Source organism: Streptomyces oceani (assembly GCF_001751245.1).
Lineage (GTDB): Bacteria > Actinomycetota > Actinomycetes > Streptomycetales > Streptomycetaceae > Streptomyces > Streptomyces oceani.
Window position 1 is genome coordinate 187,610 of sequence record NZ_LJGU01000127.1, and the last position, 57,671, is coordinate 245,280.

A 57,671-nucleotide genomic window follows, 5' to 3' on the forward strand; every position below is an offset into this window, starting at 1 on the left:
GCGGACCGGCCGTCCAGGCCGGCTCCGCCCGCGCCGGGGCGCGCGCCCCGCTCCCGCGCCCAGCGGGCGTACTGTCCGATCCGGCGCACCACGAACTGGGTGTCCAGGATGCCGAGCAGGCCCGCGAGGCGTACGGCGTGCTCGTGCTGGATAGCGGCGTCCTTGATCCGCGCGACGATCGGCGCGGCCTCCTCCAGCGCGGCCGAACGGCCCTCCGCGGTGTCCATGTTGTGCTGTTCGACGACGGAACGGATCGCGAACTCGAACAGCTGCGTCCGGCTCTCCACCAGCTCCCGCACCGCCTCGTCGCCCTGGGCCAGGCGCAGGTCGCAGGGGTCCATGCCGCCGGGGGTGATCGCGATGGACGTACGTGCGGCGAACTTCTGGTCGTCCTCGAAGGCCCGCAACGCGGCCTTCTGTCCCGCCTTGTCGCCGTCGAAGGTGAAGACCACCTCGGAGCGCGAGTTGTCCATCAGCACCCGGCGCAGGATCTTGACGTGCTCTCCGCCGAACGCGGTGCCACAGGTGGCGATCGCTCCCGTGACGCCCGCCAGGTGGCAGGCCATGACGTCGGTGTAGCCCTCGACCACCACCGCCCTGCCGGCCTTCGCGATGTCCCGCTTGGCCAGGTCGATGCCGTACAGCACCTGGGACTTGCGATAGATGGCGGTTTCGGGAGTGTTGAGGTATTTCGGACCGTTGTCCTCCTCGCGGAGCTTACGGGCGCCGAAGCCGACCACCTCCCCCGCGATGTCCCGGATCGGCCAGAGCAGCCGCCCCCGGAACCGGTCGATGGGCCGCCCGGAGCTGCTCTCCTGAGCGAGCCCGGAGAGTGTCAGCTCCTTGTCCGAGAAGCCCTTGCCGCGCAGGAAGCGCACCAGGTGGTCCCAGCCTGCCGGGGCGTAGCCCAGGCCGAAGCGGCGGGCGGCGTCCTGGTCGAAGCCACGCTCCTGGAGGAACGTACGGGCGAGGCCCGCCTCCGGGCCCTGCAACTGCTCGGCGTAGTACACCGCGGCCGTCCGGTGCGCCTCGAACAGGCGCGTGCGCTCACCCTGTTGGCTGCCGCGGCCGTATCCCCCCTGTTCGTACCGCAGGGTGATGCCCGCCTGGGCGGCCAGCCGCTCGACCGCCTCGGAGAAGGACAGGTGGTCGACCTTCATCAGGAAGTCGAGGGTGTCACCACCCTCCTCGCAACCGAAGCAGTGGTAGAAGCCCTTGCTGGGGCTGATGGTGAAGGAGGGGGACTTCTCGTCATGGAAGGGGCACAGGCCCTTGAGGTTGCCCCCGCCCGCGTTACGCAGCTGGAGGTACTCCGAGACGACGGAGTCGATCGGCACGGCGTCCCGCACCGCCCGCACGTCCTCGTCGTTGATCCGTCCCGCCACGTGGGGATTCTACGGCGCGGCTCCGACGGTCGTGCGGCCCGCCCGGCCTGCCGGTCCCGCCCGGCCGCCGGGTCAGCCGAGGGCCCGGGCGAAGACGTGGTGCGATCCGACGTCCTCGATGTGGAACTCCCCGCCGACCGCCGTGTAACCGTGCCGCTCGTAGAAGCCGCGGGCCACCGTACGGCCGTTGCACCACAGCAGCTCCACCCCGCGGGCCTCCGCCTCGGCGGTACCGGCCCGCAGCACGGCGGTGCCGTAACCCCGGCCACGCACGGCGGGGGCGCTCGCCATGCCGCGGATGCGGTACGCGCGACCGGCGGCGCGCTCCGGGGCGCGTCCCGCCAGGGTGAGTGGCGGGATCAGCCCAGCCGGGAAGTCCTCCGGCACGAAGGTCCCGCAGGCCAGTACGGCCGGCGTCGAACCCGCCGACTCCGTCGGCCCTGTCGGCTGCGGGCCCCGGGAAACGGCGCCCGGGTCCGCCTCGTAGGCCGCCACGTGGAAGGCCCCCGGCAGCTCGTCCCCGCCGAACCGGGCGGCCTCCAGCGGCCGTCCGGGCCGCAGCACCTCCCGACGCAGCACCAGCAGGCTGGAGGCGTCCACCAGCTCCGTACGTATGGCCATGACGAGCCAGCCTACGTCCGCCACGACGGGGTCCCACCACTGGGCTGGGCACGTCCACGCGAGACCGGGACCACGCGAGGCCGGGCACGGCCTTACGCCGGACGCAGCCGCCCGTCCCAGACCTCGCGGACCCGGTCGGCCTCGGTGAGGTGCGTACGGTCGTGGGTGACCAGCACCGTCGCGGTGTCCCGCTGCCTGGTCAGCTCCGCCAGCAGGCCCACCACGGCGGCGCCCCGCTCGTGGTCCAGGGCGCTGGTGGGCTCGTCGACGAGCAGCACGGTGGGCTCGTTCATCAGGGCGCGGGCGATGTTGACCCGCTGCCGTTGCCCGCCGGAGAGCTGGTGCGGCCGGCGGTGCGCCTGCGCGCGCAGGCCGACGGCGGTCAGGAGTTCCTCCGCCCGGCCCCGGGCACCCCTGGGCGCACGACCGTCCAGGTGGGCCATGACCTGGAGTTGCTCTACGGCGGTGAGGGAGGGCAGCAGATTGGGCTGCTGGAAGACGATGCCCACCCGCTCCCGGCGCAGCGCGGTGAGGGCGCCGCGACCGCGGCCGGTGGTGGGGGTGCCGTCGATGGTGACCGTGCCGCTGTCCGGGGTGATCAGGGTGGCGGCGACGGCCAGCAGGCTGGACTTGCCGGAGCCGGAGGGCCCCAGCACCGCCGTGACCGTGCCGTTCTCGGCCTCCAGGCTGATCTGGTCGAGGGCGGTGAGTCGACTGTCGCCGTCGGGATAGGTGAGGGTGATGTCGCTCAGGAGCAAGCTCATGTCAGACACTTCCGAGTGCGGTCAGCGGATCGACGGCGGTGATTCGGCGGATGGCGAGGGTGGCGCCGACAGCGCCGAGCGCGATCATGACGCCGGCCGGCATCAGCAGCGTGGCCGGATCCAGTACGAACGGCACGCCGCCGGAGATCACGGCCCCGACACCGGCCGCCACCCCCGTACCGGCCAGCGTGCCCAGGGTCAGCAGCAGCACCGCCTGGCCGAGGGCGTCCCGCAGGAGGTAGCGGGTGCTGGCGCCCAACGCCTTCAGCACCGCCACGTCCCGGCCGCGCTGGATGGTCCACACGGTGAAGAAGGCCCCGATGACGAGCGCGGAGATGGCGAAGAGGAAGCCGCGCATCATGCGCAGCGAGGAGTTCTCGGACGTGTAGGAGCCGATCGCGGACAGCGACTCCTCGATGCTGACGGTCTGGGTGCCGAGTGCCGAGTCCGTATCGGACAGTTCGGACTCCCCGGTGGTGCGTAGCGCGATCACGGTGGCGCGTGGTCCGGACTCGCCGCCGCCCACGTGCGGCGCGAGCCCCTGCCAGTCGCCCAGTCCGGTCCACACGACGGGCGCGTGGCTGTACGCCGCGTCTCCGGCCACCTCCGCCACCGCGTACCGCTCACCGGCCAGCCGCACGCGGTCGCCGGATGTGGCGTCCAGTTCCTCCGCCGCCGCCACGGAGAGCACGACCTCGCCCGGCCGCGGGGTGGCGTCCGGCGTCAGCCGCGAGCCCTCGCGTACGCCGAACGCCGCCACCCCGGTCGTACGCTCCCCCACCTGGGCCCGGGTCATGGCGATGCCGAGCGGCTCCGCGCCGCGTACGCCCGCCACGTCCGCCCAGTCGCGCCACTGGGAGGCACGTACGGAGGAGTCGTCGAAGGACAGTTGCTGCCCCTCGGCCGGCTCCGCGAAGGCGAGCCGGTCCGCGGACAGGCCGGTGATCGCGGAGATGTTCTGCCGTCCCAGCCCCTCGGTCAGGCCGGACAGCAGCCCCACCAACGCGGTGATCAGCACGATCACGATGCCCATCAGCGCGAACCGCCCCTTGGCGAACCGCAGGTCTCTCCAGGCCACAAACATCTTCCGGCGTCCCGCTCCCCTTGGTCGTTCCGGTCGTTGCCCGCGCCGTGGGCGCACACGTGCCACTCCCGTACGGCTGCGGTCCCCATCCTGGCCGGACTTGCGAGGAGGACACATCGCGCCGGGGTTCGCAGTCCCGGGATCGAAAGGCGCACGCTCGGTTCCACCTTTCGTTTGATGCCCACCGGCTGACGGCTGGCTAACCTGGGGAGGCTGTGAACCCTCGTACGCTCGCTCCCGTGTCGCGCCTGCTCAGCTGGTGTCTGCACCTGCTGGTCGCCGGTCTGCTGGCGCTCACGGTCGGCCGCGCGCTGGCCGAGCGGCCGCCGGACGCGTTCGCCGTGCTCGTCGCCGCCACGCTGTTGGGCGCCTGTTACGCCGCTGGTCCGCTGCTGGGCCCGGTGGGGCGCTCCGTGGCAGCGACCCGTTTCTGGCTGGCCATGCTCGGCGGCTGTTGGCTGGGCTTGCTCGCGTTGACCCCGGACGGCGTGTGGCTCGCCTTCCCGCTGTACTTCCTGCAGTTGCACCTGCTGCCGCGCCGCCTCGGGCTGGGCGCGGTGGTGGTGACCGCCGGCGCGGCCGTCCTCGGTTTCGCCGCGCAGGAGGGCGGCCTGGCGTTGGGGACCACGATCGGTCCGACCCTGGGGGCGGCGGTCGCGGTCGCCGTGGTGCTCGGCTATCAGTCGCTGTCCCGGGAGAGCGAGCAGCGCCAGGCACTGATCGAGGAACTGACCGCGGCCCGTGCCGACCTGGCCGCCGCGGACCACGCCGCGGGGGTCACCGCCGAACGGGAACGCCTCGCCCGGGAGATCCACGACACCCTCGCCCAGGGGCTGTCCAGCATCCAACTGCTGCTGCGCGCCGCCGAGCGATCTCTCCCGGAGGACGCGCAGCCCGCCGGGGGGTACGTCAGCCAGGCCCGGCAGGCCGCCCAGGACAACCTGGCCGAGGCCCGCCGGTTCGTGGCGGCGCTCGCCCCGCCGGGCCTGGACGGCGGCACCCTGGTGGCTGCCCTGCAGCGGCTGTGCGACACCACCGGGCAGCGGCACGACCTGACCGTACGCTTCCACGTCTCTGGTACGCCGGCCTCGCTGCCGGTGGCGCACGAGGTGGCGCTGCTCCGCATCGCCCAGTCCGCACTGGCGAACACGGTCCGCCACGCGCACGCGCGTGAGGTGGAGGTCACTCTCAGCTACATGGATACCCGCACGGCCCTGGACGTCGTGGACGACGGCGTCGGCTTCACACCGTCCCAGGTGCCCTCGCCCACGGACGGCGGTGGCTTCGGGCTGGCCACGATACGGGCACGGGCGCGGGCGCTGGAGGGCGGCCTCACCGTGGAGTCCGCACCGGGCCACGGCACCGCGCTGGCCGTACTGCTACCGGCGGGCTCGGCCCCGGGCGGTGACCAACGGGCGGACGACCAACGGGCGGACGACGAGGAGTGCACGATCCGGGCGGAGGAACACCGACAGCGGCCGCCCGAGGAGCCACCCGAGGAGAAGCGGTCATGAGTGACGCCCCCGAAGCGCGGCAGCCCGTACGCCTGTTGCTGGCCGACGACCATCCCGTCGTACGGGCCGGGCTTCGCGCCGTGCTGGAGACCGAGCCGGGGATCGAGGTCGCCGCGGAGGCCGCGACGGCGGAGGACGCCGTGCGGCTCGTGGCCGAGCACACCCTCGACGTGGTGCTGATGGACCTGCGGTTCGGTTCGGGGATGACCGGTACCGAGGCGACCGCCGCCATCACCGCCGCCGCGGACGCCCCACGGGTGTTGATCGTCACCACCTACGGCACGGACGCCGACACCCTCCCCGCCATCGAGGCGGGAGCGACCGGCTACCTCCTCAAGGACGCCCCTCCGGAGGAGCTCGCCGCGGCCGTACGCGCCGCGGCCCTGGGGCGTACGGCCCTCGCGCCCGGCGTCGCCGACCGACTGATGCACCGGATGCGGAGCCCGGACACCTCGCTGAGCCGCCGCGAGACGGAGGTGCTCAGCCTGGTCGCGGACGGGCTGTCGAACCACGACATCAGCAAGCGGCTGCACCTGAGCCAGGCGACCGTGAAATCCCACCTGGTGCACATCTACGGCAAGCTGGCGGTCGACTCCCGCACGGCCGCGGTGGCCGTGGCGACCTCGCGCGGGCTGATCCGCCGTTGACCGGCGGTCGCCCGCTACGCCGTACGCCCGGAACCGTCCTACGTCCAGCGCCCCGTGCACCCGGCGCCCGGGCGCTCCCCCCGACGCTCAGCCCAGCAGCCGGTCCAGCGGGACCTGCGGATCGGCGAGTGCGCGCGGATCGACGACGGTGCCCGTACGGATCAGCTCCCGCACCGTCTCGGTCACGTCCCAGATGTTGCAGTTGAGCCCGGCCAGCACCCGGTTGTCCCGCAGCCAGCAGGCCAGGAACTCCCGCTTGTTCAGGTCGCCCCGGATCAGCACCTCGTCGTAGCTGCCCGGCGGCGCCCATCCGGAGTACTCGAAGCCCACGTCGTACTGGTCGGAGAAGAAGTACGGCACCCGGTCGTACGCCACCTCCTGTCCCAGCATGGCGCGGGCCGCCGCCGGGCCGGTGTGCAGGGCGTTGGCCCAGTGCTCGACCCGCAGCCGGGTGCCGAGCAGCGCGTGCTGCACCGCCGCGACGTCCCCGGCGGCGAAGATCCGCGGGTCGCTCGTACGCAGTGCGGAGTCCACGGCGACGCCGCTCCCCCTGCCGTCCGCGAGCGCGATCCCGGCGGACTCGGCCAGTCCGGTGCGGGGCGCGGCGCCGATCGCGGCGAGTACGTCGTGCGCGGGGTGCTCGTCGCCGTCGTCCGTCAGCACCGACTGCACCATGCCGGCGTGCCCGGTGATCTTCGTCAGCCGCGCGCCGAAGTGGAACCGGACGCCGCGCTCCTGGTGCAAGTCGGTGAAGAACGCGCCCAGTTCGGGGCCGAGGACCTGGTGCAGCGGCGTCGTCTCCGGTTCCACGACGGTCACCTCGGCACCGTACGCCCGCGCGGCGGCGGCGACCTCGAGGCCGATCCAACCGGCACCGGCGATCACCAGGTGGCCGTTCTCCCGGCCGCGCGCCGCCAGGACGCCACGCAGCCGGTCGGCGTGTGCGAGTCGCCGCAGGTGGTGCACGCCGGCCAGGCTGGTGCCCGGCACGTCCAGCCGGCGCGGCTCGGCTCCGGTCGCCAGCAGCAGCGTGTCGTAGTGCACCCGGGTGCCGTCGCCGAGGCGCACGCACCGGTCCGTACGGTCGATCTGCACGGCGGGCTGTCCGAGGTGGAGTTCGATGTCGGCGCTGGCGTACCAGGCACGCTCGTGGATGAAGACGCTGTCCCGCTCGTCGGTCCCGGCGAGATATCCCTTGGAGAGCGGCGGACGCTCGTACGGGTGGTCACGTTCGTCGCCGATCAGGATGACCCGACCGCTGAAGCCCTCCGCACGTAGCGTCTCGGCCGCTTTGGCTCCGGCCAGGCCACCTCCGACGATGACGAACGTCCGATGTGCGTCGACCACTTGATGCCTCCTCGCTGACAGGCTGTCCCCCGGCGTTCACGACCTCGTTCCCCGCGAATGTTCCCCTCCCAGGAGCCTGCCGCACCGACTGGGCCGGGTGAAGAGGCAATGGGGTGAGCCGGCAGCCGGCACGCCACCGTGCCGGTCCCGCCTCCCGACGGCCCGTACGGGGACGTGCCACGCTCGCGCTCGACGGGGAGACCCATCCTGCCCAGGCGGTCAGCACCCAATCCACCCGGCCCCGTGTGCCCGGGCCGCTGCGCCGAGAGGGGAGCGGCTACCCCCCGGTGGGTCGTCCGGTGAGCTGGCCGTGCAGGCGGCGGGCGGACGCGTCGGTGAGCGCGGCGATCTGGTCCACCAACACGCGCAACCGCCCGCTGTCGTCCGCCGCCGCCGCGTACAGCGCGCGGAACTGCGGGTCCAGCCCCTCGGGTGCCCGCAGGCTGAGCGCGTCGGCCAGTTCCGCCAGGATCTCGCGCTGTTCGGCGCGCAGTCTGGCCTGGTCGGGGCGCTGCATGACGTACCGGTCGGCCACGGCCTTCAGCACCGCGCACTCCAGACGGGCGCGCCGCGGCACCACGAGTTCGGCGGCGTACCGGGTGAGGTGGGCCGTGCCGTACGCCGCGTGGGTCGCCCGCTCGGCTGCCAGGCAGAACCGGCCGATGAGCTGGCTGGCCGCGTCCTTGAGCCGGGCCTGCGCGAGCGCGGTGCCGTCGTAGTCGTGCGGCCACCAGTCCTGTTCGAGGAGCCGGTCCAGGGCCTCCGCCAGTTCGTCCGGCTCGGCGTCCGAGGCGTAGCGTGCGAGTGCCGCGTCGAGGACCTCCTGCCGTTCGCTCGGGGAGGTCAGCGCGGCCGGTGCCAGATAGCCCGCGTGCAGTCCGTCCTCCACGTCGTGCACGGAGTACGCCACGTCGTCGGCCCAGTCCATGACCTGCGCCTCGAAACACGTACGGTCCGCGGGCGCGCCCAGCCGGAACCAGGCGAAGACGGGCACGTCGTCCTCGTACACCCCGAACTTCGGCGAGTCCGGGTCATGCGGGCTCTCGTCGCGATGCCAGGGATACTTCGTCGCGGCGTCCAGCGCGGCCCGGGTGAGGTTGAGCCCGACGCTGACCGGGCCGTGCGGACCGTCGACGAACCGTTTCGGCTCCAGGCGCGTCAGCAGTCGCAGCGACTGGGCGTTCCCCTCGAAACCGCCACACGGCTCGGCGATCCGGCTCAACTCCCGCTCGCCGTTGTGACCGAAGGGTGGGTGTCCCAGGTCGTGTGCCAGACAGGCCATCTCGACCAGGTCCGCGTCACAGCCGAGGGCCGCCCCCAGCTCGCGGCCCACCTGGGCGCATTCCAGCGAGTGCGTCAGCCGGGTGCGCGGGCTGGCGTCCCAGCCGTCGCTGCTGGCCGCCCGGTCGCTGTCCGGAGCCGCGGGAACCACCTGGGTCTTCCCCGCGAGCCGGCGCAGCGCCGCCGAGTGCAGCACCCGGGCGCGGTCCCGCTGAAACGCGGTACGCCCCGGGCGCTTGTCCGGTTCGGGCGCCCACCGCTCGGCGTCAGCGGGCCGGTAGGAACCGGGGATGCTGCCGGTGCGTTCGGTTGCGTGCATATGCCGACCGTACGCCCGGCCCGCGCGCCCGGCCGCCGGGCGGGTGCTGTGCGGGTGCCGGGCGGGCACCCGCGCCGCCATGGTGTGGCCTACGGCGGGCGCGTACCGCTCAGTCCGCGGACGGCACGGACCGGTCCCCGGACGTCTCCTCGACCACCCAGTCCTGGTAGTCGGCTCCGCCGTGGGACACCGGGGTGGCGATGATCTCCGGCACCTCGTAGTCGTGTGCCTCCCGGATGTACGCCTCCAGGGCGGCGTACGCGGCCACGCTGGTCTTGAACAGCACCTGCCACTCCGGCTCGGTCCGTACGGCGCCCTCCCAGCGGAAGACGGAGGTCACCGGCCCGTTCAGCTGGGCGCAGGCGGCGACCCGGCGCTCCACGGCGCCACGGGCCAGGGCTTCGGCGGCGGCAGCGCTGTCGGTGGTGGTCAGCACGGTGAGGATGTCGGCCATCGCTCCACCGTAGCCATGAGGTGGCCGCGGGAGCCGGCGGTGTCCGATTCGTTCAAGACCCGCCGCGGATCCGGCCCGTAGTCTGCCGTACATGGCACCTCGATTTGACCTTGTTGGAATGATTACGGCTGATATGCCGGCCACGCTCGCCTTCTACCGCCACCTCGGCCTGGACATCCCGCCGGAGGCCGACACGGAACCGCACGTCGAGGCCCTCGGCCCCGGCGGCGTACGACTCGCCTGGGACACCGAGGAAGTGGCCCGCTCGGTGCATCCCGACTGGGAGACGCCCGTCGGCCCGGGGCGTACGGCGCTCGCCTTCCGTTGTGACGGCCCGCTCGAAGTGGACCACGTCTACCGGGAGTTGACCGCCGCCGGTTACGCGGGGGCGAACCAGCCCTGGGACGCGTTCTGGGGCCAGCGCTACGCTCAGGTGCTGGACCCGGACGGCAACACCGTGGACCTGTTCGCGCCGCTCGGCTGACCCCAGGCGCCGGACAGCGGCCCAGCCACCAGCACCAGCGGCTCGTCAGCCACCGTCCAGCAGCGTGCCGAGCGGGATGCCGGCCAGGGCCTTGACCTCCCGGGCCAGGTGCGCCTGGTCGGCATACCCGGCGGTCGCCGCCACCTCGCCGAACGCCTGGCCCTCCCGGGCCAGCCGCAGCGCCCGGCGCATCCGCAGAATCCGGGCGAGCGTCTTCGGCCCGTAGCCGAAAGCGGCCAGCGCGTGCCGGTGCAGCTGCCGTTCGCTGTAGTTCACCGCCGCCGCCACCTCGGCGACCGGCCGGCCGGCACGGACCAGCTCGTACACTCGCCCGCTGCGCGCGTCGGGCCCGCCGCGGGCGCGTACCGCCGTCTCGAGTGCGCCGCCCGGCGTGGGCGCCTCGGCGATCCGCTCCGTCAGCTCCCGCACCTCACCGGCCGGCCACACGGCGTCCAGTGGGACCCGGGTGTCGCGCAACTCGCTCGCGGGCAGTCCGAGGATCGCGGGACCCTGGCCGGGCGCGAACCGCAGGCCGGTGGAGCGGTCACCCGCCCGGGACGAGTGGACGTACGCACGGGTGTCCGGACCGGCAACCAGCAGGCCCGTCGTGGTCCAGATGAGGTCCATGCAACCGTCCGGGAGGATGCGGGTGCCACCGGCCCGCCCGCTGGCGAGACCGGTCCACAGGATGGCACCCGCACCGAGTCGGGACGGCCGTTCCGCGTACATGTCCCCAGCATGCCGTCCTTCCGCGTTGCCTGTCTCGCCAGCCGGCGCGACCGCCCCTACGCTGTGACCCCGCGAGGAAGTTCCCTCGCGGCCGTTCGCGGCGAGACGAGGAGCAGTGCTGGCGATGAGCTGGACAGCACGGGACATCCCGGACCAGAGCGACCGGATCGCCGTGGTCACCGGCGCCAACAGCGGACTCGGCCTGGTCACCGCGCGCGAACTCGCCCGCCGGGGCGCCCGGGTCGTGCTGGCCTGCCGCAGCGACCGGCGCGGCAAGGCGGCCGTCGAGCAACTCCTCGCTCAGACACCGGAGGCGCGGGTGGAGTACCGCGCGCTGGACCTGGCGGATCTGGCGAGCGTACGCGCCTTCGCCGAGGACCTGCCGCACGAACGGGTCGACATCCTCATCAACAACGCCGGCCTGATGGCGATCCCGTACGCCGAGACGGCGGACGGCTTCGAGACACAGTTCGGCGTGAACCACCTGGGACACTTCGCGCTGACCGGGCTGCTACTGGAGCGACTGCTGGCGGCGGAGTACCCGCGGGTGGTGAACGTCTCCAGTTTGGCGCACACGCTGGCCAACCTCGACATCCGAGATCTGCAGAGCCGCAAGCATTACGGCAAGTGGGAGGCGTACGCCCGCTCCAAGACGGCCAATCTGCTGTTCACCCACGAGCTGGCCCGGCGGACCAGCGGCCACCCGCTCATCGCCGCGAGCGCGCACCCTGGCTACTCCGCCACCGAGCTGCAGGCCAAGGGACCCCGCATGGCCGGCCAGCGGGGGCTGGAGCGCGCCATGCGGCTGAGCCTCACGCTGGTCGCCTCGTCGCCGGAGCTGGGTGCGGCGCCCAGCCTCTACGCCGCCACCGCGCCCGGCGTAGCGCCGGACTCGTTCGTCGGCCCGCGGTTCCTCGGGGTGCGCGGCGGGCCGGGGGCGGCCTGGCGGGCGCCGTGGACGCGCGACGACCTGGCGGGCGAGCTCCTCTGGGACGCCTCCCGGCGACTGACCGGTGTGGACTACGCGCCACTCGGCTCCTGAGCGGGCGGAACCCCCGAGGCCGCAGAGCCCCGAGCGGCGGAGCCGGTGCGGTGCTCGGTCTCGGGCGGCCCGGCCCATGAGGGGTCCGCGAGCGGTCCGCGGCTCGCACGGCACAACGCGCGCTTGTCGCCGCCAGTTCGGCATATACGCAAAAAGACCCTTAAGTCCGTTTTGCCAACTACCGTCGACATAGCGACGTCTGTCCCTTCGCGTGACGCGCCTAACAGTATGCCCACCGGGCATCGTGACGCGTTCCGGGCCAACTCCTCACACTCGGTCAACTGAACTGGCATGCGGCGAAGTTGGCGCCGCCCCGGAAAAGATCCAACTCACCGTGCGAGCATGCCCGACCGCTCACCGTACTGTCCGCCCGTATCGGACTCCGCGTCACGGGGCCGGAAAAACGGACGTTCCTTGCCGCAACGGAACTCGTGTGTTTTGGTTTCGACGCTCGCCGCAGTTACGCGGAGGGCCGCTGCCGGGACGCCGAGTCCTGCCGCCCGGTAGCGAGTCCACGTCACCGAACGGCAGGAGCGGGGGACCCAGGTACGTGCCGGCCGGGCGACAGCACGGACGGCTTGGGGTGAAGTCTCGCCCGAGCGCGGCCCCACGCGCTCGTGAGACCGGGCAACTCCAGCCCGAACCCGACAGCTCACCTCGTAGGCGTAGGAGAGGAAGCACCACTATGTCTGCACGCGGACGTCATCGCCGTCCTCGCACCCAGCGCCTCGCCCGTGCTGCCGCCGTGCTCACCGCGGGTGGCGCCGGGCTCGCCCTGCCTCTGATGGGAGCGGGCAGCGCCAACGCCGCCTCCGTCGACACCTGGGACAAGGTCGCCCAGTGCGAGTCGACCGGCGACTGGAGCATCAACACCGGCAACGGCTACTACGGCGGCCTGCAGTTCAGCCAGAGCACCTGGGAGGGTTACGGCGGCACCGAGTACGCCGCGACCGCCGACCAGGCCACCAAGGAACAGCAGATCACCATCGCCGAGAAGGTGCTGGCCGAACAGGGCCCGGGCGCCTGGCCGAAGTGCGGCCCCGAGGCCGGCCTGACGCAGAACAGCGGCGATCCCGGTGTCAACCCGGACTCCGGCACGGAAGAGCAGGGCAGCCAGGACACCGCGGACAGCGGCGCCCAGGCCGAGCAGCCCAAGGCACCCGAGCAGCCGGCCGAACAGCCCAAGGCGCAGGCCGAGTCGGACGACTCGAAGGGTTCCAGCGACTCCCCCTCCTCGGACCGCTACACCGTCACCTCCGGCGACACCCTGTTCAAGATCGCCAAGGCGCACGGCGTCGAGGGCGGTTGGGAGCAGGTCTACGACGACAACCGCGAGGTCGTCGGCGACAACCCGAACCTGATCTACCCCGACCAGCAGCTGTCCCTGAGCGGCTCGGGTCAGGCCCAGCCCAGCGGTGACACGGGGTCCCAGGCCCCGGCACCCGAGAAGGCGCCGGCGCAGCAGAGCGACTCCGGGAACGCCGAGGCCCCCGAGGCCCCCGAGACGCCCGCCCAGGACGCCGAGGCCCAGGACTCGGGTAGTGAGCAGGACGACTCCGGCGGCTTCCAGGCTCCGGTCGACTCCGGTACGAGCACCGCGTACGGCGCCTCCGGCAGCAGCTGGTCCAGCGGCAGCCACACCGGCGTGGACTTCTCCGCCTCCAGCGGCACCCCGGTCAAGGCCGTCACCGACGGCCAGGTCGTGTCCGCCGGTTGGAGCGGCTCGTACGGCAACGAGGTCGTCATCCAGCACGCCGACGGCAAGTACAGCCAGTACGCCCACCTGTCCTCGCTCAGCGTCTCCGCGGGGCAGAGCGTCAACGCCGGCGACCAGCTCGGCCTCTCCGGGTCGACCGGCAACAGCACCGGCCCGCACCTGCACTTCGAGGTCCGGACCGGCCCGGACTACGGCTCGGACATCGACCCGGTCGCCTACCTGCAGGAGAACGGCGTCACGCTGTGACCAGCTGACCTGCTGGCCATACTGGTCAGCTAGCCGGCTCACCAGCTGACCGCCGCGTCCGCCGTCGACCGGCACCAGCACGCGCGGGTGCCCGCGATCCACGCGGGCACCCGGTCACGCGCCAACTCGGGCGCCGCTTCCTCAGGAGGCGGCGCCCGACGCCGTCCGGGGCAGACAGATCGCCGTGCTCAGCAACCCGTCGCGTACCGTCCAGCGCCCGGTCAGGGCGGGGGTACGCACGCCGCCCAGGGTCGGTGCGGGCACCAGGAAGCGCGCATGGAAGCTCCGCTCGGCCTCGTCCAGCCGGATTTCCGCCTCCGTGAAGTCCAACTCCTTCCCCACCAGCGGATACCAGGTCTTGAACACGCTCTCCTTCGCGCTGAACAGCAGCCTGCCCCAGTGCACCTCGGGCCTGCGCGAGGCCATCTCGGCTATCCAGACCCGCTCCTCGGGGAGCGAGATCATCTCGAGCACCCCGTCCGGCAGCGGCTGGTTCGGCTCGGCGTCGATGCCGAGCCCGAGCATGCCCGCCGCGTCGGCCACCACCGCCGCCCGGTAACCGTCGCAGTGCGTCATGCTGCCGACGACGCCTGCTGGCCACTGCGGCGCGCCCCGCTTGTTCGGCAGCAGCGGCGCCGGCGCCCTGCCCAGACGGGCCAGGGCCGCACGCGCGCAGGCCCGTACGGTCGAGAACTCGCGCTGGCGCTTCTCGACCGCCTTGGCGACCAGTTCGGCCTCCTCGTGGAACAGCCCCTTGACGGGGTCGCCGGGCGGGTCAGCGAAGACCTCCTCGAAGAGGGTGTCGTGCCGGACGATCTCCTCGATCATCGCCCCTCACCGGAGCCCTCGCCGCCGCCGGTCCCGCCGCGGGTCCCACCGCTTCCGACAGCGGAGCGGGCGCGTACGGCGGACTCCGGCGCCGGTTCGGCGTCCGGCAGCGGCAGGATCTGGCGCAGCCTCTCCCGCGGCGGTCGCTTCCCCCACTCGCGCGGGTAGCCGACGGACACCTCCTCGAAGCGCACTCCGTCGTACCAGGTGACCCGTGGGATGTGCAGATGCCCGTAGACCACCGACACCGCCCGGAACCGTCGGTGCCAGTCAGCCGTGAGCTGCGTGCCGCACCACTGCGCGAACTCCGGATACCACAGCACCCGGGTGGGCTCGCGCACCAGCGGATAGTGGTTGACCAGTACGGTCCGGTGCGTCGGGTCGACGGCGGCCAGACGCTTCTCCGTCGCCGCCACCCGCGCGCGGCACCAGGCGTCCCGGCTCGGATGCGGATCGGGGTGCAGCAGGTACTCGTCGGAGCACACGATGCCGGCGTCGTGCGCCACCCGTAGCGAGTCCTCCTTGTTGTCCGTGCCGGGGGCGTGGAAGGAGTAGTCGTACAGCAGGAACAGCGGAGCCACCGTCACAGGCCCCTCCGCGTCCTCCCACACCGGATACGGGTCCTCCGGGGTGACCACGCCCAACTCGCGGCACAGCTCCACCAGTCGGGCGTACCGGTGCTCACCCCGCAGTTCGACCGGGTCCTGTGGATGTGTCCACAACTCGTGGTTTCCCGGGGACCAGATCACCTTCGCGAAGCGGTCGGCGAGCAGCCGCAGCGCCCACTCGACGTCCTCGAACTTCTCGGCGACGTCCCCCGGGACCAGCAGCCAGTCCTCGTCCGTCCACGGCTGCAGGCCAGCCAGGATGTCCCGGTTCTCCTGATAGGCCACATGCAGGTCACTGACCGCCAGAAGATTCCCTCTCTGCACGGACAACCCTCCCCGTTTCGTTCGTGCGTCTGGAACGGCTGCCCAGCGTACCCAGCGCCACCGCGATCGGGCTCGTCACATCGTGGGCGAGGCTCGACCGCCCCGACAGTGGCGAAGGGTACGGGTTCGCGGTCGGTTGTGAGGGCGAACGGGGGATCAACTCGCCCCCACAAAGCCAAGTTGGTCAATCTACTAACCTCACTGGAAGTCATCGTGCCGAGACTGTTAGAAAGTTCGAAGATCCATACGCAGAGCCGCCAGCCGAGAGCCCACGACGCGCTGACCGGGACCCGCTCGCACCGCCGACCGGACGTCACGTCCGCCACCCCGGGCTCACGGGGGGAGTGGCGGTGCCGCGGCTCAGCGCCCGGACGGGCTCAGCCGCGGCACGCCTCCGGTGGCGAACCAACGTGGACTCACCACCCCCCACTTGCACGGTTACGTCAAGGAGCACAGTCGCCGATGGCCAACGAAGAGAAGCTGCTCGAACACCTGAAATGGGTCACCGCCGAACTCCGGAAGACCCGACGACGGCTCGCGGCGGCCAGTGAACCGATCGCGATCGTCAGCATGGCCTGCCGCTTCCCCGGTGGCGTGACCGACCCGGAGGCCCTGTGGGACCTGTTCGCGTCCGGCGTCGACGCGGTCTCCGACTTCCCGCAGGACCGCGGCTGGGACCTCGACTCCCTCTACGACCCGGACCCGGACCGGCAGGGCACCACGTACACCCAGCAAAGCGGCTTCCTGTACGACGCCGCCGACTTCGACCCGAGCGTGTTCGGCATCTCCCCGCGCGAGGCGCTGGCGATGGACCCGCAGCAACGGCTCGTACTCGAGACCTCCTGGGAGGTCCTGGAACGGGCCGGCATCAACCCGCTCTCGCTCGGCGGTAGCGACACCGCGGTGTTCGTCGGCGCTTCTCCCGGGGAGTACGCGCCCGGGTTCGGGATGACCCCCGACGGCCTTGAGGGGTACCTCGGCATCGGCACCCACCCCAGCGTGCTGTCCGGCCGTGTCTCCTACACCCTCGGCCTGCGAGGGCGTGCCGCCACCGTGGACACCGCGTGCTCCTCGTCCTTGCTGGCCGTGCACCTCGCCATGGAGACGCTGCGGCGCGGTGAGTCCTCACTGGCGCTGGCCGGCGGCGTGAACGTGATGTCCACACCGAGTCTGTTCACCGACCTCAGCCGGCAGCGGGCGATCGCGGCGGACGGACGCTGCAAGTCCTTCGGGGCCGCGGCCGACGGCTTCGGACCTTCCGAGGGTGCCGGCGTACTCCTCCTCGAACGCCTCACGGACGCTCAACGGAACGGGCACCAGGTGCTCGCCGTGCTGCGTGGCGGCGCGGTCAATCAGGACGGGGCGAGCAACGGCCTCACCGCTCCCAGCAGTCAGGCCCAGCGACAGCTGATCGAACAGGCCCTGGCAGACGCCCGGTTGAAGGCCGAACAGGTGGACGCGGTCGAGGCGCACGGCACCGGCACCGCGCTGGGTGACCCCATCGAGGCGGAGGCCCTGCTCACCACCTACGGGCGCGAACACAGCGCAGACCGGCCCCTGTACCTGGGCTCCTCCAAGTCCAACATCGGCCACACGCTGGCCGCCGCCGGCGCCGCGGGGCTCATCAAGATGGTCAAGGCCCTGGAGCACGACCTGCTGCCCAGGACGCTGCACGCTCAGGAGCCGTCACCGCACATCGACTGGTCGACCGGCAGCGTCGAACTACTCGCCCAGCCGCGTCCCTGGCCGTCGGGTGACACGCCACGCCGGGCGGGTGTGTCGTCCTTCGGGATCAGCGGCACCAATGTGCACCTCATCCTCGAGGAGGCGCCCCCGGCCCAGGACCCTGACACCCAGCCGCCGGCGGCGCCGGCCGATCGGACCCCGTCGCCCGAGGAGCACGCTCCCTCGGTCTGGGTCCTCTCCGGCAAGACGCCCGAGGCACTGCGCGCGCAGGCGGCACGACTGCGGGAGTTCAGCAGCGGCGCCCCCGGACTGTGTCGTGTCGACGTCGGGTACTCCCTCGCCACCACCCGGGCTCCCCTGGAGAACCGCGCCGCGGTGATCGCCCGCAACCATGAGGAGGCCGTACGCGGTCTTGAGGCGCTGGAGACCGGAAGTTCCGCCCCCGGCACCTGTCGTGGCAGCGTCAGCAGGAGCGACCAGCCGGTCTTCGTCTTCCCCGGGCAGGGCTCCCAGTGGGCCCGGATGGCCGTCGAACTCCTTGACGCCTCGCCCGTGTTCGCCAAACGGATGCGGGAGTGCGAGGAGGCGCTCGCTCCCCACGTGGACTGGTCACTGACCCAGGTGCTGCGCGAGGGCGAGGTCGGGCCGCGCTTCGAGCAGGCCGACGTGGTGCAGCCGGCGCTCTTCGCGGTCATGGTGTCGCTGGCCGAACTGTGGCGGCACCACGGTGTGGAACCAGCGGCGGTGATCGGCCACTCCCAGGGCGAGATCGCCGCCGCCTGCGTGGCCGGCGCGCTCTCCCTCGAGGACGCCGCGAAGGCGGTGGCGCTACGCGCCCGGGCACTGCTGAAACTCTCCGGCAAGGGCGGCATGGTGTCCGTCGCGGAACCGGCGGACGCCGTGACCCAGCGGATCAGTCGTCTGGGCAACGGACTCGGCGTGACCTCCGTCAACGGGCCGCTGTCCACCGTGGTCTCGGGCACCCTCGAGGAGTTGGAGGCGCTGACGGCCTCCTGCGCGAAGGACGGGGTACGCGCCAAGCGGGTGGCCATCGACTACCCCTCGCACTCCCCGCAGGTGGAGGAGATTCGCGCCGAGGTACTGGAGGCCGTGGCGGACGTCGCACCGCGTACCACCCGGGTGCCCTTCATGTCCACCGTCACCGCCGAGTTCGCCGACGGACGGGAACTCGACGCGGACTACTGGTACGCGAACCTGCGCCAGACCGTGCGCTTCGAGGAGTCGATGCGCACTCTGTTGGCGCAAGGGCACGAGGTGTTCATCGAGGTGAGCGCCCATCCGGTGCTCACCGTCGGGGTGACCGAGTGCGCCGCCGACAGCCCCGCCGTGGCCCTCGGCACGCTACGCCGCGACGACGGCGGCCCCGAGCGCTTCCTGGCCTCCCTCGCCGACGCCTGGGTGCACGGCGTGCGCGTCGACTGGCCGTCGGTCTACGCCGACCGGGACCCCTCCGTGGTGCCGCTCCCCACGTACGCCTTCCAGCGTCAACGCTTCTGGATCGAGCAGGACATGGTCGCGCCCGCGGCCCCCTCGGCGGCCCGGACGGACGACTGGCGCTACCGCGTGCTGTGGCGGCCGCTGGCCGAGCCGGTCCGGCCGGCGCTGAACGGCCCCTGGCTGCTCGTCACCCCGATCGACCACGTCGACCACCCGCTGACCCGAGCCGTCGCCGAAGCGCTCGCCGAGGCCGGTGCCGAGGTACGCGCCGTCGCCGTCGGCAGCCTGGAGGGCACGGACCGTGCCTGGCTGGCGAAAAGGCTCACCGCCGAGGCAGCCGCGGTCGGCGACACCCACGGCGTCAGCGGCGTACTCTCCCTGGCCGGACTGGACGAGCGGCCCGCCGGCGGAGCCGGCGGGCTGCCCTGCGGGCTCATCCTGCAAACGGTGCTGCTGCAGGCGCTCGGGGACACCGGGATCGCGGCCCCGTTGTGGACCCTGACCAGCGGCGCCGTCTCCGTGGACCACACCGACCTGCTACGCAGCCCGCTGCAGGCGATGGGCTGGGGCCTGGGCCGGGTCGCCGCCCAGGAGTACCCGCGGCGCACCGGCGGTCTGATCGACGTACCCGCCGAACTGGACACACACGGCCGACGCCGTCTGGTCGCCGCGCTGTCCGGCCCGGACGACGAGGACCAACTGGCGGTACGCGCCACCGGTGTCTTCGTACGCCGCATCCAGCGCGCCGACGGTGGGGCCCGGACGGCGCAGGATGGGGGGTGGTGCACCAGGCACGGGCACGGCACCGTACTGGTCACCGGCGGCACCGGAGGTATCGGCGCGCACGTCGCACGCTGGCTGGCCCGGAACGGCGTCCGTCACCTGCTGTTGGCCAGCCGCCGCGGTCCGACCGCGCCGGGCGCCGAGGAGCTGGTCGCCGAACTGGCCGAGTGGGGCGCCGAGGCCACCGTCGTCGCCTGCGACATGGCCGACCGCGGCGCGGTAGGCCGGATACTGGACGGGATACCAGACGAGCATCCGCTGACCGCGGTGTTCCACCTGGCGGGTGTGCTGGACGACGCACCCATCGAGTTCCTCACCCCGAGCCGCGCGGCCGAGGTGGTGGGGGCCAAGGCGGACTCGGCCCACGTCCTGCACGAGGCCACCCGGGACCTGGACCTCTCCGCGTTCGTGCTGTTCTCCTCGCTGGGAGCCACCATGGGCGCGCCCGGCCAGGGAAGTTACGCGGCGGCCAACGCCTACCTCGACGCCCTGGCGTACGCGCGCCGCGCCGAGGGACTCCCCGCCACCTCGCTCGCCTGGGGCGAGTGGGGTACCGACGGGCTGGTCGACGAGACCGCACAACGCAACCTGCAGTCCCACGGCATCCTGCCCATGGACCCGGAAGCGGCCGTCGCCGTGCTGGAGCAGGCCCTGGACCACGGCGAGACCTTCCTGGTGGTCTCCCGCGTCGACTGGCGGCTGGCCGCCGCCCGCTCCGACACCGCTCTGCGTGACCTGCCCGAAGCACTCGCCGCGGAGACCGCGCCACTCGACGCCGTGGGCACCGGCACCGCGCTGGCGTCCCGGCTCGCCGAACAGGACCCCGAGCAGCGGCGCGCCGCGCTGCTGGAGGTCGTGCGGGAACAGGCCGCGGTGGCGCTCGGCCATGCCCGGGACCGAGTGGACGCCGTCCCGCAGCACCGAGCGTTCCGGGAGCTGGGATTCGACTCGCTGGCCTCCGTCGACCTGCGCAACAGGCTCACCGAGGCGACCGGACTGCGCCTTCCCGTCACCCTCGTCTACGACTACCCGTCCGCGAACCAGCTCACCGACTTCCTCCACGACGGCCTGTTCGGCGGCGAAGCCGCTCCCTCCCACGAGGCCCCGGCCCCCGCCGACTCCACCGCCCCGGTGCGTGGCGACGACGATCCGATCGCCATCGTCGGTATGGCCTGCCGGTTCCCCGGCGGCGTGGCGTCCCCCAAGGACCTGTGGGAGCTGGTCGCCACCGGCACCGACGCCATCTCCGAGTTCCCCACCAACCGTGGCTGGGACCTCGACGGCACGAACGTCGCCGACCGGGACAGGCACGATCTGCGTGAGGGCGGATTCCTGCACGACGTCGACCAGTTCGACGCCGACTTCTTCGGCATCTCCCCACGCGAGGCGCTGGCCACCGACCCGCAGCATCGGCTGTTGCTGGAGACCTCGTGGGAGGCCCTCGAACACGCCGGCATCGACCCCGAGTCGGCGCGGGGCAGCCGGACCGGCGTCTTCGTCGGCGCCGTCTCCGCCGACTACCTCACCCGGCTCCAGGAGGTTCCCGAGTCGGTGGGACCGCACGGCGGCACCGGCAACATGAGCAGCGTCATGTCCGGCCGGGTCGCCTACACCTTCGGCTTCGAGGGGCCCGCGGTGACCGTCGACACCGCGTGCTCGTCCTCGATGGTGGCCATCCACCTCGCCGCGCAGGCGCTGCGTCAGGGTGAGTGCTCACGGGCGGTGGCCGGTGGTGTGACCGTGATGTCCAGCCAGGTGGGCTTCACCGAGATGAGCCGACAGGGAGCCACCGCGCCGGACGGGCGGTGCAAAGCCTTCGCCGCGAGCGCGGACGGTTACGGCATGAGCGAGGGTGTCGGCGTCCTCCTCCTGGAACGCCTGTCCCAGGCACGGCGCGAGGGGCGTACGGTGCTGGCGGTGCTGCGCGGCTCGGCGACCAATCAGGACGGCGCGAGCAACGGCCTCTCCGCGCCCAACATGCACGCACAGCAACGCGTCATCCGACAGGCTCTGGCCAACTCCGGGCTGTCCGGGGACGAGGTGGACGTGGTGGAGGCGCACGGCACCGGCACCGCGTTGGGCGACCCGATCGAGGCGCAGGCGCTGCAGGCGACCTACGGGCGGCAGCGCGACACGGAGCGGCCGCTGTGGCTCGCGTCCCTGAAGTCCAACATCGGCCACACCGCGGGCGCAGCCGGAGTCGCCAACATCATCAAGACCGTCAAGGCGATGGAGCACGGACAGCTCGCCAAGACCCTGCACGCGGACGAGCCCTCACCACACATCGACTGGTCGACCGGCACGCTGCGGCTGCTCACCGAGCCGCGGGCTTGGCCGGCGGGCGAGCGGCCACGCCGCGCCGGCATCTCGTCCTTCGGGATCAGCGGCACGAACGCACACGCCATCCTGGAGGAGGCACCCAGGGAGGAGGCCCCGCGGGACAGCGCGTCCGGTGCGCCAAACGGTGCCGAATCCTCGACGCCCGCCGGGGCTGTGCCGTTCTCCCGCCTCGAGGACGCGGTGCCGTGGATCGTCTCGGCCCGGACCTCGGCCGCGCTGCGCGGCCAGGCCAAGCGGCTGGCCGACCACACCGTCTCGGACGCGTCGTCGCGACCGGTGGACGTGGCCCGGAGCCTGACCGGACGTACGGCCTTCGACCGGCGTGCGGTGGTCGCCGCCACCGACCGGGAGGGACTCGTCGCCGGGCTCCGAACCCTCGCGGTCGGCGAGCCGGGGTCCGGCGTCACGAGCGCCGGCACGCTACGGTCCGCTGACCGGCCGGTGTTCGTCTTCCCCGGGCAGGGCTCGCAGTGGGCCGGGATGGCCGTGGAACTCCTCGACGCCTCGCCCGTGTTCGCCGCGCGCATGGACGAGTGCGCCGCCGCGCTGGCCCCGCACGTGGACTGGTCACTGCAGGAAGTGCTCCGTGCGACCGAGGGCGCGCCGACCCTGGAGCGGGTCGACGTGGTCCAGCCGGTGCTCTTCGCGGTGATGGTGTCACTGGCCGAGCTGTGGCGGTCCTGTGGCGTACGCCCCGCCGCGGTGATCGGCCACTCCCAGGGCGAGATCGCCGCCGCCTGCGTGGCCGGCGCGCTCTCCCTCCAGGACGCCGCGAAGGTCGTGGCACTGCGTGCCCGTACGCTGCTGAAACTCTCCGGAAAGGGCGGCATGGTCTCCGTCGCGGAGTCCATGACCGAGGCGACCGACCGGATCGGCCGCCTGCCCGACGGGCTCGCGGTGGCCTCCGCGAACGGACCGCGGTCCACCGTTATTTCCGGGGATCCGGACGCCCTGGACGAGCTGCTGGCCTCCTGCGCGGCCGATGACGTACGAGCCAAGCGCATCCCTGTCGACTACGCGTCCCACTCCCCCAAGGTGGAGGAGATCCACGAGGACGTACGCGAGGCTCTGCGGGGTATCGAGCCGCACGACGTCCGAGTCCCCTTCCTGTCCACCGTCACCGCCGAGTTCGCCGACGGTTCCGAGTTGGACCCCGAGTACTGGTGCGCCAACCTCCGCCACACGGTGCGGTTCGAGGAGTCCATGCGGCTGCTGATCGAGCGGGGGTACGAGGCGTTCATCGAGGTGAGCAGCCATCCGGTGCTCACGGTCGGCATGGCGGAGTGCGCTTCCGAGGCCGCTGCCACCGCCGTGCTCGGGACCCTGCACCGCGACGAGGGCGGCCCGGAGCGTTTCCTGCGTTCCCTCGCTGAGAGCTGGGCCCACGGGGTCGCCGTCGACTGGTCCGCCGTCTTCGCCGGTCAGCGCACCGAACGGGTCGAGCTGCCGACGTACGCCTTCCAGCGGCGGCGTTACTGGATCGAGTCGCCCGAGAGCACTGGCGCGCAACCGGCCACCGGCGACCCGGGCGCCGACGGGCTCGAGAACCAGTTCTGGGCCGCGGTGGAGCGCGAGGACCTGACCTCGCTCGCGGAGACCCTCGGCCTACGGGACCACGGGTCTCTGGAGGAACTGCTGCCCGCCCTGTCCTCGTGGCGCAAGCGGAGTCAGGAAGCCGCCACCCTGGACAACTGGCGTTACCGGATCGTGTGGCGCCGCCAAGCCCAACCGGACGACGTGTCACTGACCGGCACCTGGCTGATGGCGGTGCCCCGGGGGCACACGGACGACTCGCTGGTACGTGCGGTGTCACAGGCGTTGACGGACGGCGGAGCCACGGTAGTGGAGCTGCCCCTCGGCGACGACGCCGGCCGGGCGGAGTGCACCGAGGCGCTCACGGCCGCCTGTGAGCAGGGCCCCGTACCCACCGGCGTGGTCTCCCTGCTGCCCTTCGAGGAACGTCCGCACGCCACCCACGGCGAGGTGAGTATCGGCCTCCTCCAGTCGCTGGCGCTCGGACAGGCGTTGGTGGACATCGGGGTCAACACCCGGCTGTGGATGCTCACCAGTGAGTCCGCGATCGCCTACGGGGCGACCGACGCGCAGCGCCACCCCCAGCAGGGCGCGTCCTGGGGGCTCGGCCGAACGGTCGCGCTGGAGCACCCGGAGTTGTGGGGTGGCCTGATCGACCTGCCCTCGACACTGGAGTCCCAAGGGGCGAGCCTGCTGGCCCGTACCCTCGCCAACGGCGGTGACGAGGACCAGCTCGCCGTACGCAACACCGGCCTCTACGCCCGACGGCTGGTGCGCGCGCCCCGCTCGGGCGAGGAGCCGGATCCGTGGCGCACCAGCGGCACGGCCCTGATCACCGGTGGCACTGGCGGCCTGGGCAGGCACGTGGCCCGCGCCCTCGCCGAGCATGGGGCTGAGCATCTGGTGCTGACCAGCCGGCGCGGTGAGGACGCCCCCGACGCCGGCGCCGTACGCGAGGAGTTCGAGGCCATGGGCTGCCGCGTCACCATCGCCGCGTGCGATGTGAGCGACCGTGACCAGTTGGCCAGCTGGGTGCGGAAGATCGAGGGGGAGGACGGACCGATCCGTACGGTCGTGCACACCGCGGCCACTCTGGAGGAGAGCCTGCCGCCCTTCGTCACGGTATCGCCGGCGGAGTTCGCCTCCGACGCACGGGCCAAGTCACTCGGCGCGACGCACCTGGACGCTCTCTTCGACCGGACCGGGCTGGACGCGTTCGTGCTGTACTCCTCGGTGGCCGGCGCGTACGGCAGTGGCCGGCAGGCCTCCTACTGTGCCTCCAACGCCTTCCTGGACGCTCTGGCCGAGCACCGTCGTGCCCGCGGGCTGACCGCCACGTCCCTGGCCTGGGGAGCCTGGGGCGGCGACGGCGGCCTGATGACGCAGGAAGGCATGAGCGAGTTCATGGAGACCCTGGGCGTGTTCCGGATGCGACCGGAGTTGGCGCTGAGCGGGCTGCGGCAGGCTCTCGAGGACGACGAGACGTACCTCATCCTCACCGACACGGACTGGGAGCGCTTCGCGCCCTCGTTCACCGCCGCCCGTCCACGCTCGCTGCTGGACGAGATCCCCGAGGCGGCACGAGCGTTGGGCACGGGGTCGGACGACGCGGCGGAGGGCTCTACGGAGGCGCCCGAGATCCTGGCGGGACGGCTCGCTGGTCTTGAGAGGGAGGACCGGGAGGGAGTGCTGCTGGATGTCGTACGCCGACAGGTGGCCCGGGTGCTGGGCCACTCGGAGCCGGACGAGATCGAACCAGAGCGTGCGTTCCGGGAATTGGGTTTGGACTCGGTCACCGCGGTCGAGCTGCGAAACCATCTGAACGCGGCCACGGGCCTGCGACTGCCGGTTTCCGTGGTCTTCGACCACGCGGAACCGCTGGCCCTGGCGAGCCATCTGACCGATAAGCTCACCACTGTCCCGGCCTGAACGGCCGGCTCCCACGCACCTTGCGTGCGTACGCCCCCGGCACGGGTAGGAGACTTCCACGCGTGCCGGGGGCGTGACCCGGTGCTGTGCGAACCCGCCGGTCGCATGCCAGGATGTGGTCATGACCGAGAGCCGGCGCCTGTTGGCGGACGAGACGCCGTTTCCCGAGGATCTGGACCAACGACTACGCGAGCAGTTCACCTTCCTCGTCGAGGTCGATCAGCTCAAGACCGTCCTGCGCCAGTCGCCACTGGCGGCCACCGACCGGCGGGAGAACGACGCCGAACACTCGTGGCACCTGGCGATGATGGTGGTGTTGCTGGCCGAGCACTCCGACGAGCCCATCGACGTGAGCCACACCGTCCAACTGGTGCTGATCCACGACCTCATCGAGATCTACGCCGGTGACACCCCGTTGTACGACCAGGCGGCCGGCGAGGACCAGCGGGAGCGGGAGACGCGGGCCGCTGACGAGCTGTTCGCGCTGCTGCCGGAGGACCAGGCGCCACGGGTCCGGGCGCTGTGGGACGAGTTCGAGGAACGCCGTACCCCGGAGGCACGGTTCGCCAAGGCCATGGACCGGCTGCAGCCGCTGCTGCTCAACTGGATGGCGCGCGGCGGCACCTGGCGTACGCCGGGCGTGACGGCGGACGACGTACGGAAACGCAAGGCGGTCATCGGCGAGGCTTCCGAGCGGCTGTGGGACGCGGGCCGACTGCTCATCGACGAGGGGGAGGCCCGCGGCTGGTCCCGCGACGACTGAGCCACTGGTTCCTCGGCTTCCCACTCGTCGCGCGACGCATCTCGCCTCCCGGCGCGCCCCTCGGCCTCACATGCGGGTGCCGCCGTCGAGGCGTTCGCGCGGAAGGTCGGCGTGACCGTTGTGCCGGGCGTACTCCGCGATCATGTCGACCATGATTCCGCGCAGCGCGATCGGCTGCCCGTCCCGCCTGCGGATGCCGGTCTCGTCCAGCGAGACCGCCTCCTGGACACGGAACCACCAGCGCTCCAGCGCGGCCAGGTGCCGCAGAACGCCGTGCGGCGAGAGGCCGGACGGCGGCACCGCTCGCTCGGACGGCTGCTCCTGGGTCAGCCCCGCGCACTTCCAACTCGAGCGTCGCGCGCTGCCAGTCCAGCACGGCGCCCAGCGTCACGCGCTCGTCACCGACCGCGGGTGGCGCGGCACGCGTGCCGCGGCCCAACGCGGACCGTAGTGCTGTGATGTGTTGTCGGCCATGTCCGTGCCACCTCGTCCTGGCTCGTCCGCTCACTCGACGGTGAGTCTCGCACTCGTCACTGACAGTCAGCCGTCCGCGCGTCACACGCCACCGCGGCTCGTACTCAGAGGCCAACCGCCCGCGTGCACGGCGATGGGGGCGGTACCTCCGCACAAGGTACCGCCCCCTGGGGTCCGGACCCGCCGCCGCGGTGAGGGTCGGGGTGCGGCGGTCGGCCCGGAGGACTGAGAGCCGAGGACCGAGGACTCAGCCGGCCGCCGCCGCACGGCCCGCCTCGAGGCGGGCGACCGGAATGCGGAACGGCGAGCAGGAGACGTAGTCCAGTCCCGCCTCGTGGAAGAAGTGCACCGACTCGGGGTCCCCGCCGTGTTCGCCGCAGACGCCGAGCTTCAGGTCGGGACGAGTGGCGCGGCCGGCGCGTACCGCGTCCCGTACGAGGGAGCCGACACCGTCCTTGTCGATCGTCTCGAACGGTGACACACCGAAGATGCCCTTCTCCAGATACGCCGTGAAGAAGCTCGCCTCCACGTCGTCCCTGGAGAATCCCCACACGGTCTGCGTGAGATCGTTCGTGCCGAAGGAGAAGAAGTCCGCGGACTCCGCGATCTGGTCGGCGGTCAGCGCCGCGCGCGGCAGCTCGATCATCGTGCCCAGCGCCAGGTGGAGTTCGGTGCCGTAGGTCTCCTCCACCTCCGCGATGACCCGCTCGGCGTCGTCCCGTACGAGCTCCAGCTCCTGCACCGTGCCCACCAGCGGAATCATGATCTCCACCCGGGGGTCGCCGCCGGAGGCCACCCTGCGCTCGGCGGCGGCCTCCGCGATGGCTCGCACCTGCATGGTGAACAGCCCCGGGATGACCAGGCCCAGGCGTACGCCCCGCAGCCCCAGCATCGGATTCTGCTCGTGCAGCCGGTGCACGGCCTGTAGGAGCCGCAGGTCGTTCTCGTTGTGGTCCTGACGGGACTCGGCCAACGCGACCCGGACCGACAGCTCCGTGATGTCGGGCAGGAACTCGTGCAGCGGCGGGTCCAGCAGCCGTACGGTCACGGGAAGCCCGTCCATCGCCTCGAACAGCTCCACGAAGTCCTGCCGTTGCTGCGGCAGCAGACCGGTCAGCGCGGAGTCCCGCTCACTGCCGGTGTCGGCGAGGATGAGGCGTTCGACCATCTCGCGGCGCTCGCCCAGGAACATGTGCTCCGTGCGGCACAGGCCGATGCCCTGGGCCCCGAACCGGCGGGCACGCAGCGCGTCCTCGGCGTTGTCGGCGTTCGCCCGCACCCGCAGCCGACGCATCCGGTCGGCGTAGGCCATGATCCGGTGCACCGCCCGCACCAGCTCGTCCGCGTCGTCCGCGCCGGCGTGCGTACGCCCCTCGAAGTACTCCACCACCGGGGACGGGACGACCGGCACCTCGCCGAGGTAGACCCGCCCGGAGGACCCGTCGATGGAGAGGGTGTCGCCCTCCTCCACCACCGTGCCCGCCGCGGTGGTCAACTGACGGCGCTTCGTGTCGACCTCCAGCTCCTCCGCGCCGCAGACACAGGTCTTGCCCATGCCCCTGGCCACCACGGCGGCGTGTGAGGTCTTGCCGCCGCGGCTGGTGAGGATGCCCTCGGCGGCGAGCATGCCGTCCAGGTCGTCCGGGTTGGTCTCACGGCGGACCAGGATGACGCGCTCGCCGGAGCGGGACCACTTGATCGCGGTGTACGAGTCGAAGACCGCCTTCCCCACGGCCGCCCCCGGGGAGGCGGCGATGCCCCGGCCGATGGTGTCCGTACGGGCCTCGGAGGCGAACCGGGGGAACATCAGCTGCGCCAGCTGGGTGCCGTTGACCCGTTGCAGCGCCTCCGCCTCGTCGATGACACCCTGGTCGACGAGCTGGGTGGCGATCCGGAAGGCGGCGGCGGCCGTGCGCTTGCCCACCCGGGTCTGCAGCATCCACAGGGTGCCACGCTCGATGGTGAACTCGATGTCGCACAGGTCCTTGTAGTGCGTCTCGAGGGTTTCCATGATGTCCAGAAGCCGGTCGTACGAGGGCTTGTCCAGGCGTTCCAGCTCGGCCAGCGGGACCGTGTTGCGGATGCCCGCGACCACGTCCTCGCCCTGGGCGTTCTGCAGGTAGTCGCCATAGACGCCCTGTTGGCCGCTGGCGGGGTCGCGGGTGAAGGCGACGCCGGTGCCGGAGTCCGGGCCGAGATTCCCGAAGACCATGGAGCAGATGTTCACGGCGGTGCCGAGGTCGTGCGGGATGCGTTCCTGGCGGCGGTACAGGCGGGCACGGGCGCCGTTCCAGGAGTCGAAGACCGCGCGGACGGCGAGGTCCATCTGCTCGCGTGCTTCCTGCGGGAAGTCCCGACCGGTCTCCCTGGTCACGATCCCCTTGAACTCCTCCACCAGCTCCCGGAGTTGTTCCGCCGACAGCTCGACGTCACTGGCGGCGTCGTGCCGGTTCCGGGCCGCCTCGAGCGCGCCGGAGAAGAGTTCGCCGTCGATGCCGAGCACGGTCTCGCCGAACATCTGGATGAGTCGCCGGTACGAGTCCCAGGCGAACCGTTCGTCGCCCGCCTGGCCGGCGAGCCCGTGCACCGAGTCGTCCGAGAGGCCGATGTTGAGGACCGTGTCCATCATGCCGGGCATGGAGAACTTCGCGCCGGAGCGCACGGACACCAGCAGCGGGTCGTCGGCCTGGCCGAGCTTCTTGCCCATCCGCTGTTCGAGGGCGGCGAGATGGCTGCCCACCTCGTCACGCAGGGCCGTGGGCTGAGCGCCGGAGTCCAGATACCGGCGGCACGCCTCGGTCGTGATGGTGAAGCCGGGTGGCACCGGGAGACCGAGATTGGTCATCTCGGCGAGGTTGGCCCCTTTCCCACCGAGCAGCTCCTTGAGGTCCTTGTTCCCCTCCGCGAAGTCGTAGACGAACTTCTCGCTTGCTGGCTTCTCTGCATGCTCCGACACGACGACTCGACTCCTCGTGGACGGCGGCCCTGACGGCGGGGAGCGTACCCAGATCGAAGGCGTCGGAGTACGTGCATCACCCCGCCATACGGGTGTAACCACCCATCTGCCAGGAGATCAAAAGCAGGGCGGCGACTCGTCTGGTTTACAGCCTCGTTGATACGCCGAACGAAACGCGGCGCACAGTAGCGAAATCGCGCTCCATGATGACCGAGGGCGATGTTTGCTTCAGATGGCGAATCATGAAAAGGCAAAGTCCCAACCCGCTCTTTGGAGTTGTGGACCACCCAATTGAGCGCTCATTTGAGCATGCAAGCAATCAGAGTGGCGAGTATCACCCCGCGCGGGACCCGTCCGTCTTGGCATGCGGACAGAATCTGGCACCGAGTGCCGCCGGAGGCGTGGCCCTTGCCGAGCACTGCGCCGCCACCCTGACGGCCCAGCACCGGTGAACCGGCCGAACCGTGCGGCCGGTCGTCGCCGTCAGTCGAGGATGCCGCCATAAGCGATGACCTTCCTCGGGTGGAGACGGACGACGACCTCGCCCGGCACGCCGTTGCGCCTGCCGAACTCCTCGGCCCGCTCGTCGCCCGCGTACCGGGCACCGGCCCGGGTGGCGACGTCGACGAGCTCGTCGACGACCCGTGTCCGCCGGCGCCGGCTACCGTCCCGCTTCCTGAGGCCGACGCTTGCGCGGCACCGACTCCAGGACCAGGTCGTAGGAATGGCCGACGAGATCCCGCACCGTCCCCGTGGTGATGTCCCGGCCCGCGCCCACGGAGATCCAGTGCCGCTTGTCGAGGTACCGGCCCGCAACGATCGACTCGTGCTCCCGTTTCAGGGCACACGCATGGTCGGGCTCGGCCTTGACGGTGATGATCTGCTCGTCGGGGTCGTCTGTGACGATCAGGAAAACCTTCCCCGCCACCTTGTAGACGTGCAGCTTCTCGGTGAACGGGCGCCCGCTGCTGGTGCCGGGCAGCTTCCTCGCGGTACTGCGCGCGACATCCTGGAGCCGCTTTCCGCTGATCGTCATCCTCGCGAAGCCCGGGCGGGGGTGCCGTACGTTTCCGGATCGACCGGCTGGTCCGACCGGGGAAAATTGCCGACCACGAGCCGGTAGGACTCGGTGACGAGCTCCTCCACCAGCTTCTCGTCGATCGAGCCACCAGCCTCCAGCGTGGTCCAGTGCCTCTTGTTCATGTGGTAGCCGCGGGTGATGTCCGTGTGCGTCGCGCGCAGGGCCTCAGCCTCACCCGGCTCCGACTTCAGGATCACGACCGGTTTGCCGGGCACGCTGGTCATCAGCATGAACACCTTGCCACGCACCTTGAGTACCTCCCGGTCCGGGCCGAATGGACGCGCAAGCCATGCGGACGGCAGGCTCTCGGCATGGCGCTGGGCCACTTCCTGCAGCGATTCCCCATCCACAGCGCGCTTCTCCTCCTCATCACCACTGGACTCAGCCACGACGGCCTGCCGATCACCACCGGCAGCCCGCCATCCTCATCAGGATATGTACGGATACGCGCGCCCTGCCAGCGGGAACGTCATCGTCAAGGAGTAGCGGTCCTGCTGCTGGGGCCGAACCGGACCGCCTGCGAACTCGGCCGGCACGGCGGACGCCCCAGGGTCGTCGACGACATGGCCGCCTACGCGGCCTGCGCGGGCCCACGGCTTCCCCGTCCTCGAAATCGCCCGCGGGCCGGTCATCACCTCAGGCAAGAAACAGGGCAAGCGACCCTCGGTCGCCACCGGTTACCGGGCCCTCGCCGAAGACGCCGACAACACCAGGTGAGACGTGACGCCCGCCAGAGGGCAGAGCGAGTGCGGCGTGGAGGAGCGTCAACACCGGGTTCGAGCGCCCGGAGGCGAACCGAGCGCGAAGGAGACGTACTCAGCTCGACAGTGCGCGGGCCAGTAGCTCCTGGAGCCGGAGTCCGTGGGCGGCGTCCAACGCGTGGGGCCGCCCGGTGCGTACGGCGGCGGCGAACTCCGCGCGCAGCACCGGCCAGCACTCCGAGTGCTCCAGCTCGGCGGTGTCGTACGTCAACTCCCCCTCCGGTCCGTACAGTTCCACCCGGGTGTTCGCCCTCGGCAGGCGCACCGCACCGGACAACGACGCCTGGCTGACCGCGCCGCCTGAGTGTTCACAGGTCAGCTCGATCCAGCGACGCGGGTCTCCGGTGCCGCTGATCCGTGTCACCGGCCCCACCGCGGCCTCCAGCAGGTCCACCAGGTGCGGGCCAAGATCCAGCAACGCCCCATGCTCCAACCGCCACGAGGTGGCGAACTCACCGCCGAGGAAGGCGCCGTGCAGATAGCAGGAGCGGGCCCCGGACACCTCGTGTCCGGCTGCTCTCCGGAGGAAGTCGCGGGTTGTGGGGTGGTAGCGCTTGGTCAGCACCAGTTGGGAGACCACCCCCGCCTCGGTGACGGCCTCGGAAACCGCGCGTGCCGAGGCGACGTCAGGCCCGAGCGGCTTCTCCAGCAGCAGCGCCTTGCCGGCCCTGGCGGCCCGTACCGCCAGCTCGGCCTGTACGGCGGGCGGTACGGCGAAGGCCACCGCCTCGCACGTCTCCAGCAGCTCCGCGAACGACTCGGACGCCACGGCACCATGGGGCTCAGCCAGTTCGCGGGCGGCCTCCGCCCGGCGTGCCCAGACGGCGACCAGTTCGGTCTCCGGGCCGGCGGCGAGGGTGGGGGCGTGGGTGACGCGGGCCCAGGGGCCGGCGCCCACCAGGCCGACCCGCACCGGCCGTTGGCCGGCCGGCTCCTCCGAGGGCCGTTCCCGGTGGGGCGTGTGTGGGGTGTCCAAGGTGTCTCCGTGGTCTTTCCGGTCAGGGCTTTTCGCGGTCAGGGTTCCTCGCGGTCAGCGACTCATCGCCGTCAGCCGCTCGTCGGCTCGGCCCGGCGCGTACAGGTGCTCGACCACCATGGCGCCCGCTCCCACCAGCCCGGCCCGGTCACCGAGCCGGGCGGTCACCACTTGGAGGTGCGCGGTGGTACGTGGCATCGCGCGCTGGTAGAGGAGTTCGCGCACCCCGGTCAGGAACGGCGTCCCGGCCAGTTCGCCGGTCAGCATCAGCACCCCCGGGTTGAGCAGGGTCACGACCGTGACCAGGACCTCGCCCACCCGACGACCCGCTTCCCGAGCCAGGCGTACGGCCTCGGGCCGGCCGGCGGCCAGGTGTTCGCGTACGTCCGTCCCGGAGCCGGCGGGCACCCCGACCGCGGCGAGTTGTTCCGCGAGGGCCCTGCCGCTGGCGACGGCGGCGAGGCAGCCGTACGAGCCGCACATGCACAACGCGTCGGGGCAGTCGTGCAGCCGGATGTGGCCGATGTCGCCGGCGCCGCCGTCGATGCCGCGATACGTCTCGCCGTCCACCACCACCCCGGCGCCGATCCCGGTGGAGACCTTCACCAGCAGGAAGGCGGCGCAGTCCGGGTAGCCGAAGCGTTGTTCGGCGTACGCCATCACGTTGGCGTCGTTCTCCACCAGCACCGGCAGCGTGGCACTGTCCGGGCCCATCGGGTCCTGTCGGGGGCCGGCGGCGCTGCTGGGACGGGTGTGCTCGGCGAACGCCTGGCGCATCCGCTCGGCGACCGGGTAGCGGTCCCAGCCCGGCATGATCGGTGGCTGCACCACCCGGCCGGAGGTCCAGTCCACCGGGCCGGGCACGGACAGCCCGATGCCGCAGACCTGGGAGGCCGGCGTGCCGGCCTCGTCCAGGGCCACGGCGAACCACTCGGCCAGTTGGTCCAGCACCCGTTCCGGGCCGTCGTCTACCCGTAGGGGGCCGGAGCGTTCCGCCAGCACCGTGCCGCCGAGGTCGAGTACGGCCGCCCGGACGTGCCGGGTCTCCAGGTCCGCGGCGAGCACGACGGCGTGCCGGGTGTCGAACTCCAGCCTGGCCGAGGGCCGGCCGCCGCCGGCCGCGCCACCGGCGGTGCCGGCGCCCGTACGCAGCCAGCCGGCCGCGAACAACTGGTCCAGTCGGCTCCCGACCGTGGAGCGGGAGAGGCCGGTGGCGCGCTGCAGCTCGCCGCGGGTGGTCGCTGTCCCGGTGCGGATCAGCCGCAACAGATGGCCCGCGCTGGCCTGGTTACCACTCATGCCGTCTTCTCCACCGTGTGTGCCGCGTCAGGACGGGGTCGGCCCGTTCAGCCCTTGTCCGCGCCGCTGGTCAGTCCCTCGGTCAGCAACCGTTCGGCCGCGAAGAACAGGAGTACCACGGGCACCGTGAGGACGACGCTGCCGGCCATCAGCACCGTCTTGGACACCTCGATGCCGCCGGCGAGTTGCTGTAGGCCGAGCGAGACCGTCCACTTCTCCGGCTCGGCCGCGAGGAACAGCAGCGCGAACAGGAACTCGTTCCAGGCGATCATGAAAATGTACAGGCCGGTGGCCATGATCGAGGGCAGTGCGAGCGGCAGGACGACCCGGCGGACCGTCTGGAGCCTGGTGCAGCCGTCGATCGCGGCGGCCTCCTCGATGCTGGACGGGATGGTGACGAAGTAGTTCTTCATCATGTAGACGGACACCGGCACGGTCTGCGCGATGTAGACGATCGCCAGTCCCACCAGGCTGCCCTGTAGTCCGATCCGGGCGAACATCACGAACAGCGGCACGGCCAGCAGCGTGGCCGGGAAGAGGTAGACGGCCAGGAAGAGGGTGCTCACCCGCCGTCCGCCGAAGAACCGCAGCCGGCTCACGGCGTACGAACCGGGCACCGCGGCCAGCAGCGTGAGCAGCACCGTGGCGACCGCGACGAGCGCCGAGTTGGCCAGCATGTCCAGGAAGCCCTGACCACCCTCCGAGGTGGACCGCAGCACCTCCTGGTAGGTCGCGGTGGTGAACTCCTTGGCGCTCACCCACAGTTTGCCGGGGTCGAGCAGCAGGGCGTCGATCGGCTTCAGGGACAGCAGCACCATGTAGTAGAAGGGCGCCAGGGTGATCAGCGCGAGGAAGGCGATCACCACCCAGCGGAGCACTCCGAAGAGCCGTTCCTCGAACTGCGCGCGACTCATCAGGACTCCTCCTGGACCCGTTTGGCGAAGAAGGTGAAGTAGACGCCCAGCAGGACCATCAGGATTCCGGCGAGCACGAGTGCCTGGGCGGCGGCCGCGCCCACGTCGTAGCGGGCGGTGAGGAAGTCGTACACGCGCACCGCCGCGACGTCGGTGCCGGCGCCGCCGCCGGTGAGCAGGTAGACGTCGTCGAACTTGTTGAAGGACATGATGAAGCGCAGCACGCACAGCAGCGCGATGACCGGCATCAGCTGCGGCAGCAGGACGTGCCGGAAGCGCTGGGTGAGCGTGGCCCCGTCCACCGTCGCGGCCTCTTCCAGGGTGTTCGGCACCGCCTGCAACCGGGCGAGCAGGAAGAGGAAGGCGAAGGGAAAGTACCGCCAGGCTTCGAAGGCGATGACGGTGAGCAGCGCGAGCGGCAGCTCGAAGTGCAACCCGAGCAGGTCGACCGAGTAGTCCCGGGTGGTCAGGAAGGCGATCGGGTCGTCCCAACCGAGCAGGTCGCGTCCCCATTCGTTGACGACGCCGAACTGCGGGCTGAGCGCGATCTCCCAGACGAACGCGACGGAGACCACCGGCGCGACGTACGGCAACAGCATCGAGCCGCGCAGCAGGCCGCGCCCGCGGAAGGGCCTGCGCAGCGCGAGCGCGGCGACCAGTCCGAGCAGTACGGAGCCGGCGGTCGCGCCGACGGTGTAGAGGAGCGTGGTCCAGAGGCTGGACCAGAAGCCCGGGGAGCCGAAGACGCTGTCGAAGTTGTCCAGGGTCCAGTTCCCGAAGAGACCCATGCCCTGGATGTCCACCAGCTTGGCGTCCTGGAAGGCCAGTAGCACGGTCCACAGGATGGGCAGCACGACCACCACCAGCACCACCAGGAAGGTGGGGGTGACGAAGGCGAGGCCGGCCCGGTTCTCCCGCTCGCTGGCGGTCCGTGGTCGGTCGCGGCGCCGGGTGCGGCGTGCGCGTCCGCTGTCTGCTGTGCTCATCGGTGGGCTACCTCAGGTGTCGGGCGGCGCGTTGGTCTTCCGGCCGGTTCGGGGCTGCCGCGGGCCGCTTCGGGGCTGCCGTGGGATGGTCGTGCGGCCCCGGGGCTCATTCGAGCGAGTCCCGGAGCGCGGTCACTTCCTCGGCCGCCTTCCGTGCGGCCTCCGCCGGGGTGGTCTGGCCGCTGGTCATGGCTCCGACGGCGCGGGGCACCGGTAGTTCGCCGCTGGTGGCGCCGACCAGCACGCCCTCGCCCTGCTGGAAGCCCCAGCGCTGCATGCGGCTGACGCCCTCGGTGAGTTGGTCCAGCAGCCGATCCGGGAAGACCTCGTTCAGCGGCTTCCTGGTGTCGACGCCGATCTCGCTGTCGCGCCAGGCGCGCTCGTACCTCTTCGGCTCGTCGGCGGTGCCGCTACGGACGGGGATCTTGCCCTCCGGTGACATGCCGAACCAGTCGGAGTAGCCGGCACTCATCATGTAGCGCACGAACTGCCGGGAGGCTTCGGTCTCCGCGGTACGGGTCACGGCCCAGGAGGTGATCTCGCCGAACTGCGCGGCCTCCGCGCTGTCCGGGCCCCGCATCGAGGTGACCACGCCCGTACGGTCGGCGAGGTGGCTCGGGTCGCTCTCGCAGTCGGGGCAGCTGGGCAGTGCGTCCTTGCGCAGGCCGGCCAACTCGTCCAGCACGAACGAGGACCACAGGAGCATCGGGGACTTGCCCGCGAAATAGGTGGCGCGGGTGGTGTCCAGCGACTGGGTGCCGGCGGCACCGTGCTCGCCGGCCAGCTGGTGGTACGTACGGAACGCCTGCTGGCAGTTCGGCGAGTCCAGCGTGATCTCGCCGCGCTGGTCGACGAGTTGGCAGCCGTTGGCGAGGGCGAGGCTCTCGAAGCTCTGCTGGGTGAAGGCGTCACTGGGGTCGGTCGCGGCGGCCATGCCGACCCGGCCGCCGGTGTCCAACCGCTCGGCGGCCCGTACCGCCTTCTGGTAGGTGTCCGGCTCCGGCAGCTTCGCCTGGTCGAGCAGGTCCTTGCGGTAGAGCAGGATCTGCAGCCAGGCGTCCGAGGGCACGGCCAGTTGCCGGCCCTTCTCGGAGGTCAGGTCGAGCGCGTTGGTGTTGAAGGTGTCCTTGCCGAGCTCCTTCACGATGTCGGTGCTGACCTCGGTGTTCAGCAGCTCGTTACCGTACATCTGCCAGAGTTGGCCCATCGGGATGGCGCCGATGACGTCGGGCAGGTTGCCGGCCGCGGCGGCGGACATGATCAGCTGCGGGAGCTGGTTCTCGGCGACCCCGACGAGTTCCACCTCGATTCCGGAGCGCCGCTCGAAGCGGTCGATGATCCTGTTGCTGGCCGCCATCCGCGGTGGCAGGTTCTCCAGCGACCAGACGGTCAGCTTCCTGTCCGGCGTCTCCGGTTCGCCGGCCTGACCGTCCGCGCAGCCGGCCAGGCCGGCGCCCAGCACCAGGGCGAGGGCCGCTGCCGCCGCCCTCGACCACCCGGTCCTCATTCGCATGCCTCGTCCTCGTGGTTCGCAGCAATTTCGCTTGATAGCGATGCATCACACCACCACTTTTGCGTAATGGCAAGACGTATCTCTAAGGTACGTTCAACAGAACTGCCAGAACCAAGATGCCGGAGTCCCTGTGGAACGCGTCGTCCAGTTCACCGGCCCACGCCGGGTCGAAGTCGCCGAGCAGCCAAGCGAGTCCCTGCCCCCGGGGCACCTACGGGTACGCACCCGCTACTCCGGCATCTCGGCCGGCACCGAACTCACCGCCTACCGGGGCACCAACCCGTATCTGACCCGCAGTTGGGACCCGGACGCGCGGCTCTTCCGCGAGGGCGCCGTCGGCATGGAGTACCCGGTGGTGGGCTGGGGCTACTCCGAGGTGGGCGAGGTCGTCGAGGTCTCCGCGGAACTCCCCGACCTCCCGGACCTCCCGGGGGTGGGCGACCTGGTCTGGGGCATCTGGGGTCACCGCAGCGAGGGCCTCGTGCCGGCCGAGCGCCTGGCCGGGCACACCTTGCCGGCCGGACTGGAGCCGCTGGCCGGGTCGTTCGCCCGGGTCGGAGCCATCGCGTACAACGCGGTGCTGTCCGCCGGCGTCCACCTCGGTTCGGACGTCGTGATCTTCGGCCAGGGGGTCATCGGGCTGCTCGCCACCCGTCTCGCGGCCTTGAGCGGCGGACGGGTCACCGCCGTGGACACGCTGGACGGGCGGTTGGCGACCGCACGGGAGTACGGTGCGCGCCAGACCCTGAACGCCCGTACGGAGTCGGTGGCCGAACGTGTCCGGGAGGCGACCGACGGACGCGGGGCGGACACCGCCATCGAACTCAGCGGCACCCACCCCGCGTTGCACGAGGCGTTGCGCTCGGTGACCGTGGACGGTCGTGTGGTCGCTTCCGGCTTCTACCAGGGCGAGGCGACCGGGCTGCGGCTCGGCGACGAGTTCCACCACAACCGCGTACAGCTGATCAGTTCCCAGATCGGCGGCGTGCCACCGGAGTTGGCGGGACGCTGGAGTGTCGAGCGGCTGCAGCGGACCTTCCTGCGGCTGGCCGCCGAGGGCGAGGTGGACCTCCGGAGCCTGGTCAGCCACGTCGTCCCGGTCGCGGACGCGGCCGAGGCGTACGCACTGCTGGACCAGCGGCCGGGAGACGCGCTTCAGACGGTGCTGGAGTTCTGAGCCACCCCGCCCCGCCACCACCGCTGGGCCCGGGCCCGGCGGCGGCCCGTGCGACCGCGCGCCGCGCGACCCTCCAGTCCTCCGTACGACAATCCACACACGAGAGAGGCCGCAGGAGATGTTCCAGACCGCCTGCCAGGAGCAGTTGATCCCCGGCGACACACTGCAACACAAGTGGGAGTTCGCGGCGGAGGCCGGATACGCCGCGATCGAGCTGCGGGGCCGGGGCGACCTGCACTTCCGCTCCCGGCTTCCGGAACTGCGGCGGGCCGCCGCCGACGGGGTGCCGATGCCGACCGTCTGCGTCGACATGCCGCACTTCGTCGGCGCCTTCGACGAGGAGCTTCGCCGGGACGCCGTCACCCAACTGAAGTCCCAGCTCTCGGTCATCGCCGAACTGGGCGGCCGTGGCGCCCAGACCCCGGCGTCCTACGGCATGTTCTCCCGCCGGCTGCCGCCCTTCACTCCTCCCCGCTCCCCGGACGAGGACCGCGAGGTGCTGCTCTTGGGCCTGACCGAACTGGGCGAGCACGCCCGCGCGGAGGGCGTGACACTGTTCCTCGAGCCGCTCAACCGGTACGAGGACCACATGGTCAACCGGCTGGAGCAGGCGGTCGAGTTGATCACCGCCGTCGGCCTGGACTCGGTCCGGATCGGCATCGACAGCTACCACATGAACATCGAGGAGGCCGACCCGCCGGCGGCGATCCTGGCCGCCGCCCCGTACCTCGGGCACGCCCAGGTCAGCGACTCCAACCGGCTGCAACCCGGCGCGGGACACCTGGACTGGCCCGCCTGGCTGGGGGCGCTGGACGCCGCCGGGTACACCGGAGAGCTGGCCGTGGAGTGCCGGCTGAGCGGCGACCCGGCCGCGGCCCTGCGCTCCGTACCGCCGTTCCTGCACCAGGCCGGCCCGCAGCGCCCAGCCGCCGGACAGGCGGCGGCACAGGCGACAGCCGGACAGGCAACGGGCCAGGCAGTGACCGGGCAGGCGCCTTCATGACCGCTCCCCCGCTGGCGGGCACGGTCGACGTCCCGTCCGCTCCGGACCCCGACGCGGATACGCCCACGGCTCCGGACGCCCTCCGACGTGCCGCCGGACGGGTCCTGCTGCGCAACTGGACCGGCGCCTCGACCGTGCCCTCGCGCGGGCTGTATCCACACCAGTGGAGCTGGGACTCGGCGTTCATCGCGATCGGCCTGCGGCACCTGTCGGTCGTACGAGCGCAGCGCGAGCTGGAGAGTCTGCTCGCCGCTCAGTGGGGCGACGGGCGGCTCCCGCACATCGTGTTCAACCGCGCGGTACCCCTGGACGCCTACTTCCCCAGCCCGGACTTCTGGCGCTCCTCCCGCGCCGGCCGCGCGGCGGGCGCGCCCGCCCGGGTCGAGACCTCCGGCATCGTGCAACCGCCGGTGCACGCGCTCGCGGCCTGGCTGGTGCACCGCGCCGACCCCGAGGTCTCGCGTCGCCGCGGCTTCCTCCGTCGGCTCTATCCGCGGTTGGTCAACTGGCACCGCTACCTCACCCGGCGGCGGGACCTGGGCGGCCACGGCCTCGCGAGCGTGCTGCATCCCTGGGAACCGGGCATGGACAACAGCCCGTGCTGGGACGGGCCACTGCGACGGGTCGAGCCGGCCGCCGCCGGATCGTTCCAGCGTGCCGACCTGGACCATGGCGCCGCGGCCGACCGGCCCACCGATCTCGACTACGGCCGGTACGTCCGACTCGCCACGGACTACCGCGACCACGGCTACCTCGACGCTGACACACCACATGCCTTCGTGGTCGAGGACCCCGGTGTGAACGCCCTCCTCATCGCCTCGGAACACGCACTGGCCGAGATCGCCACCGCCCTCGGCCAGGACCCGACAGACCACCGGACCAGGGCGGAAACGCTCACCGCCACGCTGGTGCGCCGGCTCTGGGACCCGGCCGCCGGCATGTTCCGGTGCCATGACGTCATCGCCGGGAGGTCCGTCCCGGAACGCGGCGTCAGCGGACTGCTGCCGCTCGTCCTGCCGGGTCTGCCCTCCGACGTGGCCACCGCGCTGATGCGCACCATGACGGGCGAGCACTTCGGGCTGGGCGCCGCCGTACGTCTCGTGCCCAGCTACGCCCTGACCGGCAACGCCTTCGATCCCAGCCGCTACTGGCGCGGTCCCGCCTGGTTCAACGTCAACTGGTTGTTGGAACGCGGTCTGCGGACACACGGACGGCACCCGCTCGCGGCGGAGCTGCGGCGCGCTGCGCTGGAGACCGCCGCCAGCTCGCGGTTCGCGGAGTACGTCGATCCGTACACCGGAGAGGCACGCGGCACCCGGGACTTCGGCTGGACGGCGGCGCTGACCCTGGATCTGCTGGCGACCGACCGCCGCGCGGGAGCATCCGACGCGTCCCGAGAGGCGGTGCGTTGAACCGTGCCTGAACACCTGCTCGTACGCCGGGGCACGTTCGCCCTGCTGCTGGACGGCGGCGACATCCGGGGCCGGGGCGGTCGGTCGCCGGACGGGCTGTTCCGGCGGGACGCCCGGCACCTGAGCCGTTGGCGGCTGAGCCTCGACGGGACGGAACCGGTGGTGCTGGTCCCTGGTACCAACGGGGTGCGCAGCAGCACCGTGTTGACGCCCGGTGAGCGCCGCGACCGACCTCCGGCCTACACCGTCTTCCGCGAACAGCGGGTGCACGAGGGCGGGTTGGTCGAGCGACTGCGACTGGCGGCGAACGGTCCCGAGGCACTGACCGTACGGCTGGAGCTGACCGTGGACGCCGACTTCGCCGACCAGTTCGAGCTGCGGGGTGACACGGTCTTCCACAAGCCGGGTGCCGGGCGGCACGCGCAGCGGACGGACACCGGGGTGGAGTTCCACTACCGACGTGGCGACTGGCACGCGCGTACGAGCGTCACGGCGCATCCGGCCCCCGTAGCCGTGGACACCGTCGCCGAACCCGAACCCGCTGCCGGCGACGCCGAAGACCGCACCACGGCCCGGCGGCTGACGTGGACGCTCGCCGTGCCGGGGCACGGCACGACCCAACTCGAGCTGTGCGTGCGGACGTTCCCACCCGGTGTGGATGAGGCTGGCCCGGAGGACGCCGCCCCGGAGGACACGGCAGACAGCCGCAGGTCCCGCCCCGACGACCCACCGCGGCCGGGCGGCCCGCTGGAGCGGGCCTGCGCCCAGGGCATGGCGGACCTGGAGTCGCTGCGCATCACGGCCGAGGGCCCGGACGGCGAGCGACCGCGTCCCCCAGCCGCCGGCATCCCGTGGTTCCTGGCACTCTTCGGCCGGGACGCGCTGCTGACCTCGCTGTTCGCGCTGCCGTACCGCACGGACCTGGCCGACGCCACCCTGCTCGCGCTGGCGGCCACCCAGGCCCGCGGGCCGGACCCGGCACGGGTCGCCCAGACCGGCAAGATCGTGCACGAGGTGCGGCACGGCGAACTGGCCCACTTCGGCCAGGTGCCCTACGGCCGCTACTACGGCTCGGTGGACAGCACGCCCCTCTTCCTGGTGCTGCTGGCCGCCCGTACGGAGCACACCGGTGACCACGCGCTGGCCCGACGACTCGAGCGGCCCGCGCGGGACGCGGTGCGGTGGCTGTTCGAGGGAGGCGGCCTCGACGAGCACGGCTGGTTGGTGTACACGGCGGACGAGGGCGGACTCGCCAACCAGAACTGGAAGGACTCCCCCGGCGCCGTCTGCACCGCCGAAGGCCGTCCGGCCCAGGGCACGGTCGCGGTGGCCGAGGCCCAGGGGTACGCCTTCGACGCGTTGCGACGTACCGCCCGTATCGCCCGTACCGTCTGGGCCGACCCGGACTACGCGGAGCGGCTGGACGCCGCGGCGACCGAGTTGCGCGCCCGCTTCCTGCGGGACTTCTGGCTGGCCGGGCGGGACTTCCCGGTACTCGCCCTGGACTCGACCGGGCAGGTGTGTGACGTCCTCGCCTCGGACGCCGGCCACCTGCTGTGGTCCGGAATCCTGGAGCCGGAGCGGGGCCAGTTGGTCGGACGGCGGCTGCTGGAGCCGGACTTCTTCTCCGGCTGGGGCGTCCGCACCCTGGCCGCCGGGCAGGAGGCGTACCACCCGCTGTCGTACCACCGGGGCAGCGTGTGGCCGCACGACAACGCCGTGATCGCGCTCGGCCTCGCCCGCTACGGCCTGCGGGACCAGGTGCGTACGCTCGCCCGCGGGCTGGTCGACACCGCCGCCCGGCACGGCCACCGGCTGCCCGAGGTGCTGGCCGGCTACGGGCGCGACGAGCACGCCGAGCCGNAGGCTCCGCACGGCGCTGGCGGCCGGCGCGGGCGACTGAACTGGCCGCGGGCGGTACCCCCGCGCGGGTGCGCGGGTGCGGCGCGCCGGGGACCCCGTACGGACGTACCCCGCTCGCCGGGGTGGTGCCGAGGGGACACCGTGGAGTGGCACCCGTCCCCACAGCACCGGAGTCACACCATGTCGGACCACACGTACCGGGTCACCGAGATCGTCGGCACCTCGCACGAAGGGGTGGACGCCGCCATCCGCAACGCCGTAAGCCGCGCCTCCGAGACCGTCCGCAACCTGGACTGGTTCGAGGTCACCGAGGTGCGGGGACAGATCGAGGAGGGGCGGATCGAGCACTACCAGGTGGGTCTCAAGGTCGGCTTCCGCCTTGAGGACGGCGGGTCGGCCTGACAACCGCCGCGGGTCGGCGGTCGCCGACTGGCGCCCTGGGGAAGTCCGGGGCGGGGGAAGCCCGAGCGGCGGGCCAGCCGGCGGTCAGCCGCCCGAGGTGTCCAGTTCGGCCTCCGCCGAGACACCCGTGTGGTCGTACGGGTCCGCGAGCCAACCGTCCGGCAGCACCACGCGGTTCCGGCCGGCCGTGCGCCCCCGCGGACCGTCCGCGCCCGCCGGCCAGGGCTGGCTCGGGTCCAACTGGTCGAGCAGCGCGCTGAGTTCCGCCAGCGAGGAGGCCACCGCCAGCTTCCGCCGCAGGTCCGAGCCCACCGAGAAACCCTTGGTGTACCACGCGACGTGCTTGCGGAAGTCGATAACACCGCGCGCCTCGTCCCCCAGCCACTCCCCCAGCAGCCGGGCGTGCCGCAGCATGGTCTCGGCAACGGCCCCCAACTTGGGTCGGGCGTACGCCACTTCGCCTGTCGCCTCCGCGTCGCCCCGGAAGGCGCTCACCAGGTCACCGAACAGCCAGGGCCGCCCCAGACAGCCACGCCCCACCACGACGCCGTCGACGCCGGTAGCCCGGACCATCCGCAGGGCGTCGTCCGCGGACCAGATGTCGCCGTTGCCCAGCACCGGGATCTCGGGCACCGCCTCCCGCAACCGCGCGATCGCCTCCCAGTCCGCCGTCCCGCCATAGTGCTGCGCCGCCGTACGGCCGTGCAGCGCGATCGCCGTCACGCCCTCCTCGACGGCGATCCGACCGGCGTCCAGGTAGGTCAGATGGGCGTCATCGATGCCCTTCCGCATCTTCATCGTCACCGGCAGCGCACCGGCGCCGCGCACCGCCTCCCGCAGGATGCCGCGCAGCAGGGGCCGCTTGTACGGCAGCGCGGAACCGCCGCCCTTGCGGGTCACCTTGGGCACCGGGCAGCCGAAGTTGAGGTCGATGTGATCGGCCAGGTCCTCGTCCGCGATCATGCGTACGGCCGCGCCGACGGTCGCCGGGTCCACGCCGTACAACTGGATGGAGCGCGGCTTCTCCGCAGTGTCGAAGTGGATCAGACGCATGGTCTTCTCGTGCCGCTCGACGAGCGCCCGGGTGGTGATCATCTCGCTGACGAACAGTCCCGCACCGCCGGAGAACTCCCTGCACAGGGTGCGGAACGGCGCGTTCGTGATCCCGGCCATCGGCGCCAGCACCACGGGGGGCTGGACGGTGTGCGGTCCGATCTGGAGCTGCTGGGGCATGGGGCGAGGGTCCTCGGCGCGTCGTGTCGTCCTGGGGCGACCGCCTCCGTACGTACCGGAGTGGCACGCCCATTGTCCCTGATCACCGAGACCGGGTGCTGCCGTGCTCGGGGCCCCGGAACCCCGCACGAGGACGGCGCCACCATACGCCCCGACCAGCGCGAAGTCGCGACCCTCGTGGCCCGGAGCCGTGCCCTCCGGAACACGCGCGATGACCGGCGCCCGGCGAACCTCGTCAGGTCCTCGCGCGGCTCACTTCCGTCCACGATCGTCGGGAGGTTCGGCCCCGTCACGGTGCGCGGGACCACCGGGCCCTCGCTCGCCGGAGAGGCCGGAGAACTGCCGGAGCATGGCCTGGTAGGCGTCGGCGCGCTCCCGCGGTGATTCCGACCGGACGCCGCGGGAGATGTGCCGGGGGACTTGTCCAGGCTCCGGAGGCCTCCGGGACTCGTAGTCCTGTCGCCTTCGGCGGTGCTCGTGGTCCCAGTCATGGACGCCCCCTACGCGGGCGAACCAGTACAACGGCCACGGAGTCCAGAGGAAGACGAAGGTCGCCACGACGGTGCCGCCGTCATCCAGGAAGAACCCCATCAGCACCGAGTATCCAGGGACGAGCAGTAACCTCGTCATCCTGGTGAACGGCTCACGGGTCAACGCGTCTTCCCGGTGCGGTCTCAAGATTTCGCGGAGGCCGCGCAACGGCGGGCGATACGCACCACCGAGCCGCAGCACGGCCGGCACTCGGGCCGCCAGGACCGTCGCGGTCAGCATCGCCAACTGCCAGGTGATCGTCTCGGCGTAGCCAGCATGTGTCCAGCCCCACAGGAGCCACGGGACACACAGGGTGGCCGCGATCCAGGGCGCGAACCAGAGCGTCATACGGCCGACCGCGGCCAGCCGGGAGGCGGCCGACAGTCGCGTGGACTCGTACTCGGCCCACTGTTGGTCGCGGTGGGCCGCGGCGGAGTCCGCAGCCTCCCGCAAGCGCTGATCCTCCCAGACGCGGGCGGCCTGCCGGTTCTGCTCGCGTGCGTGGCCATCGGCGATCACCGCGAAGTCGGTACGCAGGAGGATCCCGATCGGGGTGTCCGGACCGGGCTCCCGCGCGCGCAGCCAGTCGTACCACTCGACGGCGCCCTCGGCGGGCGGTGTGACGTGGTTGCGGGCCGTGTGCAGCCAGTCCCTGGCGTCGGGTCCGGGTAGCAGGGCGGCGAGCAGGAGTCCGCGCGCGTTGTTCTCCGCCCAGTCGAGGTATTCCTGAGGCATGGCGGGGGCTCGCGCCACCAACCGCCGCCAGTGTGACCAGACGTCATCCCAGTTCTGTTGGACGCCGTCCAGTTCGCGCAGCTGGGTGAAGCCGGCCAGCGCGTCCAGCAGTCCTCCCTCGCAGAGCTCGCGGTAGAGGTCGAGGTCCGCGACGGGCACGGTGGCGTCCTCGAAGCGGCCGTTGCGGCATGCCTCGGACAGCGACGCGACGGTGACGTGAGCACCGCGCCAGACCGGTGTCCCCTCGGGCTCGAGCCAGCGCAGCAGGTGCAACAACTTGAGGTCGGGGGTGAGTTCGGGACTGGTCAGGCGGCGGTCGATCAGTTCCAGACGGCCCTCGATGTCGTCGGTGGTGGGGTCGTCGAACTGGCGCAGCCAGGCGAGCAGGGTACGCCAGCCCTCGGCGGGAGCGGCAGTCGTGCCCATGACATCAAGAAACCGGGAGCGGGCCTCGGCCCAGTGGGCCCGTATGGTGGCGGCGAGGTCGCGCGGGGTGAAGTGCAGGGTGCCCGCCAAGGCGAGCGGAGTGCGCTGCCGGGTGTCGGCCGACAGCTCGTCCGCGACGGGGACGCCGTCGCCGTGCCGGGCGAGAGCGGACACGAACCCCGGGTCATCGAGCAGTGTCCTGCTCTTGACGGCCTCAAGCCGCTGGTGACGCCAGTTCCGAGGTGCCTTGGTGACGATCCCGAGCAGATACCCGTACGCGAAGAGCGCGGCGCCCGACATGCCCTCCCACGGAGAGCCGTCGTGCGCCAATTCGGGGGACACATCCTGAATGTCCAGTACGTATCGACCGCGCACCAGCCCCGATCCCGGACGCAGCGCACACTCGATGTGCTCGGTGTCCAAGCGGTTGTCCTGCCGGGCGGCCTGGGGAAAACCCATAACCTGGCAGTCCGCGAGGGGACGCCCATCGGCAAGCCTGCCCCAGCGCACCGGACCCAGGCTGGCCACCGCCCGTGGGTGGACGAGGTCCCGCTCGGCGAGCAGCAGAGCGGCGTCACACTCGTCGTCCTGCCGCATCCACACGATCGCGCAGCGCTGGTTGCCGCCGCCGCGCACGGCCACCGCCTGCGGCGCCAGCTCGCCGCTCACGACATGCGCGGCGGTGAGGACCAGCCGGCTGGTGAGGAGGTAACCGCTACCACCACGACCACTGAGGACGGCGGCGACCCTTTCGTGTTCGGGCCCGGCCCCCTGGCCGCTCGTCACAGCGCGCCCGCCCCGGCCAGACCGGTGGCGTCACCCTCGTCGTCCGCCGCGATCAGCAGCGGATCACCGGTCGCCGACCGCCGGGGCTCAAGGGTGAGGGAGACTCGATGAGTACGCGTCCGGCCCACCGCGCCCTCGGTCTCCGCCGAGAGGACGATCGCCCTGATCCCGCCGCGCGCATGGGCATCCTTGCGCAGTTCGACGGCGAACTCCATCTCGATCGGCCCCACGTGGAAGGCCATATCGCTGCCGGCCCCTTGCGCGGCGGCACTGGTCAGCTCGTCCCGCAGCACCTGTACGGCCTGCGCCAATTCCATGTCCCCGACCCCGGATGCCAAACCACTTCCCCCATGATCACACTGCGTAAGCGAATCAGAATCAAAGGATATACACGCGATGTCGTGCGCCACCAGCCCCGCCCGCTCACCCGCGTCCGGGACTTCCGCACGAGCGGGACCACTTCTCGCGGGGCCCCGCCGCCGTCTCTGCCAATCCGCCACGACCAGCGCCTACAACTCCTCCACCCGCTCCTGGGTCTCCGCGTCGTCGGGGACGTAGACCGCCAGCCGTGGACCGGCGTTCGGGCCCAGCCACAACTCGGTGGGGGTGAAGTGCATCAGCCCCACGCCGGGATGGTGGAAGCGCTTGACCTTCGTGGCCGGCTGGACGACCTCGTGCCGGTCCCAGATCTCCCGGAACTCCGGTGACGCCTGCCGCAGTCGCCGCACCAGGGACTTCCACGCCGGTTCCGCGATGTGCTCGGCCATGGCCGCCCGCAGGTTCGCGGTCATCAGGCGCCGGGCCTCGTCAAGGTCGACGAGGGTCGCGCGCCACTGCGGGTGCGTGAAGGTCAGCCACAGGCAGTTGCGATCCGCCGCCGGTAGCGCGTCGAGATCGCAGAACAGCCGTCCGTACGTCCGGTTGTGGGCGAGGATGTCGTACCGGGCGTTCTGCACGCAGGCCGGATACGGCTCGAGCTGGCGCAGCGTCCACCACAACGAGTCGGTTACCACCCTGCTGCACTCCGTGCCCGGCGTCGGGTCGGTGGCTCCCGCGAGGGCGAAGAGATGCGCCCGCTCGCTGGAGTCGAGCATCAACGCCTGTGCGAGCGCGTCCAGTACCTGCGCCGACACCTGGATCGCGCGGGCCTGTTCCAGCCAGGTGTACCAGGTCACCCCGACCGCCGAGAGCTGCGCGACCTCCTCCCGACGCAGTCCGGGCGTACGCCGCCGACGGCCCCGTGGCAGTCCGACCTGCTCGGGGGCTATGCGCTCGCGACGGCTGCGCAGGAACGCCGCGAGTTCACGGCGGCGCGTCCCACCGCCGTCCGTCGTGCCGCGACCGTCGACGCCGGTGGTGTCTTCCGCGGTCAGGCTCATGAGCCCAGGATGCCGGCATCCGCAGCCGCTTGCCAGGTAGTGCTGATACCAGGACAAGGACACTCTGGTACCCCTCTGCGCGGCACCGCAGTCTCGGTTCCGTGAGCGATTCCACGACAGTCCAGAACCCCGCCCGACTCCCGGACCACTCTGCCGCCCCGCCACGGGACCCGACTCCCGACAGCCCCGAGGCAGTGCCGGGACTCGGCCCGCTCGGGCTGTTCACCGTGTTGTTCGGCGCCGCGCTGCCGCTGGTCGACTTCTTCATCGTCAACGTCGCGCTCGCCGACATCGGCCGTGATCTGCACGCCGATCCCGCGCTGCTGGAACTCGTGGTGGCCGGGTACGGCGTGGCCTACGCCGCACTGCTGGTGCTGGGCGGCCGGCTCGGCGACATGTTCGGGCGCCGCCGGCTGCTCCGCGCCGGACTCCTCGCCTTCGGTGTCACCTCGCTCGCGTGCGGGCTGGCGCCGGACGCCTGGTCGCTGATCACGGCACGGGTGGCCCAGGGCGCGGCCTCCGCACTGATGCTTCCCCAAGCACTCGCCACCATCCAGGGAGCCACGTCCGGCCGACGCCGGGCCCGCGCGATGGGTCTGTACGGTGCCACCTCCGGGTTGGCCATGATCACCGGCCAGATCCTGGGCGGCCTGCTGCTCGCCGCCGACCTCGCGGGGACGGGCTGGCGGGCGGTCTTCCTGGTGAACGTGCCGGCGGTGCTCCTCGTGCTCGTCCTGGTGTGGCGGTCCGTGCCGGAAACGCGCTCCGAGAGCCCCTCGCCGGTGGACGTGCCGGGCACCGTACTGCTGGCCACCGCGCTGACCGCGTTGCTGCTGCCACTGACCGAGGGGCGGGCGGCCGGGTGGCCGCTGTGGTCCTGGCTCGCCTTCCCGCCGCTCGTCGCCGCGTTCGCGCGGGTGGAACGCCGCGCGAGCCGGGCGGGCCACACGCCCCTCGTCCCACCCGGAATGCTGCGCCTGCCAGGCATGCGGCGCGGACTGCCCGTGTTGGGGCTCACCGTCGGCGGGTTCGGCGGCTTCATGTTCGTCCTGGCCATCGCCTTCCAACAGGGCCTGGACTACGGGCCAATCAAGGCCGGCGTGGCGCTGACGCCGTATGCGGTGACGTTCTTCCTCGCCTCCCTGGCCGGCCCGCGGCTGTACGAACGCCACGGCACCCGGGTCGTCAGCGCGGGCGGCCTCACCCAGATGATCGGGCTGGGGGCGCTCGCCCTCACGGTGCTGGGCGCCTGGGACGGGCTGAGCCTGCCGCAACTCGCCCCCGGTCTGGCCGTCGCGGGCTTCGGGCAGGGCCTCATCATGCCGGTGGCCATCCGGATCATCCTGGCGGACGTGCCGAGCGCACAGGGCGGAGTGGGCAGTGGCGTGATGGCCACCAGCCAACAGTCCTGCGTCGCCGTGGGGATGGCGCTGATCGGCGCCCTGTTCCTGGCGCTCGTCCCGACCGCCGGCATACGGGACGCGCTGGCCCTCGCGCTGGCGGCGCAGTTGGCCTCGGTGGGGCTGATCACCCTGCTGAGCCTGCGGCTGCCCCGCGCCGCCGGCTGACGGACCGCGTGCCGGCCGCGCGGCACGGCTGAGGCACCGCGTACTGCTCAACCAGGACGTGGTGATCAGCGTGACCGGGCCGGCGCCCGGCAGCGGGCCGGACTGGCGGCGGGCGGCGCGGCTACCAGTGCCCGGGCCGGGCCAGTGCCTCGGGCAGTCTGGTGTCGGCGTCGCCGCGAGCGGCGTTCACCTGGGCCTGGGTGAGGAAGAGGCTGTCGGTCAGGTCGGCGCCGGCCAGGTCCGCGTTCCGGAAGTCGGCCCCGAGCAGGTCAGCGGTACGCAGATCGGCGGCGCGGAGGTCGGCCGCGATGAGGTACGCGCCCCGCAGGTCCGCCCCGCGCAGGCCGGCGCCGCGCAACCGCGCGCCCGCCAGGTCCGCGCCCCTGCGCCGCCGCTTCCGGCCGGGTACCTGGGCACGTACCAGCTCACTGGTGCGCAGCAGCAACGGGTTGACCTGAGCGCGGTGTTCGGCCGGGTCGACGTCCGCGAGCCGTTCGGCCGGGGCAAGGGTGAGGGAGTCGATCCGGTCCCGCGCCGCACGCAGCTCCGGGTGTACGGCGCCGGCCGCCGGGCGGTCGAGGGCGTCGGCGAGATACCACAGCAGCTCGTGCAACTGCCGCTGACGAGCGAAGACCTCGAACATCTGACGCGCCGTGTCCGGCTCCTGCCGCCAGTCCCGGCCCGCGTAGGTGTGCTGGGAGACGCGTTGGCCCGCGCCGAAGCAGTCGTACGTGGTGCAGCCTGGGTAGCCGCTCTCCCGCAGCCGGGAGTGGATGCCGCAGCCGAAGTCACGCTGAAGGTTGTGGCAGGGGGTGCCGGCCGCCTTGTCCACCGCGAAGTCCGCCGAGGCGGTGAACGGCAGCGCGACACAGCACAGCCCGAAGCAGTTACGGCAGTCGGCACGCAGAGCGTGCTTACCGTCACTCGCGTCGGACGCCCGCCCGGACGGTTCCTGCTGCTCGGTTGTCACGCGAGGTCTCTCCTGCATTCGGTCCGCGAAGCACGCCGTACGAGGGCACGCGCGCACCGGGTCGGAAGGGTCCGGTGCCGCGCTCAGGTCATGTCTACAGGTTCAGCACCGTGTCCCCGGCGACGGGGGGTCTGCCGCCGGGGACACGGAGTCCGTTGCCGGGGTTAGCGTCCCGCGGGCGGGTCCGCACGCCGCCGGTCCGTCGCCCCCGTCACGCCTCCCCGGTGTGCCGGCCCGGGCCCGTACGCCGTATCGGCTGGCACGGCACACTCGGGAAGCGACTGCCAGGTGCCGTCCAGGGGTCGTTGCCAGCGACCCGCACGGTCCCAGTCACACACGCCGCCCGGGAAGATGTCCCGAAGCCGGCGCAGTTGATCGACGCTGAACTCGACAGCGTAGTCTCTCGCAGTCACCGGCTTGCGCCGACAGGTCACGATGTTGTCCGTCACCGGCGCGCCGGCCACCAACCGGGGTGTGGGGTAGGCCGGGTACAGCTCGCCGCACTCGCCCTGGTTGTCGTAGGTGATCCGCTGGGTGATCTTCCGGGGGTTCTCGCCCCGAGTCCAGCAGGCGTCGGTGAGCGTGTCCGGCTTGTTGGCCACCACCTTCCGGGCCCGCGGACGGTCCGAACCGTCCTCGGCGAGCGAGGTGAGCCAAGCGTCCATCTGACTGAGCGCGGACCGCAGCACCGGGCTCTTCAGGCTGAACCCGCCGTACCGGTCGTCCTCCTGGAGCATCACGTGATTCCTGGCGTGACCGTTCTTCTCGATCAGCCGGGCCCTGGTGCTGAACCCGTGCACCGCCATGTGGATGTCACCGTTCTCCGCGTCGTCGGTGTACGCGCGGTAGTCGATGATCGGTGTGCTCGACAGACCTCCGCCACCGGAGAGGATCCGGCCCGTGCGGTGCGCTGCTTTCGCTGCCGCCGGGTCGGCGCGGGCCCGCTCCGTGGTGTGCTCGGCGTCCCGGTCGAGGCCGCCGATTCGGGCGTTCAGGTCCAGGAACTGACTCTTGCTGATGACACCCCTGTTCAACGCCGCGAGGCCGTACTGCACACCGGTGTTGTCCAGGGGACGACGCGCGAAACCCGTTTCGGGATCCTTGCCGTAGACATTGACGGTGTGGTCGTAGACGGTGCCGCGCGCCCCGTCCGGGTTGGTCTCGGGGTCGTACCGGGACGCCACGGGAAGCGAGTCGGGAAACTCGGCGTCCGGATCGAGCCGTTTCGCCCCGTCGCTGAGGTTGGGGATGCTCTCGCGCACCCGGAAGCCGGAGACGGCGCGCTGCTGTTCCGGCGTGAACCTCGCGGCTCCGTGCCCGCTGAAGTAGTGCCGCAACAGCCGGGAGTCCAGGAGGGTGAGGTTCGTGGCCGAGGTGACGTCGGGGAAGCTGCAGCCCACCACGATGCCGTCCAACAGTCCGGGTAGTTGTCGGCTATCTGGTGGCCCTGGTAGGCGCCGCCGGAACAGCCCCAGCCGATGGTGAACTTCGGAGCGCCGTACCGCTCGACGAAGTGCTCCTTGACCATCATGGTGCTCTCGGCCGCCAGCAGGTCGTTGCAGTTGTTGCCGAAGACGTTCAATGAGGACGAGGCCACCGCGTAGCCACGGCCGAGCATCTCCGGGTCCAGCACGCCGCCGGTGTGCGCACCCTGGGTGTACCAGCCGGCACGGCAACCGCCGCCGAAGGTGTACATCAGCCGCCCGTTCCACCCCGGGCTGCGGGTGGCACGATCAGGCGCCGGATCTGCGGGGTCGTGCAGCATCGAGACCTGGTAGACCGCACGGTTGGCGGTGCCCGTCTCGATCCGGATCAGGAACGGCACCTCAGCACCGGTGGAGGTGGTGGTGTGCGCCAGGTCGGCGGGCCGCGCGTCCTCGTCCGGCAGCGGTCGTACGGAGCCGTCGGTGGCCCGGTAGGCATAGTCCACCCGGGTTCTGGTCGAGCAGTTCGCGTCCAACGGCGGGCCGAGCGTCGATCCGTCGACCAGCTCGAAATCGTTCGTGGCGCACTGGTACGGCGTCTCGTGCGGCCCGCTGACCACCGGCCCGGTGCCCGGGTGGTTGCGGACCCGGAGGCGGGCGCGGTCCGTGTCCGTGCGTGCCGTGATCCGGTTGCCGCCCTGCCGCAGGTCGCCCACCAGGCCCGTGAGGTGGCCGCTCGGCCCCGGTCGGAACGCCTCGGTCACCTCGTCGCCGTTACGCGTGACGGTGACCTCGCCCGGGCGCGTACCTCGGGGGACGCTGACGCGTACGAGGACCTCACCGCCGCTAACGAAGTCCGCGCGGGTGGAGACGGTGTCGATGTCCAACGACCCGCGCGCCGTACGGCCGTCCTTCCGGGCGGCGGCGTGTGCCTGCGTCACGACCAGCGTGGGGAGCAGCAGCGCGAGGCAAGCGACTAGGACAGACCACGTGGTGCGTCCGTCCCGACGGATGGAGCCGGATCTGAACGCCATCACGCGGGGCCTCCTGCGGCGCGTCCCGCACGGCGGCCGATGTACACGGCAGGACGGACGGGTTGAAATCGATTTCGTTAAGGACGTCGCGGAAACTTATGACCGGGGGACATGAGGCGTCAAGGGTTCGCACGCCCCGAACAGTGCGCGTTTCAGGGGCCGTCGGCCCGCCCCGGCCACCACGTGCCGCTCACGGTGCCGGCGCCCGCGTGGCTAGTGGCACTGGCCCGGAGCGTCCGGCGCGGCCGACCGGCGCGCCGGCTGCTCGACAACGAACCCGTCCGCCGACGTTTGAATGGAACCCCGCGTCGGGCCGCCGTGCTCGCTGCGTTCCGCCGCCGGCGAGGCGGCCTCCCGCCACCATGGCGTGACGGGCAGCCTGCCCGCCGGCTCGAACGGCTCCCCGGGCGCCGGCACGGCCAGCCGTACGCGCGCGGCCTCCGCCGCCGTCACCATCCGGTCCGCAGGCTCCCGCCAGGGATGGGGCGCAAGGTTGAAGGTGCCCCAGTGGATCGGCAACAACGCGCCCCCGGACAGATCCAGATGGGTCTGGACGCCCTCTTCCGGGGTCATGTGGATGTCCGGCCAGTAGACGCTGTACGCCCCGACCTGGATCATCGTCGCGTCGAACGGACCGTACGCCGCGCCCGTGTCGGCGAAGCCCGGGAAGTATCCGGTGTCCCCGCTGTGGAAGATCCGGTGCTCCGGCCCCGCCACGACCCAGGAGGCCCAGAGCGTACGCTGTCGGTTGCGCAGCCCACGGCCGCAGAAGTGCCGCGCCGGAGCGGCCGTCAGCTCCAAACCGGCGATCCGCGCCGACTCGTGCCAGTCCAGCTCCCGCACCGCGTCCTGCGCTACCCCCCAGCGCTCCAGGTGTGCGCCCACGCCCAGTGGGACCGCGAACGTCACCTCGCGACGGGCGAGGGCACGGACGCTGGGGAGGTCCAGGTGGTCGTAGTGGTCATGCGAGATCACCACCGCGTCGAGCGGGCCGAGTTGGTCCAACTGGTCCAGCGACAGCGGTGCCGGGTGGAAGCGCCGTGGCCCCACGAAGGGGAACGGCGAGCACCGCTCGCCCCACACCGGGTCGAAGAGCACCCGCCGACCGTCGATCTCGGCCAGCACGCTTGAGTGCCCCAGCCAGGTCAGTCGGAGGCCGGACACCGGGCTGGTGGTCAACTCCGGCCGGCTCACCGGTATCGCCCCCGGAGCCGGACGGCGGCCCGCCCGGCTCAGCAGCTCCCGCGCCATCCGCAGTCGCGAGGTCTCGGGGGCCGGGACCGTCCTGGCCGCCACCGGGTTACGGAACTCGCCGGTCGTACGGTCGAAGTGCGGCGAGCGCAGAATCCTCTCCCGGCGCTCCCCGACGGGCTCGGCACCGAAGGATGTGGGGCGCGGCAAACCGGACATCGAACCTCCTGTCGGATGGACACCGGGGGAACGCTCCACTCCTGTCACGGGTTCCCGCGCGGCCTCACGCGGAACGCCACCGGGGAACGCCCGGGAAGCGGCGCACGAAGGTTCGCCGTGACGGACTTCGGCTCCCGGCCCAACCGCGCGTGACGCGCGCCGGGCCGGGAGCCGACGGGAGGTGCGGGCCGCTTCAGCAGCCGAGCAGCCGACTGCCGAGGTAACCCTCGATCTGGTCCAGCGACACCCGCTCCTGCTTCATGGTGTCCCGCTCGCGCACGGTTACCGCGTTGTCATCCAGGGTGTCGAAGTCCACCGTGACGCAGTAGGGCGTGCCGATCTCGTCCTGCCGACGGTAGCGGCGGCCGATGGCGCCCGCGTCGTCGAAGTCGATGTTCCAGTGCTTGCGCAGCGTCTCGGAGAGGCCACGCGCCTTGGGAGACAGCCGCTCGTTCCGGGACAGCGGCAGCACCGCCACCTTGACCGGGGCGAGCCGCGGGTCCAGCCGCATCACGGTGCGCTTCTCCAGCTTGCCCTTGGCGTTCGGGGCCTCGTCCTCGACGTAGGCGTCCAGCATGAACGCCAGCATCGCGCGGTTGACGCCCGCCGCCGGCTCGATGACGTACGGAATCCAGCGCTCCCCGGCCTCCTGGTCGAAGTACGACAGGTCCTGGCCGGATGCCTGGGAGTGCGCGGTGAGGTCGAAGTCCGTGCGGTTCGCGACGCCTTCGAGCTCGGAGAACTCCGACCCCCCGAAGTTGAAGCGGTACTCGATGTCGGCGGTGCGCTTGGAGTAGTGCGAGAGCTTCTCCGCCGGGTGTTCGTACCAGCGGATGTTGGCCTCTTGGATGCCGAGGTCGCGATACCAGTCCCAGCGCTGCTGCATCCAGTACTCGTGCCACTGCTCGTCCTCGCCCGGCTTGACGAAGAACTCCATCTCCATCTGCTCGAACTCGCGGGTACGGAAGATGAAGTTGCCCGGGGTGATCTCGTTCCGGAAGGACTTGCCCGTCTGCGCGATACCGAACGGCGGCTTCTTGCGCGAGGTCTGCTGCACCGCGGCGAAGTTGGTGAAGATGCCCTGCGCGGTCTCCGGACGGAGGTACGTGACCGAGCCGGAGTCCTGTGTCGGGCCGAGCTGGGTGGACAGCAGGCCGGAGAACTGCTTGGGCTCGGTGAAGCTGCCCTTGTTGCCGCAGTGCGGGCAGTTGATGTCGGCCAGCCCGGCGGCCGGCAGCCGGCCGTGCTTGGCCTCGTACGCCTCCTCCAGGTGGTCCGCGCGGAAACGCTTGTGGCACGAGGTGCACTCGGTGAGCGGGTCGGTGAAGGTCGACACGTGCCCGGACGCCTGCCACACCTCGGGGGCGAGGATCACCGACGAGTCGATTCCGACCACGTCGTCGCGGGAGGTGACCATGGAGCGCCACCACTGGCGCTTGATGTTCTCCTTGAGTTCGACGCCCAGCGGACCGTAGTCCCAGGCGGCACGCTGGCCGCCGTAGATCTCACTGCACGGGTACACGAAGCCACGGCGCTTGCTCAGGCTGACGATGGTGTCGATCTTGTCGGCGGCCACGGTGCTCTCTTCATCAACGACGACGGAATACCTCAGATTACCGGCGGTGCGGGGTCTGAGACCAAATCGGTTCCGGCACGGGTCGCAGGGGTCCGGCTCGAACACACAATTGACAATCGTTTCCATCTCACTTGAAAATGACTGTCATGAACAGAAGACGACGCCTCATACGCGCCTCCGCGGCAGCCAGCACCCTCACGGCCGGTGCGCTGGTCCTCAGCGCCTGCGGCGGAGACTCCACCGCGGACGACCGCAAGGTGGACGTGGCCGCGTCGTTCTACCCGATGGAGTTCCTGGCCAAGGAGATCGGCGGCGAGCACGTCTCCGTCACGCAGCTGACCGAGCCCGGCGCCGATCCGCACAACCTGGAACTCTCCCCGAAACAGGTCGGGCAGCTCAGCGACGCCGACCTCGTGGTCTACCTCCGGGGGTTGCAGCCCGCCGTGGACCAGGCGGTCGAGCAGGCGGACGTGCAGCGGGTCGCCGAGGTCAGCTCGTACACCACGCTGGAGACACACGGCGGCGACGACCACGGCGAGCACGAGCACGGCGGAGACAGCCACGGCGAGCACGACCACGGTGGCGACCACGGCGAGGAATCCGCGGAAGGTCACGACGGCGGCGGCGACGAGGGCCACGACCACAGCGCCGAGGGCGGCAAGGACCCGCATGTCTGGCTGGACCCGACGCGGTACGCCGAGATCGCCAAGGGTGTGGGCAAGCAGCTGGCCAAGGCCGACCCCAAGCACAAGAAGACCTACCAGCGGAACACCAAGACCCTGGTGACCAAGCTGAAGGCGCTCGACGCGGACTTCCGCGCCGGCCTGGACGGACGCGAGTCCGACACCATCATCACGACCCACGCCGCCTTCGGTTACCTCACCGAGCGCTACGGCCTGCACGAGGAGTCCATCGCGGGCGTCGACCCGGAGTCCGGCTCGGCCAGCGGCGCGCACCTCAAGGAACTGCACCAGATCGCGAAGGAGGACAAGGTCAGCACCATCTTCTCGGCGAGCAACTCGAGCGACCGGAGTGCCCGGACGCTGGCCGACGACCTCGGCCTGAAGACGGACAACCTGAACCCGCTGGAGAGCGTGCGGGACCCGGAGAAGCAGGACTACTTCTCGGTCATGCGCGCGAACCTCACCGCGCTGCGCTCCGCACTCGGCGCCGGCTGAGCCCGACCACGCCCGGTCACGTCCGTCACCCCCACTCACCCCCACAGCCAAGCCCCCACGGCAGGTCCCTCAGCGGGCCGCGCCGCGTCGCACCAACCCGCGCCACCGCCCCACCATTCCGTCGCCGAAGGAGAGACCCCGTCTTGAGCCCACCGGAACCCGTCATATCCCTACGCGGCGGCACCGCCTCGCTCGGCGGCCACTCCGTGCTCCGCGGAGTCGACCTGACCGTCGAGCCGGGCGAGGTCGTCGCGTTGCTCGGCGCGAACGGCTCCGGCAAGTCGACGACCGTGCGCGCCGTGGTCGGCCAGGTCCCGCTCACCGAGGGTGAACTGCGCCTGTTCGGCACGCCACTCCGCCGTTTCCGACAGTGGCGACGCGTCGGATACGTGCCACAGCGCTCCACGGCCGCCGCCGGCGTGCCGGCGACCGTGCGAGAAGTGGTGTCCGCGGGTCGCCTGGCGCGTACGAGGCTGCGCCCGCTCGGGCGCGCGGACAAGGAGGCCGTGCACCGCGCACTCCGGCTGATCGGCATGGACGAGCTGGCCGGGCAGTCCGTGAACGCGCTCTCCGGAGGCCAGCACCAGCGGGTGCTGATCGCCCGCGCGCTCGCCGCCGAACCCGAACTGTTGATCATGGACGAGCCGTTGGCCGGGGTGGACATCAACAGCCAGCGCGTGCTGGCGGAGGCGCTGCGGAAGCAGACCGCGGACGGTGC

At 71.6% G+C, this 57,671-nt stretch carries 39 protein-coding genes, 3 pseudogenes and 1 riboswitch (1 of these 43 cut by a window edge); of the genes and pseudogenes, 15 read left to right on the forward strand and 27 right to left on the reverse strand.

Features of this window, described 5'->3' with window-relative positions:
* The 4 genes from dnaG to AN216_RS14270 all read right to left on the reverse strand — a co-directional run.
* On the reverse strand, window positions 1-1,385 hold a 1,385-nt coding region (gene dnaG / locus AN216_RS14255), incomplete at its 3' end, for a DNA primase (RefSeq protein ID WP_070197042.1).
* A 72-nt stretch (window positions 1,386-1,457) separates the two neighbouring features.
* The gene (locus AN216_RS14260) at window positions 1,458-2,006 is read right to left on the reverse strand and encodes a GNAT family N-acetyltransferase (RefSeq protein WP_070197294.1); all 549 of its coding nucleotides are present in this window, start codon (window positions 2,004-2,006) and stop codon (window positions 1,458-1,460) included.
* A gap of 92 nt (window positions 2,007-2,098) precedes the next feature.
* Window positions 2,099-2,770: an ABC transporter ATP-binding protein gene (locus tag AN216_RS14265; RefSeq protein ID WP_070197043.1), complete on the reverse strand. Its 672-nt coding sequence runs from the start codon at window positions 2,768-2,770 to the stop codon at window positions 2,099-2,101.
* Window position 2,771: 1 nt separating this feature from the next.
* Entirely contained in the window at window positions 2,772-3,854 is a 1,083-nt protein-coding gene (locus tag AN216_RS14270; protein WP_070197044.1) for an ABC transporter permease, read from the reverse strand.
* A 239-nt stretch (window positions 3,855-4,093) separates the two neighbouring features.
* On the opposite strand from AN216_RS14270, the gene AN216_RS14275 reads away from it, so the two are divergent.
* Both AN216_RS14275 and AN216_RS14280 read left to right on the forward strand, forming a co-directional pair.
* Window positions 4,094-5,368, forward strand: a complete 1,275-nt coding sequence (locus AN216_RS14275) for a sensor histidine kinase (protein ID WP_070197045.1) — start codon at window positions 4,094-4,096, stop codon at window positions 5,366-5,368.
* Window positions 5,365-6,015, forward strand: coding sequence for a response regulator (locus AN216_RS14280; RefSeq protein WP_070197046.1), 651 nt, complete (start codon window positions 5,365-5,367; stop codon window positions 6,013-6,015). The genes AN216_RS14275 and AN216_RS14280 overlap by 4 nt, the downstream gene beginning before the upstream one ends.
* Window positions 6,016-6,102: 87 nt before the next feature.
* On the opposite strand, the gene AN216_RS14285 is transcribed toward AN216_RS14280, so the two are convergent.
* The 3 genes from AN216_RS14285 to cutA form a co-directional block, all read right to left on the reverse strand.
* A complete protein-coding gene (locus AN216_RS14285; RefSeq protein ID WP_070197047.1) occupies window positions 6,103-7,362 on the reverse strand; it encodes an NAD(P)/FAD-dependent oxidoreductase in 1,260 nt (419 codons plus the stop codon).
* Window positions 7,363-7,639: 277 nt separating this feature from the next.
* Window positions 7,640-8,962: a deoxyguanosinetriphosphate triphosphohydrolase gene (locus tag AN216_RS14290; protein ID WP_070197295.1), complete on the reverse strand. Its 1,323-nt coding sequence runs from the start codon at window positions 8,960-8,962 to the stop codon at window positions 7,640-7,642.
* Window positions 8,963-9,071: 109 nt separating this feature from the next.
* Window positions 9,072-9,416 (reverse strand): divalent-cation tolerance protein CutA, encoded by a 345-nt coding sequence (gene cutA / locus AN216_RS14295; RefSeq protein ID WP_070197048.1) that lies wholly within the window; start codon window positions 9,414-9,416, stop codon window positions 9,072-9,074.
* A 118-nt stretch (window positions 9,417-9,534) separates the two neighbouring features.
* On the opposite strand from cutA, the gene AN216_RS14300 reads away from it, so the two are divergent.
* Window positions 9,535-9,900, forward strand: coding sequence for a VOC family protein (locus AN216_RS14300; RefSeq protein ID WP_070197049.1), 366 nt, complete (start codon window positions 9,535-9,537; stop codon window positions 9,898-9,900).
* A gap of 45 nt (window positions 9,901-9,945) precedes the next feature.
* Here the strand turns inward: AN216_RS14300 and AN216_RS14305 are convergent, their stop codons facing one another.
* A complete protein-coding gene (locus tag AN216_RS14305) occupies window positions 9,946-10,629 on the reverse strand; it encodes a helix-turn-helix domain-containing protein (RefSeq protein WP_070197050.1) in 684 nt (227 codons plus the stop codon).
* Between the two features lie 124 nt (window positions 10,630-10,753).
* Here AN216_RS14305 and AN216_RS14310 point away from each other — a divergent pair, with 124 nt between their 5' ends.
* Together AN216_RS14310 and AN216_RS14315 are read left to right on the forward strand one after the other, a co-directional pair.
* Window positions 10,754-11,671, forward strand: a complete 918-nt coding sequence (locus AN216_RS14310; protein WP_070197051.1) for an oxidoreductase — start codon at window positions 10,754-10,756, stop codon at window positions 11,669-11,671.
* Window positions 11,672-12,179: 508 nt separating this feature from the next.
* A riboswitch (cyclic di-AMP (ydaO/yuaA leader) is annotated at window positions 12,180-12,352 on the forward strand.
* 4 nt (window positions 12,353-12,356) lie between these two features.
* The gene (locus AN216_RS14315) at window positions 12,357-13,634 is read left to right on the forward strand and encodes a transglycosylase family protein (RefSeq protein ID WP_070197052.1); all 1,278 of its coding nucleotides are present in this window, start codon (window positions 12,357-12,359) and stop codon (window positions 13,632-13,634) included.
* Between the two features lie 141 nt (window positions 13,635-13,775).
* On the opposite strand, the gene AN216_RS14320 is transcribed toward AN216_RS14315, so the two are convergent.
* Window positions 13,776-14,462 (reverse strand): 4'-phosphopantetheinyl transferase family protein, encoded by a 687-nt coding sequence (locus AN216_RS14320; RefSeq protein WP_070197053.1) that lies wholly within the window; start codon window positions 14,460-14,462, stop codon window positions 13,776-13,778.
* Window positions 14,459-15,394 carry a metallophosphoesterase family protein gene (locus tag AN216_RS14325; RefSeq protein WP_107401996.1) on the reverse strand — a complete coding sequence of 312 codons (936 nt, stop codon included), beginning with the start codon at window positions 15,392-15,394 and terminating at the stop codon, window positions 14,459-14,461. The genes AN216_RS14320 and AN216_RS14325 overlap by 4 nt, the downstream gene beginning before the upstream one ends.
* A gap of 462 nt (window positions 15,395-15,856) precedes the next feature.
* Here AN216_RS14325 and AN216_RS14330 point away from each other — a divergent pair.
* Window positions 15,857-25,123 (forward strand): annotated as a pseudogene (locus tag AN216_RS14330) (type I polyketide synthase); the annotation flags it as partial.
* A gap of 121 nt (window positions 25,124-25,244) precedes the next feature.
* Window positions 25,245-25,886 carry an HD domain-containing protein gene (locus AN216_RS14335; RefSeq protein WP_070197055.1) on the forward strand — a complete coding sequence of 214 codons (642 nt, stop codon included), beginning with the start codon at window positions 25,245-25,247 and terminating at the stop codon, window positions 25,884-25,886.
* Between the two features lie 66 nt (window positions 25,887-25,952).
* Here the strand turns inward: AN216_RS14335 and AN216_RS30870 are convergent, their stop codons facing one another.
* The 9 genes from AN216_RS30870 to AN216_RS14380 all read right to left on the reverse strand — a co-directional run bounded on the left by AN216_RS30870 (window position 25,953) and on the right by AN216_RS14380 (window position 36,846).
* A complete protein-coding gene (locus AN216_RS30870) occupies window positions 25,953-26,186 on the reverse strand; it encodes a mycothiol transferase (RefSeq protein ID WP_338059248.1) in 234 nt (77 codons plus the stop codon).
* Between the two features lie 421 nt (window positions 26,187-26,607).
* The gene (ppdK, locus tag AN216_RS14345) at window positions 26,608-29,316 is read right to left on the reverse strand and encodes a pyruvate, phosphate dikinase (RefSeq protein ID WP_070197056.1); all 2,709 of its coding nucleotides are present in this window, start codon (window positions 29,314-29,316) and stop codon (window positions 26,608-26,610) included.
* A 661-nt stretch (window positions 29,317-29,977) separates the two neighbouring features.
* Window positions 29,978-30,352 carry an MmcQ/YjbR family DNA-binding protein gene (locus AN216_RS14350; RefSeq protein ID WP_070197057.1) on the reverse strand — a complete coding sequence of 125 codons (375 nt, stop codon included), beginning with the start codon at window positions 30,350-30,352 and terminating at the stop codon, window positions 29,978-29,980.
* Window positions 30,349-30,747 (reverse strand): MmcQ/YjbR family DNA-binding protein, encoded by a 399-nt coding sequence (locus AN216_RS14355; protein WP_070197058.1) that lies wholly within the window; start codon window positions 30,745-30,747, stop codon window positions 30,349-30,351. Before AN216_RS14355 ends, AN216_RS14350 begins: the two co-directional genes overlap by 4 nt.
* Window positions 30,748-31,213: 466 nt before the next feature.
* A complete protein-coding gene (locus AN216_RS14360; RefSeq protein ID WP_070197059.1) occupies window positions 31,214-32,134 on the reverse strand; it encodes a Gfo/Idh/MocA family protein in 921 nt (306 codons plus the stop codon).
* Window positions 32,135-32,188: 54 nt separating this feature from the next.
* Entirely contained in the window at window positions 32,189-33,433 is a 1,245-nt protein-coding gene (locus AN216_RS14365) for an ROK family protein (protein WP_070197060.1), read from the reverse strand.
* 47 nt (window positions 33,434-33,480) lie between these two features.
* Window positions 33,481-34,347 carry a carbohydrate ABC transporter permease gene (locus AN216_RS14370; RefSeq protein WP_070197061.1) on the reverse strand — a complete coding sequence of 289 codons (867 nt, stop codon included), beginning with the start codon at window positions 34,345-34,347 and terminating at the stop codon, window positions 33,481-33,483.
* The gene (locus AN216_RS14375) at window positions 34,347-35,333 is read right to left on the reverse strand and encodes a carbohydrate ABC transporter permease (RefSeq protein WP_070197062.1); all 987 of its coding nucleotides are present in this window, start codon (window positions 35,331-35,333) and stop codon (window positions 34,347-34,349) included. The genes AN216_RS14370 and AN216_RS14375 overlap by 1 nt, the downstream gene beginning before the upstream one ends.
* 106 nt (window positions 35,334-35,439) lie before the next feature.
* A complete protein-coding gene (locus AN216_RS14380) occupies window positions 35,440-36,846 on the reverse strand; it encodes an ABC transporter substrate-binding protein (RefSeq protein WP_070197063.1) in 1,407 nt (468 codons plus the stop codon).
* Between the two features lie 130 nt (window positions 36,847-36,976).
* On the opposite strand from AN216_RS14380, the gene AN216_RS14385 reads away from it, so the two are divergent.
* From AN216_RS14385 to AN216_RS29250, 5 genes and pseudogenes are all read left to right on the forward strand, one after another.
* Window positions 36,977-38,023 (forward strand): zinc-dependent alcohol dehydrogenase, encoded by a 1,047-nt coding sequence (locus AN216_RS14385; RefSeq protein WP_070197064.1) that lies wholly within the window; start codon window positions 36,977-36,979, stop codon window positions 38,021-38,023.
* A 118-nt stretch (window positions 38,024-38,141) separates the two neighbouring features.
* The gene (locus tag AN216_RS14390; RefSeq protein WP_079166585.1) at window positions 38,142-39,026 is read left to right on the forward strand and encodes a sugar phosphate isomerase/epimerase family protein; all 885 of its coding nucleotides are present in this window, start codon (window positions 38,142-38,144) and stop codon (window positions 39,024-39,026) included.
* Window positions 39,023-40,438 carry an MGH1-like glycoside hydrolase domain-containing protein gene (locus tag AN216_RS14395; protein WP_070197065.1) on the forward strand — a complete coding sequence of 472 codons (1,416 nt, stop codon included), beginning with the start codon at window positions 39,023-39,025 and terminating at the stop codon, window positions 40,436-40,438. Before AN216_RS14390 ends, AN216_RS14395 begins: the two co-directional genes overlap by 4 nt.
* Before the next feature lie 3 nt (window positions 40,439-40,441).
* A pseudogene (locus tag AN216_RS14400) lies at window positions 40,442-42,313 on the forward strand (amylo-alpha-1,6-glucosidase); the annotation flags it as partial.
* A gap of 168 nt (window positions 42,314-42,481) precedes the next feature.
* Window positions 42,482-42,703 (forward strand): dodecin, encoded by a 222-nt coding sequence (locus tag AN216_RS29250; protein ID WP_170843134.1) that lies wholly within the window; start codon window positions 42,482-42,484, stop codon window positions 42,701-42,703.
* 84 nt (window positions 42,704-42,787) lie between these two features.
* On the opposite strand, the gene dusB is transcribed toward AN216_RS29250, so the two are convergent.
* The 4 genes from dusB to AN216_RS14420 all read right to left on the reverse strand — a co-directional run bounded on the left by dusB (window position 42,788) and on the right by AN216_RS14420 (window position 47,793).
* Window positions 42,788-43,936, reverse strand: a complete 1,149-nt coding sequence (gene dusB / locus AN216_RS14405) for a tRNA dihydrouridine synthase DusB (protein WP_070197067.1) — start codon at window positions 43,934-43,936, stop codon at window positions 42,788-42,790.
* Between the two features lie 252 nt (window positions 43,937-44,188).
* Window positions 44,189-46,414 carry a S1 family peptidase gene (locus AN216_RS14410; RefSeq protein ID WP_070197068.1) on the reverse strand — a complete coding sequence of 742 codons (2,226 nt, stop codon included), beginning with the start codon at window positions 46,412-46,414 and terminating at the stop codon, window positions 44,189-44,191.
* On the reverse strand, window positions 46,411-46,731 hold the full coding sequence (locus AN216_RS14415) for a trypco2 family protein (RefSeq protein ID WP_070197069.1): 321 nt from the start codon (window positions 46,729-46,731) through the stop codon (window positions 46,411-46,413). Before AN216_RS14415 ends, AN216_RS14410 begins: the two co-directional genes overlap by 4 nt.
* Window positions 46,732-46,923: 192 nt before the next feature.
* The gene (locus AN216_RS14420; protein WP_079166586.1) at window positions 46,924-47,793 is read right to left on the reverse strand and encodes a helix-turn-helix transcriptional regulator; all 870 of its coding nucleotides are present in this window, start codon (window positions 47,791-47,793) and stop codon (window positions 46,924-46,926) included.
* Window positions 47,794-47,894: 101 nt separating this feature from the next.
* Here AN216_RS14420 and AN216_RS14425 point away from each other — a divergent pair, with 101 nt between their 5' ends.
* Window positions 47,895-49,361, forward strand: a complete 1,467-nt coding sequence (locus tag AN216_RS14425; RefSeq protein ID WP_079166587.1) for an MFS transporter — start codon at window positions 47,895-47,897, stop codon at window positions 49,359-49,361.
* A 121-nt stretch (window positions 49,362-49,482) separates the two neighbouring features.
* On the opposite strand, the gene AN216_RS30700 is transcribed toward AN216_RS14425, so the two are convergent.
* The 4 genes and pseudogenes from AN216_RS30700 to AN216_RS14450 all read right to left on the reverse strand — a co-directional run bounded on the left by AN216_RS30700 (window position 49,483) and on the right by AN216_RS14450 (window position 55,775).
* Window positions 49,483-50,349: a pentapeptide repeat-containing protein gene (locus AN216_RS30700; RefSeq protein WP_079166588.1), complete on the reverse strand. Its 867-nt coding sequence runs from the start codon at window positions 50,347-50,349 to the stop codon at window positions 49,483-49,485.
* A 146-nt stretch (window positions 50,350-50,495) separates the two neighbouring features.
* Window positions 50,496-52,789: pseudogene (locus AN216_RS31070) on the reverse strand (DUF6351 family protein).
* A gap of 213 nt (window positions 52,790-53,002) precedes the next feature.
* On the reverse strand, window positions 53,003-54,199 hold the full coding sequence (locus tag AN216_RS14445; RefSeq protein ID WP_079166589.1) for an MBL fold metallo-hydrolase: 1,197 nt from the start codon (window positions 54,197-54,199) through the stop codon (window positions 53,003-53,005).
* A gap of 193 nt (window positions 54,200-54,392) precedes the next feature.
* Window positions 54,393-55,775: a glycine--tRNA ligase gene (locus AN216_RS14450; RefSeq protein ID WP_070197073.1), complete on the reverse strand. Its 1,383-nt coding sequence runs from the start codon at window positions 55,773-55,775 to the stop codon at window positions 54,393-54,395.
* Window positions 55,776-55,912: 137 nt separating this feature from the next.
* On the opposite strand from AN216_RS14450, the gene AN216_RS14455 reads away from it, so the two are divergent.
* Together AN216_RS14455 and AN216_RS14460 are read left to right on the forward strand one after the other, a co-directional pair.
* A complete protein-coding gene (locus AN216_RS14455) occupies window positions 55,913-56,953 on the forward strand; it encodes a metal ABC transporter substrate-binding protein (RefSeq protein ID WP_079166590.1) in 1,041 nt (346 codons plus the stop codon).
* 143 nt (window positions 56,954-57,096) lie between these two features.
* Window positions 57,097-57,671: the 5' portion of a metal ABC transporter ATP-binding protein gene (locus AN216_RS14460; protein ID WP_070197075.1), read on the forward strand. 187 nt of this gene lie beyond the right edge of the window; only the first 575 of its 762 coding nucleotides appear in the window; its start codon is at window positions 57,097-57,099; the stop codon falls past the right edge of the window.

Bases quoted from the DNA above. Each gene is read 5' to 3' on its own strand.
- AN216_RS14365 (WP_070197060.1), bottom strand. From the start codon at position 33,433: ATGAGTGGTAACCAGGCCAGCGCGGGCCATCTGTTGCGGCTGATCCGC.
- AN216_RS14320 (WP_070197053.1), bottom strand. From the start codon at position 14,462: ATGATCGAGGAGATCGTCCGGCACGACACCCTCTTCGAGGAGGTCTTC.
- AN216_RS14280 (WP_070197046.1), top strand. From the start codon at position 5,365: ATGAGTGACGCCCCCGAAGCGCGGCAGCCCGTACGCCTGTTGCTGGCC.
- AN216_RS14390 (WP_079166585.1), top strand. From the start codon at position 38,142: ATGTTCCAGACCGCCTGCCAGGAGCAGTTGATCCCCGGCGACACACTG.
- cutA (WP_070197048.1), bottom strand. From the start codon at position 9,416: ATGGCCGACATCCTCACCGTGCTGACCACCACCGACAGCGCTGCCGCC.
- AN216_RS14455 (WP_079166590.1), top strand. From the start codon at position 55,913: ATGACTGTCATGAACAGAAGACGACGCCTCATACGCGCCTCCGCGGCA.
- AN216_RS29250 (WP_170843134.1), top strand. From the start codon at position 42,482: ATGTCGGACCACACGTACCGGGTCACCGAGATCGTCGGCACCTCGCAC.
- AN216_RS14260 (WP_070197294.1), bottom strand. From the start codon at position 2,006: ATGGCCATACGTACGGAGCTGGTGGACGCCTCCAGCCTGCTGGTGCTG.
- AN216_RS14290 (WP_070197295.1), bottom strand. From the start codon at position 8,962: ATGCACGCAACCGAACGCACCGGCAGCATCCCCGGTTCCTACCGGCCC.
- AN216_RS14315 (WP_070197052.1), top strand. From the start codon at position 12,357: ATGTCTGCACGCGGACGTCATCGCCGTCCTCGCACCCAGCGCCTCGCC.
- AN216_RS14370 (WP_070197061.1), bottom strand. From the start codon at position 34,347: ATGAGTCGCGCGCAGTTCGAGGAACGGCTCTTCGGAGTGCTCCGCTGG.
- AN216_RS14375 (WP_070197062.1), bottom strand. From the start codon at position 35,333: ATGAGCACAGCAGACAGCGGACGCGCACGCCGCACCCGGCGCCGCGAC.
- AN216_RS14445 (WP_079166589.1), bottom strand. From the start codon at position 54,199: ATGTCCGGTTTGCCGCGCCCCACATCCTTCGGTGCCGAGCCCGTCGGG.
- dusB (WP_070197067.1), bottom strand. From the start codon at position 43,936: ATGCCCCAGCAGCTCCAGATCGGACCGCACACCGTCCAGCCCCCCGTG.
- AN216_RS14335 (WP_070197055.1), top strand. From the start codon at position 25,245: ATGACCGAGAGCCGGCGCCTGTTGGCGGACGAGACGCCGTTTCCCGAG.
- AN216_RS14305 (WP_070197050.1), bottom strand. From the start codon at position 10,629: ATGTACGCGGAACGGCCGTCCCGACTCGGTGCGGGTGCCATCCTGTGG.
- AN216_RS14300 (WP_070197049.1), top strand. From the start codon at position 9,535: ATGATTACGGCTGATATGCCGGCCACGCTCGCCTTCTACCGCCACCTC.
- AN216_RS30700 (WP_079166588.1), bottom strand. From the start codon at position 50,349: ATGCAGGAGAGACCTCGCGTGACAACCGAGCAGCAGGAACCGTCCGGG.
- AN216_RS14395 (WP_070197065.1), top strand. From the start codon at position 39,023: ATGACCGCTCCCCCGCTGGCGGGCACGGTCGACGTCCCGTCCGCTCCG.
- AN216_RS14270 (WP_070197044.1), bottom strand. From the start codon at position 3,854: ATGTTTGTGGCCTGGAGAGACCTGCGGTTCGCCAAGGGGCGGTTCGCG.
- AN216_RS14420 (WP_079166586.1), bottom strand. From the start codon at position 47,793: ATGAGCCTGACCGCGGAAGACACCACCGGCGTCGACGGTCGCGGCACG.
- AN216_RS14350 (WP_070197057.1), bottom strand. From the start codon at position 30,352: ATGACGATCAGCGGAAAGCGGCTCCAGGATGTCGCGCGCAGTACCGCG.
- AN216_RS14310 (WP_070197051.1), top strand. From the start codon at position 10,754: ATGAGCTGGACAGCACGGGACATCCCGGACCAGAGCGACCGGATCGCC.
- AN216_RS14380 (WP_070197063.1), bottom strand. From the start codon at position 36,846: ATGCGAATGAGGACCGGGTGGTCGAGGGCGGCGGCAGCGGCCCTCGCC.
- AN216_RS14265 (WP_070197043.1), bottom strand. From the start codon at position 2,770: ATGAGCTTGCTCCTGAGCGACATCACCCTCACCTATCCCGACGGCGAC.
- AN216_RS14415 (WP_070197069.1), bottom strand. From the start codon at position 46,731: ATGGAATTGGCGCAGGCCGTACAGGTGCTGCGGGACGAGCTGACCAGT.